This window comes from Micrococcus sp. HOU01 (assembly GCF_035609305.1).
Taxonomy (GTDB): Bacteria; Actinomycetota; Actinomycetes; order Actinomycetales; family Micrococcaceae; genus Micrococcus; species Micrococcus luteus.
Genome location: NZ_CP141211.1, coordinates 2440394 through 2496058, shown reverse-complemented (window position 1 = coordinate 2496058; position 55665 = coordinate 2440394). Strand labels below are relative to the sequence as shown.

The window sequence follows — 55665 nt, the reverse complement described above, 5'->3', positions numbered from 1 at the left end:
CCGGGCCAGGCGGGCGTCCGCGCGGTCGCGAGGACGGGCCCCCGGCACGTCCACGATCCGCCCCACGGTCGCTCCGGGGCGGGCCACGCCGTCGGGCGCGGGGACGTCACGGGCGAGCAGCAGCACGCGGTCGGCGAGCTGCAGGGCCTCCTCCACGTCATGGGTGATGAGCAGGACGGTGGTGCCGGTGGCGGCGTGCACGTCCAGCAGCAGGTCCTGCATCTTCAGGCGCGTCAGGGCGTCGAGCGCACCGAAGGGCTCGTCGAGCAGCAGCACGCCGGGGCGGCGCGCCAGGGCACGGGCGAGCGAGGCCCGCTGGGCCATGCCGCCGGAGACCTCCCGGGGGCGGTGCTCCGCGAAGGGCGCGAGGCCCACGAGCTCGAGCAGCTCCTGCACGCGGGCCCGGCCCGCGGCGCGGTCCAGCCCCCGGGGCAGGCCGAGTTCCACGTTGCGGCGCAGGGTGCGCCAGGGCAGCAGGCGCGGCTCCTGGAAGCCGACGGCGGTGCGCTCGTCGTAGGGGCGCACGGGCGAGCCGTCGATCAGCAGCTCTCCGTCGAAGTCCGGGTCCAGGCCGGCCACGGCGCGCAGCAGCGTGGACTTGCCGCAGCCGGAGGCGCCGATCACGGCGAGCACCTCGCCGGGCGCCACGGTCAGGTCCACGTCGCGCAGGACGACGCGTGGTCCGTCCGCGGTGGGGAACGTGCGCCCGACGCCGCGGAAGACGACGTCGAGGCTGTGGCGGTCCTCGACCCGGACCGGGGTGGAGGCGGTGGCACGGGAAGGCGCGTGCACGCTCATGGAGGGCTCCCATCGTCGCTTCGTCGTCGGTGTCGGCGCCGGACGGACACGGATGCCAGTAGACCACCGTGGGCCCGGTCGGCCGCGCGTTCGCCCGGCCGCCGGCGCCGGAGGGGTCACACGGGCGTCACACCGGGGGCGCCGTCGGTCCTGGCACGGCCGGCCGGGCCCAGCGCCGAGCCAGCGCCGGCCCCAGTGCCGAGCCAGACGTTTCGGTCGTCTCTGCAGGGTGGAAACAGCAGATTTCTCTGGCTCAGCGCTGGGGTGCCGCTGGGTCGCCGCTGAGTCGCCACCCACGGACATGTCCTCCCTCACGGTCAAGGCATGTCACGAACCGGGCGCCGGACGCGTGGCCGGGCCCGGCGGGGCCGTCATGAACCCCTGGGCCGGGCCGACTTCCACCGCCGGCCGCGTCGGCGTTGCATGGTGCGGAACCGTCGCCCGCCCGGCCGCGCCCCTGCGCCGGGCGGCCTTGGAAAGGAGATCCATGAGCACCGCCGAGAACGCCGAGGCCGGAGCACCCACCCGCCCGGACGAGAACCGCGAGATCCTCTTCAACGCATTCGACATGAACTGCGTCGCCCACCAGTCCCCGGGGCTCTGGCGTCACCCCGACGACCACGCCCGCGACTACAACACCCTGGGCTACTGGACGCACCTGGCGCAGACGCTGGAGAAGGGCCTGTTCGACGGCCTGTTCATCGCCGACGTCCTCGGCCCGTACTCCGTGTACGGCGGCACCTCCGAGGCCGCCATCAAGACCGGCGCGCAGACCCCCGTGAACGACCCGTTCCTGCTCGTCTCCGCGATGGCCGCGGTCACCGAGCACCTCGGCTTCGGCGTCACCGCCGGCACCGCCTATGAGCACCCCTACCCGTTCGCCCGCCGCCTCGCCACGCTCGACCACCTCACGGGCGGCCGCGTGGGCTGGAACGTGGTCACCGGCTACCTGCCCTCCGCCGCCCAGAACATGGGCCAGGACGACCAGATGGAGCACGACGAGCGCTACGAGCACGCCGACGAGTACCTCGACGTCGTCTACAAGCTCCTCGAGGGCTCGTGGGAGGACGACGCCGTCGTCTACGACAAGGAGTCCGGCGTGTTCGCGGACCCGGCCAAGGTCCACGACATCGCCCACCAGGGCCGGTACTTCACCGTGCCCGGCCACGCCGTCACCGAGCCGTCCGTGCAGCGCACCCCCGTGATCTACCAGGCCGGCGCCTCGACGCGCGGCCGCGCCTTCGCCGGCAAGCACGCCGAGGCCGTGTTCATCAACTCCCCCACGAAGGAGCTGGCGGCCGCCACCGTGAAGAAGATCCGCCAGGCCCTGGTGGACACCGGCCGTGACCCGTACGACGTGAAGATCTTCGCGATGCAGACGATCGTCACCGGGGCCACCGACGACGACGCGCGGGCCAAGTACGACGACCTGGCGCAGTACGTGGACCCGCTCGGCGGCCTCGTGCTCATGTCCGGCTGGATGGGCATCGACCTGTCCCAGTACGACCTGGACGAGCCGATCGGGGACGTGAAGTCGAACGCCATCCAGTCCACCGTGGAGACCTTCCAGAAGGCCTCCGGCACGGACGAGGAGTGGACCGTGCGCAAGCTCGCCGAGTGGGTGGGCATCGGCGGCTTCGGCCCCGTGATCGTGGGCGGCGGCGAGTCCGCGGCCCGCCAGCTCGTCGAGTGGGCCGATGAGACCGACGTGGACGGCTTCAACCTCGCCTACCACATCACCCCGGGCACCTTCGAGGACATCGTGGAGTTCGTGGTCCCGGAGCTGCAGAAGCTCGGCCGCTACAAGACCGCGTACACGGACGGCACGCTGCGCCACAAGCTCTTCGGGCGCGGCGACCACCTGCCGCAGAACCACCACGGCGCATCCTTCGCCCTGCGCCGCCGGTAGGGTGACGCCAGTGGCCGCGGCGCCCTGCCTCGGCCGGCAGCAGCCCCAGGAGGAGAACATGCAGCGCAGACGTGCCGTCCGCGCGGCCGGGCTCGGCGTCGTGGGCGCCCTGGCCCTGGCCGGGTGCGCATCCGAGCCGCAGTCGGCGGGGGAGGCCTGGCATCAGGCCCGCACCCAGTTGGACGAGGCCGAGACCGTCCGACTCGAGACCGCCTACACCACCGGCCGTCAGGGCCCGCAGTCGGTCCGCTGGGACATCGCCGGCCGGCTCGACGGCGGCGACGCCGAGTCGAAGGGCGTCATGCAGGTCGGCCGCGACTCGCACATCACCATGGAGTCCCGTCAGGTCGGCGAGGACGTCTTCGTGCGGGTCGACGTGGACGGGTCCGACGTCCCGGACGACGTCCAGATGATGTACTCCGACCCGCAGTGGCGCCGTGTCTCGGCCGGGGAGGGGCAGGAGCCGCCCCTGAAGTCCCTCCTCGACCAGGTGGGCTTCCCCGCGGCGGACGCCCTCGACGGCGCCGAGGTGCGCGCCGAGGAGGTCGACTGGGACGGCGGCACGGCCTACCGCTATGCCGTGCCCGAGGAGGTCGCCGACGCGGCGATGGCCGAGGGCGACGTCACCCGGGTGCACTCCTTCACGGTGGACGACGACGGCGAGCTGGTCGCGCTCACCGTCGACGACGGCCGGGCCGCCCAGCAGTACGCCCTGAGCGACTGGAACCAGATCGAGCCGGCCGAGGCGCCGGAGGAGGTGGCCGAGTGAGGCAGCGCCAGACCCAGACCCGCCGCACCCGCCGCGGCCTGTCCCTCGCCGCCGTCGGGGCGGCCGCCCTGCTGCTCACCGGCTGCGCCTCGGGCGACGACGCCCCCGGCGCCTGGGACCGCGCCCGCACCCAGCTCGAGGAGGCCGACTCCGTCCGCATGGTCACCGAGCTGCGGTCCGAGGCTCCGAGCAACGGCCGCGCGGTCCCGGACTCGGTGGACATCTCCGGTCCCGTGGACGGCTCGTCCATGCGGTACGTGTCCGTGTACAAGGACGACGGTCTGATCACCCGGGACGAGTCCCGGATCGTGGACGGCACCGCGTACTCCCGGTTCACGGTGGAGCGCGCCGGCGCGAGCGGCGAGGACCGCCCCGCCTATGTGGAGCGCTGGACCGCCACCCCGTACGAGAGCGATCCCCGCGCCACCGGCATGGGCGCGATGGTGAGCTCGCTGCTGGGCTCCCTGCCGGAGTCGGGCGGCCTGGACGACGTCGAGGCGGACGCGGACGGCATCCGCCGCAGCGGTCAGGACGCGATCCGCTACGTGCTGGACGAGCCCGTCTCGGGTCCGCAGGAGGGCGTGGAGCTGACCGCGTTCACGGTGTCCAAGGAGGACGGCCGCCTGCTCACCGTGGAGACCGAGTCCGCCGGCACGAAGGCCGTGGTGACCCTCTCCGAGATGGGCGAGGTGGATCCGGTGCAGGCCCCGCCGGCCGACGAGGTCCTGAAGCAGGACGGCTGACCCGGCCCACGACGACGGCGGCCCGCCTCCCCTCGGGGAGGCGGGCCGCCGTGTCTGCGCGGGTCAGCGCGTCTGCGGACCCTCGGCGCCCAGCGGGGTGGACGGGTCCGAGACGGTGTCCGGCTCGGCACCGTGGCTGGCCGCCGAGGTGACGTTGTCGTTGTTGGCCTCGGTCACGCGGTCGTCGCGGGCGTCGTTCTTCTTGTCGTTGCCCTGCATGGCATCCTCTACCTTCGTCGTGGCCTTCTGCACCGGATCGGAGTTCTTCACCTCAGTGAACTTCTGCTGGGCGGTCTCCTGGACCTGGCCGACCTTCTCCTGGGTCTTCGGGTCGTTCCAGAGCTTCTGGGCGTTCTGGGTCATCTTCTCGAGGTTCTTGCGGCCCTCGGCGGAACCGAGCAGGTAGCCGAGCGCGGCACCGAGGCCCAGGGTGATGAGGCGCATGAGTGGTCTCCTTCGTATGTCGGGACCGCGCCGACCCTCTTGGGTGGGCCGGGCGGCGCGCTGATGCGCTGTCCTGTGATCACTTTGGCCACCGCAGCCCGCGGCGTCAACGGCTGAGGCGCACCGCAGCGCCAGGCGGTCGGTGGCGCGCGTCCCCGCCGTCCCGCCTCACGACGACGGCCGCCCACCCCGGGAGGTGAGCGGCCGTCGTCGTGCCGGGGACCGTGGGGCCCCCACGGGGTCAGCCGAAGTGCTTCGGCAGGGTGGCCTCCCAGGCCTCGCGCAGCTCCGCGATCGGCAGGGTGAAGGCGTCCTGGACCTCGAGGGCCGCGGAGTCGGCGTCCACCACGCCGATGCGCACGGCCGCGTAGCCGCGGGCCGTGGTCATGTCCGTGAACCGGACCTCCTCGGTGCGGGGCACGGCCACGACGGCGCGCGCCTGCGACTCGGAGAACAGGGCGGTGAACAGGTCCACGCCGTCGCGGCGCAGGACCTCGTCCAGCACCACGCGGGCGCCCACGCCGAAGCGCAGCACCATCTCGGACAGGGTGGCCGCGAGGCCGCCGCCGGAGACGTCGTGGGCGGCGTCGATCATGCCGTCCCGGGACATGTTGACCAGCAGCTCGCCGAGCAGACGCTCCTTCTTCAGGTCCACCTTCGGCGGCAGGCCCCCGAGGTGGCCGCGCAGGCGCGCGAACTCGGAGCCGTCCAGCTCGTCCGCGGTCTCGCCCAGCAGGTAGATCGCCTGGCCGTCCGCGTCCGGGGCGAAGCCGGAGGGGGTGCGGCGCAGGACGTCGTCGAGCTGGCCGAGCACCGCCACCGTGGGGGTGGGATGGATCGGCGTGCTGCCCGTCTGGTTGTACAGGGACACGTTGCCGCCGGTCACCGGGATCCCCAGGGCCTGGCAGCCGTCTGCCAGACCGCGCACGGCCTCCGCGAACTGCCACATCACGTCCGGGTCCTCGGGGGAGCCGAAGTTCAGGCAGTCGGAGACGGCCAGAGGCACGGCCCCGGCGGTGGTGACGTTGCGGTACGCCTCGGCCAGGGAGGCCTGCGCGCCCGTGTACGGGTCCAGGTAGGTGAACCGGTCGTTGCAGTCCGTGGCCAGGACCACGCCCATGCCGGTCTCCTCGTCCACGCGCACCACACCCGCGTCGTCCGGGGCCGCCAGGGCGGTGTTGCCGCGGACGTAGCGGTCGTACTGGCGGGTGATCCACGAGGTGTCCGCCAGGTTCGGGGAGCTCATCAGCTCCACGACGGCGGCGCGCAGCTCCTCGCCCGTGGCCGGCAGGTCCTGGCCTGCCTCGGATGCGCGGAACGTGTCCGCCTGGAGATCGTCCTGCCAGGCCGGGCGCGCGTAGGGCCGCTCGTAGACCGGGCCGTCGTGGGCCACGGTGCGCGGGTCCACGTCGACGATGACCTCGCCGTCCCAGGTGATGACGAGACGGCCGTCGCCGGTGACCTCGCCCAGCCAGGAGTACTCGACGTCCCACGTGGCCATGACGGCCTCGAACGCGGCGACGTTCTCCGGCGTCACCACGGCCATCATGCGCTCCTGCGACTCGGACATGAGGATCTCGCCCGGGGTCAGCGTGGAGTCGCGCAGCAGCACGTCGGTCAACTCCACCCGCATGCCGCCCTCGCCGTTGGAGGCGAGCTCGGAGGTGGCGCAGGAGATGCCGGCGGCGCCGAGGTCCTGGATGCCCTCGACGAGGGAGTCGCGGAACAGCTCGAGGCAGCACTCGATGAGCACCTTCTCGGAGAAGGGGTCGCCGACCTGCACCGAGGGGCGCTTGGCGGGCTTGCCGTCGCCGTCGAAGGACTCGGACGCCAGCACGGAGGCGCCGCCGATGCCGTCACCGCCGGTGCGGGCACCGAACAGGACCACCTTGTTGCCCACGCCGGAGGCGTTGGCCAGGCGCAGGTCCTCGTGCTTGAGCACACCCACCGCGAGGGCGTTGACCAGCGGGTTGCCCTGGTAGATCGGGTCGAAGCGGGTCTCACCGCCGATGTTCGGCAGGCCCAGGGAGTTGCCGTACCCGCCGATGCCGGCCACCACACCGTGGAACACGCGGGCGGTGTCCGGGTGGTCGATCGCGCCGAAGCGCAGCGGGTCCATCACGGCCACCGGGCGGGCGCCCATGGAGATGATGTCGCGCACGATGCCGCCGATGCCCGTGGCCGCGCCCTGATAGGGCTCCACGTAGGAGGGCGAGTTGTGGGACTCGACCTTGAACGTCACGGCCCAGCCGTCACCGAGGTCGGTCACGCCGGCGTTCTCACCGATGCCCACCATCATGTGCTGCTTCATCTCATCGGTGAGCTTCTCGCCGAACTGGCGCAGGTGCACCTTCGAGGACTTGTACGAGCAGTGCTCGGACCACATGACCGAGTACATGGCCAGCTCAGCCGCGGTGGGGCGACGGCCGAGGATCTTCTTGATCTCGGCGTACTCGTTCTCCTTCAGGCCCAGCTCGGCCCAGGGCTGCTCGACGTCCGGCGTCGCCTGGGCGTCCGCGACCGTCTCGATGTTGAACTGCTGGCTCATGCATGGCCTCCACGGCTGGCGAGGGTGGTCAGGACGGAGGTGAAGAAGCCGAGGCCGTCCACGCCCGAGCGGGGGCCGGCGGCGGTGTCCGGGCCGAAGCCCGTCTCCACGGCGTGCTCCGGGTGCGGCATCAGGCCGACGACGTTGCCGGCCGGGTTCGCGATGCCCGCGATGTCCCGGCGCGAGCCGTTCGGGTTCCAGCCCTGATAGCGGAACACCACGCGGCCCTCGGCCTCGAGGGCGTCGAGGGTCGTCGCGTCCGCCACGTACTGGCCGTCCTGGTTCTTCAGGGGCACGGTGATGGTCTGGCCCTGCTCGAAGTCGCGGGTCCACACGGTGTCCGTGCTCTCCACGACCAGTTCCTGGTCGCGGCAGATGAAGTGCAGGTGGTCGTTCTTGACCATCGAGCCCGGCAGCAGGTGCGACTCGGTGAGGATCTGGAAGCCGTTGCAGATGCCGAGCACCGGCAGGCCGTCCGCGTCGCCCTCGGGGCCGCCGGCCGCCGTCGCCACCTCGTCCATCATGGGGGCGAAGCGCGCGATCGCGCCGGCGCGCAGGTAGTCGCCGTAGGAGAAGCCGCCCGGGATCACGACGGCGTCCACGCCGGCGAGCGTCCGCTGCGGGTCCGCGTCGGCGTGCCACAGGGAGACGGGCTCGGCGCCGGCGAGGCGGACGGCGCGCAGCGCGTCCACGTCGTCCAGGGTGCCGGGGAAGGTGATGACGCCGATGCGCGCGCCGCTGAGCGGCGTCGTCGGCGTCGAGTAGTCGCCGATGAGGGGGAGCTCGGTCATCGGGCGCCCTTGGCCTCGTCCAGGACGGCCACGTTCACGACGTCCTCGATGACGGGGTTGGACAGCATCTCCTCGGCGGCCGTGCGGGCCTGGGCGAGGATCTCGTCGGTGACCTCGCCCTCCACGGTGAGCTCGAAGCGCTTGCCCTGGCGGACCTGGCTGAACTCGGTGAAGCCGAGGCGGGGCAAGGCCCCGTTGATCGCCTTGCCCTGCGGATCGAGGATCTCGGGCTTGGGCATGACGTCGACGACGATGATGGGCATGAACACGCTCCTGGGTGCGGGACGATGCCGCGGAGCAGGACGGTGTAGATGCCGTCTCACGCCCGGCCCTGGGCGCTCCGCGTGCTTGCCCGCCCAGTCTACTCGGCCGCCCGGACGCGGGATCGTGGGTGTGATGGGGGCGGCACGCGGCAGCCGGCCCGGCGTAGCCTGGCGGCATGAGACCTCAGCAGACCCGTGTGTCCCCGCTCGGCCGATGTCGGCCGATCAGCCCGCTCGGCCCCGCGCTGCTCGCCGCGGCGGCCGGCGTCGTGCTGACGGGAGTGCGCCGCATCAAGGCCCGCTCCGCCCGGCGTCGCGCGACCGCACGCCCGCGCCGGTGACCCGTCCCGAGCCCTGCCCCTGCGGGTCCGGAGCCGGGCTCGCGGCGTGCTGCGGCCGTCTGCACGAACGTTTCGCCCGGGACGGCACTCTGACCGCGCCCACCGCCGAGGCGCTCATGCGCTCCCGGTACACGGCGTTCGCGCGGCTGGGCGAGGCTGGGACAGCAGAGGCCCGGGCGATGGCCGACTACCTCGCCGCGACCTGGGTCCCCGAGCACCGGCCCACCGTGGCCGAGCTGCTGCCGGGCGCGGGGGAGGAGGCGCCGCGGTTCACCCGCCTGGCGGTGCTGGACGTGCGGGACGGCGGGCCGTTCCAGGACGCCGGGACCGTGGAGTTCGTGGCCGTCGGCGCGGGGGCCGGGGGGCGGTTCCGGCTCCATGAGGTCAGCCGGTTCCGCCGTGAGGACGGGATCTGGCGCTACGTTAACGGCGACGTGCGCTGAGGCCGGGGCGGCGCGTCGGACGGCGGCCGGCGGTGACGCGTCAGAAGGCGGAGAAGATCCCGGCGCCCACGCTGAGGACCAGGCCCAGGATGGCGATCCACGCCACCAGGGTGACGATCGGGCGGGGGCGACGCGGGGCGTCGTCGTGCCAGTCCACGCCCTCCAGCTCCGGAGGGGTGCGCAGCTCTCGATCCATGGCCCCAGCCTCTCATGCCCCACGCCGCCCCGGGCTCAACGCGGGTTGACTTGTCACGGGTGCTGGGCGCCCGGACCCGCGACAACTCAACCCGCGTCGCCGTCCGGGGTGAACAGGTCCTCGATCCGCCGCCCGAACACGGCCGCGAGGCGGAAGGCGAGGGGGAGTGAGGGGTCATAGCGGCCCTTCTCGAGGGAGATGACGGTCTGCCGGGAGACGCCGAGCTCGTCGGCGAGCCGCTGCTGCGACCAGCCGAGGCGGGCACGCTCGTCGGGGATGGTGTTCTCCACGGCTCAGCCCCGGCGCTTCAGCAGGAGGTAGCGGACCGCGGCGGAGAGCGTCATGGCGAGGAGCAGCACGACTCCGGCAGTGCTCGCGTCGAGGTCCCACCCGGCGAGGCTCGCCACGGCGGTGCCCAGGCCGGCCAGGATCAGGAGGTCGTGGAACGCGCCGGACGTCGCCGTCGTGTACCAGCGACCCTCCACGGTCTCCTCGGTGTTCCGGACCGCGCCGCGGAGGGTGTCCCGGTCCACGAGGAGGGCCCAGGCGACGGCAATGGCCACGGGCAGGATGATCACCGCGAGCACGAGGCCGATCAGCGGGGCGCGGCGGGGATCGGCGTCGGGGGCCAAGGCGGCCAGGCCGTAGGCGATGATGCCGAGCAGCCCTGCCAGGAGGGTGCCGAGCAGCAGGGAGACGGCGATCAGTCGTCCCGTGCCGCCGCCGAGCCGAGCGGACCTGCCCCAGCGGGGGCGTGTGTCCCGGCGGGGGTCGGTGGTGGTGCGGGGCGTCTCGGCGGCGGAGGCATCGAGGTCGCGGGTGTGCGGGGAGGCCATGGCCTGCTCCTTCGTGCGGTGCCGGGTCCCGTGCCCGGCGATGTGAAGCAAGCTTGACAGTCAAGCACGCTGGACGTCAAGCACCCTTGACTTCCTCTTGGCCCCGGGTGGTGTCCGTGGACGTCTCCCGAGCGTGGGCCGGGGCCGGCGGCACGAGGGCCAGCCACAGCGGCTCGAGCTCGAAGCCGAGGGCCTCGTTCATCCGCAGCGCGGCCGTGTTGACCTGGGCGCCGCCTGTGCCCCAGACCCGTCCGCCCCGGGCATGGGTGGCCAGCACCGAGGCCGCCTTCACGGCCGTGCCCACGCCCCTGCCCTCATGCCCCTGGCGGACCGCCGTCCGGTCGACGTCCCACCGGGCCTCCCCTCGTCCGTCCCCCACGCGGTCCAGCAGGGTGAAGCCGATCAGCTCCGCATCCGCAAACGCTCCGACGGCGATCCCGTCCTCTCCGGCGATCCGCGCCTCGAGGTCTTCCGGCACGGGTGTGTGGAACGAGCCGTCGGTGCGCGGGAAGCGGGGGGCGGCCGCGGTGTCGAGAGCGCGCAGGGCGGGCGAGTCGGCAGCCTCCAGCACCCGCACCTGGACCCCCTGCGCTTCCACCGCGGCGACGAGGTCGCGGTAGGGGGCGAGGCCGGCGTCGTCGGCCAGGTGCAGCCGGGCGCCCCAGGACCGAGACCGCACCGTCCACCCGGCGTCCTGCAGGGCGGCGGCCTCCGCAGTGTCCTCGCGCAGCACACGGGCCTCGGCCCCAGGGATGGCGACCGGCGTCATCATCTGCACGGGGACGTGGTCCCAGGCCGCGGTGCCGGGGTGGACGTGCGGGAAGAGCTGGGAGGCCGGGTCGGTGGGGTCGCCGGGCTCGCGGCGCACCGCGAAGCCGGACTCGGCGAGAGCCTTCTCGTCCAGGGCGGCGAGGAACGCGTCCGGGCGGTCTGCGTACGCCACCGCGGCCACGGCCGCGGCCTGCCGGACGTCCTCGGAGGCGTGCAGGAAGCCGACCTCGGGGAACGCCGCCCCCCGCGTGGACGGCGCGTAGCGGCCCGTGCGGCGGGCCTCCGCCCAGTCCTCCGGCAGGGTGATGTGCAGGATCATGGCGCCAGGGTACCGGCCGCGGTTAGGTTGGGCGCATGGCCGCCGTCGGGACCCTCACCCAGCTCGTCATCCAGTGCGCGGACGCGCGGGCGCTCGCCGACTTCTGGCGGCGCATCCTGGACCTGCCCGACCCGACGGGCGACGACGGCTGGATCACGCTCGAATGGGCTCCGGTCGGGCGGCTGACCTTCCATGAGGTCCCGGGATACGAAGCGCCCCCGTGGCCGGGTGAACGCGGTGAGCAGCATGCTCACCTCGACCTGCTGGTGGCGGACCTCGAGGAGGCCACCGCCCGGGTCCTCGACGCCGGCGCGCGCCCGCTGACCGAGGTGCAGAACCCCGGCCCGAAGGGCTGGCGGGTGTTCGCCGATCCCCAGGGCCACCCGTTCTGTCTCGTCAGCGTGCCCGAGTGAGTGCACCCGCCCCGCCCCGTCCCGAGGAGTCCGTCATGTCACTGCGTCTCTCCCACACCACGTGGGACGCCCTGGACCCGTTCGCCGTCGCCGAGTTCTGGCGGGGGCTGCTCGGCTGGGACGTGGACGAGCCGGACTGCTACGCGCCCGGCTCGGACGAGTGCTCGATCGTCGGCCCCGAGGGTCAGGTGGTGCTGTTCTTCCGGGTGCCGGACGCCAAGTGCGTGAAGAACCGGGCCCACATGGACCTGCGGGCGCAGGCCCCGTCCACCCGGGACGCGGAAATCGAGCGGGCCCTCGCGCTGGGTGCCGTCGTCGTCGACGACCGTCGCGGCGATCTCGGCTGGGCCGTGCTCGCGGACCCCGAGGGCAACGAGTTCTGCATCCTCGACGGCTGACCCCGCCGGTCAGACCGCTGCGTCCAGCACCGCCAGCAACCGCGCCCGCAGCGCCTGGCCCCGTTCGGCGAACTCGCGCTGGCGCCGCGCGTACTCGGCACGCCCGGCCGGCTCCTCGATCCGCACGGCCGCGTAGCCGTCGCGCCCGTCGGAGAGGTCGTCCACCCCGGTCAGGTTGTACGGCGAGGCCTCCATGTCCAGCCTGCGGATGTCCCACGCGAGGTCGAAGCAGTCCGCGAGCAGGTCCGAGTCGACCACCGGCACCAGCTTGTACGCCCACTTGTACAGGTCCATCCCCGCGTGCAGGCAGCCGGGCTGCTCCATCTCCCGCATCCCGGCGCGCGTGGGCAGGACGCCGTCGTCGCCCTCGTTGCGGTCGCGGGCCTCGGGCGCGAAGAACCGGAACGCGTCGAAGTGCGTGCACCGGATCCGCGAGCCCTCCACCACCGCGTCCGTCCCCTCGGCCCCGAGCCGCAGCGGCAGCTGGGAGTGCCGCACCCCGTGCACGTCCGAGCGGTACGCCATCGCCCACTCGTGCAGCCCGAAGCAGCCCAGGCGCGGCGCCCGCTCCGCCGTGCGCGCGAGCAGTTCCCGCGTGAACGCCACCCCCGACGCGCGGTCGGCCAGCACCGCCGCCACGTCCACCAGCCAGCCGCCCACCGCGCGGCCGTCGACGACGGCGCCCGCCACCTCACCGGCCTCGACGCGCCGGTAGTGCTTCCACTCGCCCCGTGGGGTCGTGCCCAGCTCGGCCGCCTCGGCACGGGCCGCGGCGCCGTCGTCGTCCGCGAGGAGGACCCCCGGCCCGGGGTGCCAGCGCTGCAGCGCGGCGGGGGAGTGCGTGTAGTAGCCGAAGAGGAAGTCCTGCACCGGGTGCTTCTCGCCCCGCATCCGCAGGGCCACCAGCGGGTCCGTGCGCCGGGCGATGCGCTCGCGGTGCGCCCGCGCGTGGGCCCGCCACACGTCGGCGGGCAGGGCGACGACGGCGGTCGGCGGGGGCGCGGGGGCGGTGCGTGGCTCGGGCATGGCCCCACCATCCTCCCCCGTGGCGCCCCTCATGAGCGAGCGGGCCCACGTGATGCCGACGCGGGGAGCGCACTCCGGCGGCCCCAATTCGACGGTCCTGGACGTTGCCTGGCAAAGATCTGGTCAAACGCCCTACCGGACGGTAGATTGCACATATCTCGCTGTGGTGCCCATCACATGGGTGCCGATCTCCCCGTCCCCCGGCGCCATCCCCGCCGGTGTGCCACGGGCGAGAGCTGGGCGGACCTTGATGAGAAAGGCGGAGGCAATGCCTCAGAACCCCACCCCTGCCCGGCGCCGTCGGGCCCTGGCCGCGGCCGTCGCCGGCGCGAGCCTCGTGGCCGCTCCCGCGCTCGCGGTGTCGGCCACCGCCGTCGAACTGCCCGACGGCAGCACCGTCTCCAGCCCGCAGGGCGAGGTGCAGGTCCAGCAGCAGTTCGAGGACGGCCGCTACTTCGTGGTCCTGAAGGACCAGCCGTCGGTGACCGCCCCCGAGGCCGGCGCCGTTCCGGGCGCCGCCCCGAAGGCGAAGTTCGACCCCTCGCACCCGCGCGTGAAGAACTACGAGGCCAAGCTCCAGCGCCAGCAGGCGAAGGTCGCGAAGGCCCACGGCGCCAAGGCCGAGATCTCCTTCCAGCGCGCCGTGAACGCGTTCGTCGCCGAGCTGACGGCCGAGGAGGCCCAGGCGATCGCGAAGGACCCGGCCGTGCTCGGCGTCGCGCCGGACGAGCAGGTGGCCCCGGACTACAGCTCCACCGAGTTCCTCGGCCTGCCCGGCAAGAAGGGCACCTGGAAGTCCGTGTACGGCAAGGCCGAGAACGCGGGCAAGGGCGTGGTGGTCGGCGTCATCGACTCCGGCATCCACCCGGACAACCCGTTCATCGACGGCCAGCCCGTCCAGCCGCTCAAGGGCAAGGCCAAGGTCGGCGTGCCTTACCGCACCGCGGACGGCCAGATCGCCGTGCTCAAGGCGGACGGCACCACCGCCACGGCTGACTGCGAGACCGGCCCGGACTTCCCGGCGTCGTCGTGCGACTCCAAGCTGATCGGCGCCTACGCCTTCTCCGACGACTTCGAGCGCTTCGTCCCGGTGGACGAGCGGGCCCCGGAGGAGCGCATCTCCCCGCTGGGCGTGTTCTCCCACGGCACCCACGTGGCCACCACCATCCTCGGCAACACCGGGGTGGAGCAGACCATCGACGGCGACTCCTTCGGCGAGGGCGCGGGCGTGGCCCCGGCCGCCCACCTGATCTCCTACAAGATCTGCTGGGAGGACACCGACCCGGACACCGGCGGCTGCTACACCTCCGCCTCCGTGGCCGCCGTCGAGCAGGCCATCGAGAACAACGTGGACGTGCTGAACTACTCGATCTCCGGCTCCAACACCTCGATCGTGGACCCGGTGGCCATGGCCTTCAAGTCCGCCGCCGAGGCCGGCATTTTCGTGGCCGCCTCCGGCGGCAACTCCGGCCCCGGCCCGAACACCGTGAACCACGGCTCCCCGTGGCTGACCACCGTGGCCGCGGAGACGTTCTCCAACGAGCTCACCGCCACCGTGCAGTTCTCCGACGGCACGCAGCTCCGGGGCGCCTCCTCGGCCCGCACCGGCGTGGGCCCGGCCGAGGTCATCCACGCGTCCGAGGTCGCTGCCGGCGACGCCGAGGCCGCGCGTCTCTGCCTGCCCGGCGGGCTCACCGAGGAGGCCGCCGGCAAGATCGTGCTCTGCGAGCGCGGCGTGAACGCCCGCACCGAGAAGTCGCAGGTGGTGGAGGAGGCCGGCGGCGTCGGCATGATCCTCGTGAACACCCCGTCCGGCTCGCTCGACGCGGACATCCACGCGGTGCCGACCGTGCACATGAACGACAGCGGCGTGATCGAGAAGGTGAAGTCCTCCGACCTCACCGCCACGATCGTCCCGGGCGACACCACCGGCCTGCCGGAGGACCCGCTGCCCCAGATCGCCGGCTTCTCCTCCCGCGGCCCGGCCAACGCCGTGAACCAGGAGCTCCTGAAGCCCGACCTCGCCGCCCCCGGTGTGAACGTGATCGCCGGCGTCTCCCCGCTGGACCCCGACTACCACGGCAACACGTTCGGCCTGATGTCCGGCACGTCCATGGCCTCGCCGAACCTGGCCGGCATGGCCACGCTGCTGATCGGCAAGTACCCGGCCTGGTCCCCGATGGCCGTGAAGTCCGCCCTCATGACCACCGCCGGCGACGTGTACAACGCCGACGGCACCGTGAACACGGACAACTTCGCCACGGGCGCCGGCTTCGCCGATCCGGCCGCCGCCGCCCGTCCTGGCCTGGTCTACGACTCCGGCAAGGAGCAGTGGGACGCGCTGCTGCGCGGCGACATCGCCGGCCGTGACGTGAACGTCCCGTCCCTGGCGATCCCCGACGTCGTCGGCTCGGCCACCGTGACCCGCACCGTGACCGCCCTGGAGAACGGCCGCTGGCGGTTCTCCGCGAACGTGCCCGGCTTCGAGGTGACCGCCTCCCCGGCCGTGCTGGACCTGAAGGCTGGCCAGTCCGCCGACGTCGAGCTGACCGTCACCCGCACCGACGCCGCCGTGAACACCTGGACCCACGGCTCCATGTCCTGGACCACCGCCAAGGGCAAGGCCGTCCCGGAGGTGACCTCCCCAGTCACCGTGAAGGCGAAGTCCGCGACCGTCACCTCCGCCGTCGAGGGCTCCGGCGCCACCGGCTCCGCCGACGTGGAGATCACCCCCGGCGTGACCGGTGAGCTGACCCCGCAGGTCCTGGGCCTGGGCAAGGTGGACTCCACCGTGGCCGCCGCCACCGCGAGCAACTCGCTCGTGTCCAGCGCACTGGCCGTGTCCACCGTGACCGTGGAGGAGGGCACCAAGTCCCTGGTGGCCTCGATCAACGCGGGCGCCGCCGGCGCCGACTGGGACCTGTACGTGATCACCCCCGAGGGCAAACAGCTCTCCCGGGCGACCGCGGACGAGTCCGAGACGCTGACGATCGCCGACCCCGCCCCGGGCGCCTACACCGTGGTGGGCCACCTGTACGCGGCCAACGGCGGCAAGGACACCGGCACCCTCGAGACGCTGAAGCTGCGCGAGGACGCGGGCAACCTCACCGTCTCCCCGAACCCGGTCCCCGTGACCTCGGGCGAGGCCACCGAGGCGACCCTCTCCTGGTCCGGCCTGACCTCGGGCACCTGGAAGGGCCTCGTCACCTGGGACGCGGGCGTCACGACCGACGTGACCGTCCAGGTCCCGTGACCGCCCACCCCCTCCGTCCTCGCTGACGGAGCGGGAGGGACCCCCGCACGACGACGGCCCCGCACCTTCACGCTGAGGGTGCGGGGCCGGCGTCGTGGTGGGTGGGGGAGGGGCGGGTGCGGCGTCAGCGGCCGGTGCCGCCGTAGACCGTGGCCTCCTCCTCAGCGTCGAGGCCGAAGGCGGCGTGCACGGCGCGGACGGCGTCGTCGAGCTTGCTCTCGGCGGTGACCACGGAGATGCGGATCTCCGAAGTGGAGATGAGGTCCACGTTCACGCCGGCGTCGGCGAGTGCCTTGAAGAAGGTGGCGGAGACGCCCGGGTTGGAGCGCATGCCCGCGCCGATCAGCGAGAGCTTGCCGATCTCCGGGTCCGAGACGATGTCCTGGAAGCCGATCCGGTCCTGGGCGGCGCGCAGGGCGGCCATGGCGTCCTTGCCCTCCACGATCGGCAGGGTGAAGGAGATGTCCGTGCGGCCCGAGCCCTCGCGGGAGATGTTCTGCACGATCATGTCGATGTTCACGTTGGACACGGCGATCACGCGGAAGATCTCGGCGGCCTTGCCGGGCACGTCGGGGACGCCGACGATCGTGACCTTGCCCTCGGAGCGGTCGTGGGCGACGCCGGAGACGATGGGCTGTTCCATGGGAGCGCCTTCCTGAAGGGTGATGGTGTCGTTCGGGTCGGGCATGATCCAGGTGCCCTCGTGGTCGGAGAAGGAAGAGCGCACGTGCAGCGGCACGCCGAAGCGGCGCGCGTACTCCACGGAGCGCAGGTGCAGCACCTTGGATCCGGAGGCCGCCATCTCGAGGGTCTCCTCGGAGGAGAGCTCGGTGAGCTTGCGGGCGGTCGGCACGACGCGCGGGTCGGCCGAGTAGACGCCGTCCACGTCCGTGTAGATCTCGCACACGTCCGCGCCGAGCGCGGCGGCGAGGGCGACGGCGGTGGTGTCCGAGCCACCGCGGCCCATGGTGGTGATGTCCTTGGACTCGGGGCTCATGCCCTGGAACCCGGCCACGATGGCCACGCGGCCGGCGTCGAGGGCCTCCTGCACGCGGTGGGGGTTGACCTTGACGATCCGGGCCCGGCCGTACGAGGTGTCCGTCAGCATGCCGGCCTGGGAGCCGGTGTAGGAGCGGGCCTCGACGCCCTCGGCGTGGATCGCCATCGCCAGCAGGGACATGGAGATGCGCTCGCCGGCCGAGAGCAGGATGTCCATCTCGCGTGCCGGCGCGTCCTGCGTGAGTTCGGCGGCGAGGTCGAGCAGCTCGTCCGTGGTGTCGCCCATGGCCGAGACCACGACGCACACGCGGTTCCCGGCCCGTACCGTGTCCGCGATGCGGCGGGCCACACGCTGGATGCCGGCGGCGTCGGCCACGGAGGAGCCGCCGAACTTCTGGACGATGAGACTCATGGGTCGCTCCGGACAGGGTCGAGGGTCGGTTCGGGCCAAGTCTAGGGGCGCGCACCCGCGCGGGTCCGCCAGGTGAATCCCTGTTCCGGATGCTGGACCCGGCGCCTGCGGCAGGCCAGGACGACGGCGCCCGCGGCCCCGCCTGCGACCCCGGTCGGGCCGGAATCGGCGCCGGGATCATCCCCCGGGTGGATCCGCGTCCGTGCGCGGCGCGGCAAGGATGGGGCCATGACCGCTCCAGTGCCCCCGCCCGCCTCACCCGTCCTGGGGGTGGCCGCCCACGACGGGATCGTGGCCCACGGCCTCGCCCGCTCGTTCGGCGCCGTCCATGCGGTGCGGGATGTCTCCCTCACCGTGCCCGCCGGCTCCGTGACGGCCCTCGTCGGCCCGAACGGCTCGGGCAAGACCACGCTCCTGCTGATCCTGGCCACCCTGCTGCGCCCGGACGCCGGCGCCGTGTCCGTGGCCGGCGTGGACGCGGTGCGCGAGCCCGTCGAGGCCCGGCGGCGGCTCGGCTGGATGCCCGACACCCTGGGCGTGTGGGAGGAGCTGACCTGCCACGACATCCTCGCCAGCCTGGGACGGCTCTACGGCATGGGGAAGGCGGAGGCGTCGGCGCGCGCGGACGAGCAGCTCGAGTGGGTCGAGCTCACGGAGTTCGCCCACCGGCCCGCCCGCGTGCTCTCCCGCGGCCAGCAGCAGCGCCTGTCCCTGGCTCGGGCCACCGTGCACCGGCCCTCCGTCCTGCTCCTGGACGAACCCGCCAACGGCCTCGACCCGGCCGCCCGCATCCGGCTGCGGGACAACCTGCGCGCCATGGCGGCAGCCGGCACCGCCGTGCTCGTCTCCTCCCACGTGCTCGCCGAGCTCGAGGAGATGTCCGACCGCGCCGTGTTCCTCCGTGAGGGCGCCACGGTGGCCACCCAGGAGTTCCGCGCCACCGACAACCTCGCCCGCCCCTACCGGATCGCCGGACCCGACCCGACGGCACGGGACACCCTCGTCCGCGCCCTCGAGACCCGCGGCCTGACCGTCACCGCGGCCACCGGCGCCGGCGCCGGCCAGCGTCGGGACGGCGTCGTGGTGCAGCTGCGGGGCGAGGCCGCCGCGGCCGCGCTGCTCGCGGACCTCGTGCGCGAGGGTGTGCTCGTCAGCCACTTCGCCCCGGAGGGCTCCCGCCTCGAGAACGCCTACCTGGGCCTCCATCTGGAGAGCCCCCGCACCGAAGGAGACCGGCCGTGAGCACCGCCGTCGCGACCTCGATCCACGACCGCCGCCCGCCGCAGCCGCAGCCGGGGGGACGCCTCGGCGCGGCCCAGGCCGTGGCCACCGTGGTGGGGATGGAACTGCGTCAGCGGCTGCGCTCGCGCGGCTGGTACGTGCTGTTGGGCGTCTTCTTCGTGGTGGTGGGGGCGGTGACCCTCGGCGCCCTCGGGCTGCGCGGCCTGGGCGTGGCGGAGATGGAGGCGTCCGGCCTGGAGCCGGAGCTGGCGGAGCAGCAGATGCGCGCCCTGGGGCGGACGCTCTTCGACGGCGTCCTGCTCTTCGTCCTCACCCTCTCGCTGCTGGTCTCACCCGCCCTGGCGGCCAACGCGATCTCGGGCGACCGTGCCGGCGGCACTCTGGCCATCACCCAGGTCACCCTGCTGCGGACCGGGCACCTGATGGCGGGCAAGTGGCTGGCCGCGTGGATCGCCTCCGCCGCGTTCCTCGCGGCCGCGCTGCCGTGGCTCGCGGTCGCGGCCGTGGTGGGGCGCGTGTCCCCGTGGGCCGTGCTGGTGGGGCTCGTGATGATCCTCGTGGAGTTCGGCATGATCGCGGGGATCGGCGTGGCCGTCTCGGCGATCGCCGGGCGCACGCTGTTCGCCGTCGTGGTGACGTACCTGATCGTGGCGGCGCTGACGATCGGCACCCTGGTGGCCTTCGGGCTGTCCCTGCAGTTCCTGCAGACCGAGGTGCGGGCCAACGACGCCGAGTACGGCTCCATGACGGCGGAGCCGTTCACCGAGGCGGAGCTCGAGAAGATGACCCCGGAGGAGGCGGAGCAGGCCTGGGCCGAGTACGAGGCGGCGCACCCGGAGCTGGTCGACGGGATCGCCGACCGCTGCGTCGGCCCGGTGACCACCCGGACGATCCCCGACCCGCGGCGCAGCGGATGGCTGCTCGCCGCGAACCCCTACGCCGTCCTCGCGGACGCCTCCCCCTGGGAGGCAGGGCTCCTCGAGAACGGGACCCGGGTGGATCCCGGGCCGCTCAACATGCTGTCCGTGGGGCTGCGCTGGACCCAGCGAGACCCCGTCCGGGACGTCGAGTGCCTCGACGGCGAGCTGCGCGGTCTCGACCAGAGCGGCGTTCCGGACCGGCAGGGCACCTGGCCGGTGTGGCCGCTTGGTCTGGCGATGCAGGGTGTGCTGGTGGCCGGGCTGGTCTGGTGGGGCCACCGTCGCCTGGACACCCCGGCCGGGCGGCTGCCCGCGGGCACGCGCGTGGCCTGAGCCGGGCCGGCGTCGGGCGGGGCCTGCTCGACGCCGGCCGGTGTCAGCCGCTGATCAGGCGGCGTCCTTCGAAGGCACGGCCGAGGGTGACCTCGTCCGCGTACTCGAGGTCCCCGCCGACGGGCAGACCGGAGGCCAGGCGCGTGACGCGGATGCCCGTGGCGCCGAGGAGCCGGCCGAGGTAGGTGGCCGTGGCCTCGCCCTCGAGGTTGGGATCCGTGGCGAGGATGACCTCCTGCACGGCCTCGTCCTGCAGCCGGGTGAGCAGCTCGCGGACGTGCAGCTGCTCCGGGCCGATGCCGGCGATCGGATTGATGGCCCCGCCGAGCACGTGGTAGCGGCCCTGGAAGGCGCGGGTGCGCTCCATGGCCATGACGTCCTGCGACTCCTCGACCACGCAGATCTGGGAGCGGTCCCGGCGCTCATCCCGGCAGAGCGAGCACACCTCGTCCTCGGAGACGTTGAAGCAGACCGAGCACAGCCGCACCCTGTCCTTGACCGTGCGGATGGCGTCCGCGAGCCGCAGCATGTCCTCCCGGTCCGCCTCCAGCATGTGGAAGGCGATGCGCTGGGCGGACTTCGGCCCGATGCCCGGCAGGCGGCCGAGCTCGTCGATCAGGTCCTGCACCGCGCCCTGGTACATCCGTCTCCCTCGTCCGATAGTGCGTCTCGTGGTCCGTGCGCCCCGACGCGGCGCCGTGGTCCGGCGCCGCGTCCATCATGCCCGCGGCCCCGGACGGCGTACGGGCGCGTTCGCCTCAGGCGTCGTTGGGGCGTTCCTCGAGCAGACGGCCGCCGAGCACCCGTTCGACGACGGCCCGGCCCACGAGGCCCGAGTCCTCGAGCGGGACGTCGTCGTCGCTGACGACCTCGTCCTCCCACCCCACCCCGGACGTCGCCAGGGCGGCGGGGCCGGTGTCGGCGGGCCGGGTCAGGCCGCGGCCCTGGGCGGCCTCGCGGGCGGCGCGGATGGCCGCGGCCCGCGCGTCCAACGACGGCGGCGCCGAGGCTCCCCCGGCAGGCTCGACGTCGGCGGGGCGCGCCCCGAGCGAGGCCGCGCTCGGCCGGCCCCCGGCGGGGGAGCCCGGCGAGGCGTCCGGGGCGGGGCCACCGGGAGCGCCGGGGCCGCCGCCCGTCCCGCCGCCGCCGCTCGAGCCCGCGTTCACCGGAGGCTCGAGGGGCCCACCGGCCCGCAGCCGCTCCATGAGCCGCGGGTACATGCTCGCCGGATGGCCCGAACCCGGGAAGTCCGCCCCGCCCGGGCCGGCAGCCGCACGCGGCGTGGCGTCCGCGTCGTCGGCGGGCACGCCCGGATCGGGGGTCTCGTCGGCCGTGGGCGCGCCCGTGGGGCGCCGCTGCTCGTCCGAGGACGGGCCGGCGCCCGAGGCGGCCGGGTGGAGATCGCGTCGCTCCGTGGCCGCTGCGTCGTCATCCGGGGCGGGTGACGGCGTGGCAGGCCGGGCGGAGTCACCGTCCGCGGCCGCGCCCGCGCCGTCGTCGAAGCCGGCGGGACGGGTCGCGCCGAAGCGCTTCGCGAACTCGGCGCGCAGCTCCGCCTCCGGACGGGCGAACACGGGGATCGAGTGCTCCTCCTCGCGGACCAGCGGCCCCGGGTCGTAGGCCCGACGGACCTCCTCGGCGCTCGGCTCGCTCTCGCCGGGGGTCGGGGCGTCGGGCTGGACCGGGGAGTCCTGGCCGGCGTCCGGCGCGGCGCCGCCGGGGGCCGGTGCGGCCTGCGGCGGCGCGCCCCAGTCCTCGACCGACGGCACGGGGCCGTCCCAGCCGGCGGCGCCGACGGGCCGCTCCTCGGCGTCGCGGGCCGGCGGGGTCCAGCCCTCGGGGCCGTCCGAGTCGTCCTGCTCCGCGTCCGGGTCGAACGCGGGCAGCGAGTCCCACGGGTCCTCCTCGGGCGGGGGAGCGTCGTCCCAGGCGGGCGGCTCCTCATCCGGGCCGCCCCAGCCGTCCGCCGGCGGGGCGGGGGCGGGCGTCGTCGACGACGTCGGCGCCGGCCCCCAGGAGGTGGCGGGAGCCGCGGGCGTCCAGGCGGGGGACGGCTCCGGCGTCTGACGCTGCTGCGTGGCCCGGGGCGGAACGGCCGGCGGCGCCGGATCGTCCTCCGCGGTGGAGGGTGCGGCGGAGCGCGGCGGGGTGGGGCGGGAGGACTCCGGCTCGCGCGGGGCCTGCCCCGGTGCCGGAGCGGGCCGGTTCGGCTGCGCCGTCGGTCGGTCGGGCCGGCCCTGCTGCGGGGCCGGACGCTCAGGCCGGTCCGTCCGCGCCGGGCCGGCCGGGCGAGCGCTGGACTGTGCGCGGGCGTCCCCGGTCGGCGCGTCCCCACCGAGGATCAGGTCGAGCCGCGGGCGGATGCCGAGCACCTGGTGGACGGCCTCGCCGAGCACGCGGTCGCCGCCCCGGCCGAGCAGCGACTGGCGGGGCCCGTCCTGCTGGAAGCCGATCGTCAGCAACGAGCCGTCGTAGCCCGCGACGCTCGCGTTGTCCTTCACCAGCATCCACACCAGGCGTGAGGCGTCCTCGAGGGCCGTGAGGATGTCCGGCCAGGCCCGGCGGATCATCTCCACCTGGCTCGCCGCCGGGGCGGGCGTGGGGCCCGACGGCGCGGCCGTCTCCTCCGGCCCGTGGGCGGGGGCCGGCGCGGCACCGGTGCGCTCCTGGGCCTGGGACCGGCCCTCGGGCTCGGGCCGGCCCTCAGGCTCGGGGCGGCTCCCGGCCTCCGGGCGGCGCGTGTCCCCGGAACGGGCCCCGACCTCAGCCGGTTCGGGCCGCTTGGGCTGCGGCGCCTGCTGCGGACGCTCGGACCCCGTGGCCCCGGCGGCGGCGTCCCCCTCCGGCGCCTCTGCCGCGGACTGCGGGGCAGGCGGCGTCCAGCGCTCCGGCGGGGCGGTGGACGCGGTCGGCGCGGGCTCCTCCGGCCGCCGCATGGCGGCCCGGGCGAGCGCGGCACCGGTCAGAGTGCTGGAGCCCTCCGCGTTCTCGGCCGATCCGCCGCCGTCCGCGGCGGGCGTGCCGGACCGGGCCGGCGTCGTCGTGCCCTCGGAGGCGCCGTCCTCGATGGGCGCGGCGCCACCGAGCTCGAGGCGCCGTTCGAGGGCCTCGAGGCGGGCGGCCAGGCCGCGGTGCGTCTCGTCCGAGGCGGGCAGCAGCAGGCGCGCCATGAGCAGCTCGAGGTGCAGGCGGGGACTGGTGGCCCCCACCATGTCCGTCAGCGCGAGGTTGGTGATGTCCGCGAGGCGGGAGAGCTCCGCGCGGGAGAGCTGCGCGGCCTGCGCGGAGAGACGCCGCACCTGGTCCTCCGGCATGCCGTGCAGGATCGCCCCGGCCTCCTCCGGCAGGGCACGCGCGATCACGAGGTCGCGGAAGCGGTCCAGCAGGTCCTCGACGAAGCGGCGCGGGTCCTGGCCGGACTGCACCACGCGGTCCACCACGCGGAACACGGTGGGGGTGTCGTCCGCGGCGACGGCGTCGATCACGTCGTCCAGCAGGGCTTCCGGGGTGAAGCCGAGCAGGCTCACCGCGAGCTCGTAGGAGACCTGGCCCTCCTGGGCACCCGCGATCAGCTGGTCCAGCACGGAGAGCGTGTCACGCACCGAGCCCGTGCCGGCGCGCACCACGAGCGGCAGCACGCCCTTCTCCACGGACACGCCCTCCTCCGCGCACAGCTGCTCGAGGTAGGCGATGAGCGGCTCCGGCGGCACGAGCCGGAACGGGTAGTGATGGGTGCGGGAGCGGATGGTCCCGATGACCTTCTCCGGCTCCGTGGTGGCGAAGATGAACTTCAGGTGCTCCGGCGGCTCCTCCACGATCTTGAGCAGCGCGTTGAAGCCCGCCGCGGTGACCATGTGCGCCTCGTCGATGATGAGGATCTTGTAGCGGTCCCGGACCGGGGCGAACGTGGCCCGCTCGCGCAGGCCGCGGGCGTCCTCCACACCGCCGTGCGAGGCCGCGTCGATCTCCAGCACGTCCAGCGAGCCCGGCCCGCCGGTGGCCAGGTCCCGGCACGAGTCGCACTCGCCGCACGGCGTGGGCGTGGGGCCCTGGGCGCAGTTCAGGCAGCGCGCGAGGATGCGGGCGGACGTGGTCTTGCCGCAGCCGCGCGGGCCGGAGAAGAGGTAGGCGTGGTTCACGCGGTCCTTCGCCAGTGCGGTGCGCAGCGGCACCGTGACATGGTCCTGCCCGATCACGTCCTCGAAACGGTCCGGGCGGTAGCGGCGGTACAGGGCGGTGCTCACCCTCGAAAGCCTATCCGGCGGGCGGACGGGCTAAGGAAGCCGGGGAATGCGCCCACCCGCCGGCCCGTTCCCTGGCCCATGACCACCACGCACATGCACACCGACGCCGAGGACACGATCCACCCCACGCAGCCGGCCCCGGACGCGGGACCGCTGAGTCAGGCCGAGATCGACCGCCTCTTCGCGGACCGCCACACGACGCAGCTCTTCTCGGACGAGCCCGTCGACCTCGCGCTGATCGAGCGGGCCTACGCGGACCTCCGCTGGGCGCCGACCGCCATGAACAACCAGCCGCTGCGGCTCGACGTCGTGGACAGCCCCGAGGCCCGTGCCCGCCTGACTCCGCTCATGATCGAGTTCAACCGGGAGAAGACGGAGCGCGCCCCGCTCACGCTGATCGCCTCCTACAACCTCGACTGGCACCGCCACATGGGCCACCTCGCCCCGTTCCGGGAGGGCTTCGAGGAGGACGCCGAGGGCAAGCCGGGCATGCGCGAGGGGATGGGCCGCACGAACGCGCTCATCCAGGTGGGCTACCTGCTCGTGGCCCTGCGCGCCCACGGGCTCGAGGTCGGCCCCATGGCCGGGTTCGACGCCGCCGCCGTGGACGCCGAGTTCCATGCGGACCGTGCCTGGAAGTCCCTCCTGGTGATCAACGTGGGCCACGCCGCCGCAGACGACGAGAAGGCGCAGCAGCCCCGCCAGGGCCGCCTCGACTTCGACCAGGCCGCCCAGGTCCTCTGACCGGGGCCGGGCCTGCGGCGGACCAGGGCGCCGGCCCGTTCAGAGCCCGGTGAACACCCACGGATCACGCGGCAGGGCGGCCGGGTCGAACGCGGGCACGGCGGCCGCCAGCGGTCCCGCGGGCAGGCCGAGGGACTCCAGCAGCCGGTCCCGCACCCGCTCGGGGGTCCACGCCGGGTCCTGCGCGGAGAGGTCCTCGAGGGTCACGGCGCCGTCCCGCTTGGCCAGCCGCCGCCCCTCCGTGTTCAGCACGAGCGGCACGTGCAGGTACTCCACCGCGGGCGTCGGCTCCCCGCGCGCGGCGCACAGCGCCTCGGCCAGCCAGCGCTGGCGCGGGGCCGAGTCGAGCAGGTCGTCGCCGCGGACCACCTGGTCCACGTCCTGCGCCAGGTCGTCCACGACGACGGCCAGGTTGTACGCGTACGCCCCGTCGTTCCGGCGCAGCACCAGGTCGTCGACCAGGCCCGTGACCTCGCCGTGCAGCACGTCCACGGCGGTCGCGCGCGGGATCTCGCCCGCCGGCAGGCCCGCGACCTTCGCCACGTCGATCCGCAGGGCGGCGGGGCGCACCCGCCGTCGCTCGGCCCGCTCGGCCTCGGTCAGGCCGCGGCAGGTGCCCGGATAGAAGCCGGGCGGACGCAGCGGCACGGCGCCGCCGGAGGCGGGGGCGCCGTCGTCGGGTCGCGGGTGCGGGGCCGACGTCGCCTCGGCGATGTCCTTGCGCGAGCAGAAGCACTCGTAGACCGCGTCCGCGCCGTGCGCGGCTCGCAGGGCGGCCACGGCGGCGTCGTACAGGGCGGTGCGTTCGGACTGGCGCACCGGCTCGGCGTCCCAATCCAGCCCGACGGCGGCCAGGTCCGCCCGCTGGTCGGCCTCGGCCCCGGAGCGCACGCGGTCCAGGTCCTCGACCCGCAGCAGGAAGGCACGGTCCGTGGCGCGCGCCGCGAGCCACGCGACGAGCGCGGTGCGCAGGTTGCCCAGGTGCAGGCTTCCCGTGGGGGAGGGGGCGTAGCGTCCGGCGGGCATGGGATCTCCTGGGGGAAAGTGAAGACCCCTCACGCACCTGCCAGAGCCCACCTACCCTTGCTACCTTCCGGTCCTGGGGGAGTTCAGCGAGATGACACCACGTGAGGGGCCGCCGACAACTCTACCAGGGTGGCGGCGGGCGGAGCGATTCGGGGCACGGCGAGCCCCGGGCCGGGCCCGCGCCTCCCGCGGGGGATTGGCGCGGCCCAGGACGATCTGGTTATGATGGAGATTGCCCTCGCGCGGTCCGCCGCAGGAGGGCGCACCAAGGAGGATTCGCCTAGCGGCCTATGGCGCACGCCTGGAACGCGTGTTGGGTTAACAGCCCTCGGGGGTTCAAATCCCCCATCCTCCGCGGGCAAGCCCCGGGACCCCAGTGGTTCCGGGGCTTTTCGCATGTCCGGGGCCGCTGTCGTCGCGGGCCGCGCGCCCGGATTCCCGATCCGCCACGCTGGATGCGAGACGCGGGTCACATTTGCGCGTATCCTTCTCCCCAGTTGTCCGGGACCGCCGGCGGCCGCCGCTCGGAGCTCGCACCGCACCGGCCATCCCCACCCCGATCTGGAGACCCCATGTCCTTCGCAGATCTCATCACCGCCGTGAACGACGTCATCTGGTCCCCGGCCCTGATCTGGCTCTGCCTGATCGTCGGCCTCTACTTCACCATCCGGACCATGTTCCTGCAGTTCGTGAACATCCCGGACATGGTGAAGCAGCTCCGCGAGGGCCAGGACTCCGCGGACGGCACCTCGTCCCTCCAGTCCCTCATGATGTCGCTCGCCGGCCGCGTCGGCATGGGCAACATCGGCGGCGTCGCCACAGCCATCGCGTTCGGCGGCCCCGGTGCCGTGTTCTGGATGTGGGTCATGGCCCTGCTCGGCGCCGCCACGTCCTTCATCGAGTCCACGCTCGGCCAGATCTACAAGGAGCGCGACCCGGACACCGGCGAGTACCGCGGCGGCCCGGCGTACTACTTCGAGAAGGCCTACAAGCACACGGCCGCCGCCCCCGCGTTCAAGGTGTACGCCATCCTGTTCGCCGTCGTCACCGTCTTCGCCACCAGCTACTTCCTGCCGGGCGTGCAGGCCAACGGCGTGGCCGCGGCCGTGGGCGAGGCGTGGGCCGTGCCCGCCTGGGTCGTGGCCCTGGCCATGGTCATCCTGCTGGCCTTCATCGTCCTGGGCGGCGTGAAGCGCATCGCGACGTTCGCCGTCTACGTGGTGCCCGTGATGGCCGTGCTGTACATCATCCTCGCGCTGATCGTGCTGTTCCTGAACTTCGACCAGATCCCCGAGGTCTTCGGCTCCATCTTCGCCAGCGCGTTCGGCGTGCACGCCGTGTTCGGCGCGATCCTCGGCCTCGCCATCCAGTGGGGCGTGAAGCGCGGCGTCTACTCCAACGAGGCCGGCCAGGGCACGGGCCCGCACGCCGCCGCGGCCGCCGAGGTCTCGCACCCGGCAAAGCAGGGCTTCGTGCAGGCGTTCGCCGTGTACATCGACACGCTCTTCGTCTGCTCGGCCACCGCGTTCATCATCATCTCCACGGGCGCCTACCGGGTGTACTCGGACGGGTCCGGCTCCGGCCTGCTGTTCGAGGGCATCGTCTCGCCGACGGCCTCCGAGGGCCCGGCCTTCGTCCAGACCGGCTTCGACGCCATGTTCTCCGGCTTCGGCCCCACGTTCGTGGCCGTGGCGCTGGCGTTCTTCGCCTTCACCACGATCGTGGCGTACTACTACATGGCCGAGGTCAACATCGTGTTCCTCACGCGCAACCTGCGCAACGGCATGGTCCGCCGCGTCGCGCTGCGCTTCCTGCAGGCCCTGATCCTCGTGTCGGTGGCCTACGGCGCCGTCGCCACCACGGGTGCGGCCTGGGGCCTCGGCGACATCGGCGTGGGCTCCATGGCCTGGCTGAACATCCTCGGCATCCTGGTGCTGCAGGGCCCGGCCCTCAAGGCCCTCAAGGACTACCGCGCACAGAAGCGCCAGGGTCTCGACCCGCAGTTCGACCCGCGCCCGCTCGGCATCCGCAACGCGGACTTCTGGGAGCACCGCGCCGACGGCCTGATCACCCAGGGCGTCGCCGGCACGGCCGAGCACCCGATCGTCGCCGAGGGCGGCGCCCACCGCGCCTGACCTACCGGCGGGGCTGGGCTCTCCCCGCCCCACCACGACGACGGCCCGGACGCCGCCAGCGTCCGGGGCGTCGTCGTGCGCGGCAGGTCAGAAGAGCTGGCGCAGGTTCGCCTTGGCGAGGTCGAGCAGCTTGGTGCCCTTGCCGTCGAGGACGGTGCGCATGGCGTAGAGCGCGAACCCCTTGGCCTGCTCGAACTCGATGCTCGGCGGGATCGTCAGCTCCTGACGCTCGGTCTTGACCACCAGCAGCGCCGGCCCGTCGTGGGCGAGGAACTCGCGCATCACCGCGGGCAGGTCCGTCGTGTGGTCCGCGCGGAAGCCCTTGATGCCGACCGCCTCCGCGATCGCCGCGAAGTCCGGGTTCTCCAGGCCCGTCCCATAGGGGACGAACCCGGCGGCCATCATCTCGAGCTCCACGAAGTTCAGCGAGTCGTTGTCGAACACGAGCGTCTTCACGGGCAGGCCGTTCTGCACGAACGACAGCAGCTCGCCGAGCATCATGGCCAGCCCGCCGTCGCCGGCCATCGCCACCACCTGGCGGGTGGGGTCGACCGCCTGGGCGCCGACCGCCTGGGTGACCGCGTTGGCCATGGAGCCGTGGGACAGGGAGCCGATGATCCGGCGGCGCCCGTTCATCGTCAGGTACCGGGAGGCCCAGATCACGGGGGAGCCGACGTCGGGCAGGAACACCACGTCGTCGTCGGCCAGCTCGTCGAGGAGGCGGGCCACGTACTGCGGGTGCACGCGTCCGCGTCCCGGGGAGGCCAGCTGATCGAGGTCCTTGCGGGTCTTGGCGTAGTGCTTGAGCGCCTTGTCCAGGAACGCCGACGACGAGTTCCCGCGCAGCAGCGGCAGCAGAGCCTGGGCCGTCTCCTTCACACCGCCCACGAGCGGCACGTCCACGGCCACCCGTCGGCCGATCTGCTCGCCGCGCACGTCCACCTGGATGACCGTGGCGTCCTCGGGGTAGAACTGCCGGTACGGCAGGGAGGAGCCGAGGATCAGCAGCGTCTCGGCCTCCTTGAGCGCGTGGTAGCCGGAGGCGAAGCCGAGCAGGCCGGTCAAGCCGACGTCATACGGGTTGTCGTACTCGATCCGGTCCTTGCCGCGCAGAGCGTGGACGATCGGGGCCTGCAGGCGCTCCGCCAGGGCCACGACCTCGTCGTGGGCGCCGGCCGCACCTGCGCCGGCCAGGATGGTGATCCGCTTGGACGAGTCCAGGGCCTCGGCGGCCTCGCGCAGCACGGAGTCCGCCGGGATGACGCGGGACGGCGTGTGACGGATCACCTCGGGCTTCGCGGAGAGCTCGGTGAGGGCCACGTCGCCCGGGATCACGAGCACGGCCACGCCCCGCTGCTCGACGGCGGCCCGCATCGCGGTGCGCAGCATGCGGGGCATCTGGTCCGCCGAGGAGACGTGCTCCACGTAGACGGAGCACTCGCGGAACAGGTCCTGCGGGTGGGTCTCCTGGAAGTAGCCCGAGCCGATCTCCTCCGACGGGATGTGCGCGGCGATCGCGAGCACCGGGGTGCGGGAGCGCTGGGCGTCGAACAGGCCGTTGATCAGGTGGAGGTTGCCCGGACCGCACGAGCCCACGCAGACCGCGAGCTCGTCCGTGAGCTGGGACTCGGCGGAGGCGGCGAAGGCCGCGGTCTCCTCGTGCCGGGTGTGCACCCACTGGATGCCGCCGTGGGAGCGCAGGGCCTCGGTCAGCCCGTTGAGGGAGTCCCCGGGCACGCCGTACATGCGGCGCACGCCCGAGGCGTGGAGGGTCTCGACGATGTTCTGGGCGACGGTGGCCACGGTGGAACCTCTCTCTGGTCGGGAGGCGCCCGGGCCGGTTCGGCAGGGGCGCGGCATTCCCTTCCACGCTAGGGGTCGAGGTCCAGGCCCGGGGAGGGTCGGCCGTCCGCAGAGGGGGCGTCCGGCCTGGTCAGCGCAGCAGGTCGCGCTCCACCCAGCGCAGCAGGGACTCGCCCGCCCGCTCGTGGACGTCGTCGGCGTCGCCGATGCCGCGTTCGGCGAGGATCGCCGCCGTCACCACGCCGTAGGGCTTCTCGGGGACGCCGTCGGCGGGCCGCACGTCCATGTGCTCCACGGCGAGTCCGCGCTCGTGCAGCCGGTCGGCCATGGCGTAGTCGCTGCGCGAGTCGCCCGCGGTGAGCCAGCGTTCGGGCACCGGGGTGCCCGCCTCCGCCAGCAGGTCGAAGCAGCGCTCGACGCCCAGGTCCTTGCCGGAGGAGCGGTGCTCGACGTCCACCGAGATCACCGAGGGGGCCACGCGCACCTCCTCGGCGAGTCCGCGCTCGGCGAGCAGATCCTCGACGCCCGCGGCGACGTCGTCGCGCACCCGCTCGTACTCCGTCTGGTCGGCGCCGACCGTCTTCTCGAGGGAGACCATGGCCAGCTTGGTGCGGTCGGTGAACTGCAGGTCCCCGGCGCGCTCATCGTTCAGGGCCCAGATCGCGTCACGGGTGTCCGCGTCGATGGCCATGTCCGGGTCGGTGCGGAGCCAGTCCGGGGCGGTGCCGTCCACGGTGACGTCGGGCAAGTCCCCGGAGGGCACGGCGGAGAACGGGAACCACACGGCGCCCTTCTCGCAGACCGCGTGGAAGGGAGCGTCGTCCGGGAGGCCCGTGTCCCGCAGCGGGGCGATCACGTTGTGCAGGAGGAAGTCCGTGGAGCGGCCCGTGTTGAAGCCGACCGGCACCCCGCGCCGCGCGAGGCGGACGAGCACGTCGATGATCCCCTCCGGCACGGTCCGGGTCTCGGTGGAGGCCACGGGGCCGTCCACGTCCAGCAGGAGTCCGATCGGGGAGGGAGTGCGCATGCCCCCACCCTAGGCCGTGGTGGCCCGTGCCCGCGATGGGCCCGGCGGCTACGCTGACCCTGAGACCCGCCCCGCCCGGGGCGCACCCCCGACGATCACCCCACGGGAGCACCCATGAGCACCGCCACCGACCTCGGCCCGTCCCGCAGCCCCTTCGGCCCCGACGCCGCGGCGCGCGTCCCCAGCTCGGGGACGGGGCTGTCCTCGACGGGCGGCCGGGTGGCCATGCTCGTGGTCGTGATCCTCGCGGTCGTGGCCGCGTTCCTGGGCTCCGGCGTCGTCGGCGGCCTGACCCCCGTGGCCGAGGCCGCGGGCGGCTGGCTCGGCCCGGACGCCACCTGGGTGTCCCCGGCGACCCCCGCGTTCGGCATCTGGTCCGTGATCTACGCGGGCCTGCTGGCGTACGCCGTGTGGCAGTTCCTCCCCTCGGCCCAGTCTGCCCGTCACGACCGCCTGCGACCGTGGATCCTGATCTCGGTGCTGCTCAATGCCGCGTGGATCTGGACGGTGCAGGCCGGGCTGCTGGGGCTGAGCGTCGTGGTGATCGCGCTGCTGCTGGCGTGCCTGGCGTGGATCCTGGTGCTCCTCGAATCCGTCCGCGCGCACAGCTGGGGCGAGCGGATCCTCCTGGACGGGGTGCAGGGCCTGCATCTGGGCTGGGTCTCGATCGCCGCCGTGGCGAACCTGGCCGCGTGGCTGGCCTCGACCGGCGTCGTCGGCGATCCGGGGCAGTCGTCCCTCTGGGCGAAGGTGATGCTCGTGGTGGCCGTGCTGATCGGTGCGTTCACGGCCGTGTACAACGGCGGCCGCCCGGCTCCGGCGTTCGCGCTCGCGTGGGGTCTGGTGTGGATCGGCGTCGGCCGCGCGGACGGCACGGGGCTGCTCTCGGGCAGCCTCGCCCTCCTGGCGTGGGGCGGCGCGGCGATCGTCCTGCTGTGCTGGCTGGCCGCGCTGCTGCTCTCCCGCCGGTCCGCGACGGGCGAGGCCCGCGACCTCGTCCTCGACGCACTCGACGGCGGCGGCGACCCCATCGACGGCCGTCGCTGACCCCCGTCGTCATTGACGGAACGGGGACCGATGCTGTCGTGACGTGCGGCAACACCTGTGCCTCCCACATGCGATGATGTGGTGATCCGAAGGCCCCGCCTCACGGCGGGGCCTTCGTCATGTCCCCGTCCCTTCCCCTCCAGGATCCTCGTGCCCCTTGCCCGTCTGCGCGCGGCGCTCCCCGCGGCCGCACTGTCCCTGCTCCTGCTCACCGGCTGCACCGCCACCGACGACGGCGTCATCCCGGAGAGCACCGAGGGAGACGTGGTCACGGTCGAGTCGATCTCGGACGGCGACACGCTCCGCGTGACACTCGGCGAGGTGTCCACGCGGGTGCGCCTGCTCAACATCGACACCCCCGAGACCCGCCACCCCTCGAAGCCGGTCGAGTGCATGGGCCCGGAGGCGACGGCGGCGCTGAAGTCGATGATCAGCCCCGGCGACACGGTGGTGCTGCGGTACGACCGCCGGCTCTACGACCGCTATGACCGCCTCCTCGCCGGCGTGTACGCAGACGGCGTCCTGGTCAACGCCGAGATGGCCCGCCTGGGCTACGGCGAGCCGGCGGTCTTCGACGGCAACGACCGTTTCCTGCCCGAGGTCGAGGCGGCGTGGGAGGAGGCCCGGGCGAACGGCGTCGGCAGGTTCTCCGGGGAGTGCGGCACCGCGGCCCCGACCCCCGCCCCGGAAGCGGCCCCGGCCCCCGCCCCGGAGGCGGCCCCGGCCCCCGCGGCCGGCGACGCGGGGCCGGTGAGCGGAGCCGACTCCGAGTGCCCGGACTCCCACCCGGTCAAGGCGAACGACAACTCGGGCATCTACCACATGCCCGGTCAGCAGCACTACGGCAGGACCAACGCGCGCCACTGCTACGCCTCCGCCTCCGCGGCCCAGGCGGACGGCTACCGCGCGGCCCGGCGCTGAGGGCCCCGCGCACGACGACGGCCGCCCACCTCGCCAGGTGAGCGGCCGTCGTCGTCCGTGCCGAACGTGCGCCCGGCGCCGCGCCGGGTGCGGTCAGCGGCCCTCGTGGACGGCCCGCAGCTCGTAGCCCTTCTGCTCGAGCTCCTCCTGCTTCTCGGCCTTCTTGACGAGGGCGCCGGCGTCCTTCGGGGGCAGCTTCACGGCCTCCTCGGCGGGCATGCCGGCGGTCAGCTGCTTGGCGCGCTCCACCTCGGTGTCCAGCTCGAGGCCCAGCAGGAGCACGATGTTGAAGATCCACAGCGCGAAGAGCAGGGCCATCACGCCGCCGATCGCGCCGTAGGCCGAGTAGCCGGCCAGCGTCGTGAAGTAGAAGTACAGGCCCACGGAGGCCAGCACCATGCCCACGAGGGCGAAGATGTTGCCGGGGCCGAACATGTGGAAGCTGGGCTTCTTCACGTTCGGGGTCATGTAGTACAGGGTGGCGATCAGCACGAGCACCAGGAGGATCACCACCGGCCACTTCACCCACGCCCAGATCGGCAGGAACGTGTCCGAGAGGAAGTTCACCACGGAGGTGAGGCCGAGCGGCCCGGCGATGGGGGCGAGCAGGCCGTCGACGAGGGCGCGGTTGAGCGCCAGGGAGATCAGCACCAGGACGATGCCGATGAGCATGACGACGGTGGTCAGGAGGTTCGTCAGGGTCAGCTTCACGAAGCCGCGGCCCTCGGCGTAGTTGTACACCTGGTTCGACGCGCGGTTGAACGCCTTCACGTACGCCGAGGCGGACCACACCGCGGTCAGGATGCCGACCACCAGGGCGATGAGGCCGCCCGTGGACTGCTGCATCAGGTTGTCCACCACGCTCTGCACCACCGACTGGTAGTCGGACGGGACCATGGTGGTCAGCTGGGTGACCAGGTCGTCGACCGCCGAGCGGTTCGAGGCCAGCACGAGCGTGAGGATGGAGAACACGGCCAGCAGGGCCGGTGCCAGCGAGAGCACCATGAAGTACGTGAGCTTCGCGGCGAGGTCCGTGCCGCCGTCGTTCAGGAACTCCTTGAACGCCCGGGTCGCCGCGTACTTCCAGCCGGCGCCGTCCAGCTTGACGCCCTTCAGGCGCTCGGTGCGCTCCTCCGGATCGATCTTCGCGGCCTCCAGGGTCGCGTCCACAGGATGAATGGCCACGTCGGTCCTCTCACGCTCGGGGCAGGGTGTGGATCGGGAGTCACGGTAGCGGACGGGTGCCCCATCCGTCCCGACCGGAGCGGCGCTGGGCCGCGGACCCGGGCGATCAGCACTCGATGACATTCACGGCCAGGCCGCCGCGCGAGGTCTCCTTGTACTTGGACTTCATGTCCGCGCCGGTGTCGCGCATGGTCGTGATGGCCTGGTCCAGGGTCACCCGGTGCGAGCCGTCCCCGAGCAGCGCCAGCCGGGCCGCATTGATGGCCTTCACGGACGCGATCGCGTTGCGCTCGATGCACGGCACCTGGACGAGGCCGCCCACGGGGTCGCACGTCAGCCCGAGATTGTGCTCGATCCCGATCTCGGCTGCGTTCTCCACCTGGTCCACGGTGCCGCCGAGCACGGCGCACAGCGCGCCCGCCGCCATGGAGCAGGCCGAGCCGACCTCGCCCTGGCAGCCGACCTCGGCGCCGGAGATGGAGGCGTTGCGCTTGTACAGGATGCCGATCGCCGCCGCGGTGAGCAGGAACTCGACCACCTTGTCGTCGCGCTCCTGCTGCGTGGCGTGCTCGGGAAGCACGAAGCGCATGTAGTAGAGCATGACGGCCGGGATGATGCCCGCGGCGCCGTTCGTGGGCGCGGTGACGATGCGCCCGCCCGAGGCGTTCTCCTCGTTCACCGCGAGCGCGAAGAGGTTGACCCACTCCATGGCCCACATGGGGTCGGTGCGGTTGGTGGTCTGCAGCAGGTGCTCCCGCAGCGCGGGGGCCCGACGGCGGACCTGCAGTCCGCCGGGCAGGATCGGCTCGGTGCGGGTCACGCCGTTGTGGACGCATTCCTCCATGACGGCCCAGATGGCCAGCAGCTGGGTGCGCAGCTCGTCGAGGTCGTGCCGGGTGGCCTCGTTGGCGAGCATGAGCTCCGCGATGCTCAGGCCCGCCTCGTGGCAGCGGGCGGCGAGCTCGGCGCCCGTGGAGAAGGGGTACGGTTCGCCGGTGTCGCCGTCGTCGGTGCGGTTGACGTCCTTGGTGGCGTCCAGCTCGGCCTCGAGCTCGTCCGAGGTGACCACGAAGCCGCCGCCCACCGAGTAGTAGTCGCGGGTGTGGAGCTGTTCGCCGGCATCGTCGTAGGCGGTCAGGCGCATGCCGTTCGGATGCCCGGGCAGGGACTCGCGCATGTGCAGCGTCAGGTCGCCCTGCCGGTCGAAGACGATCTCGTGGCGCCCGTCCAGGGGCAGCCGACCGCCCGTGACGATCTCCTCCACGAGCCCGGTGCAGGCGTCCGGGTCGATGGTCTCAGGGTCCTGGCCGGCCAGGCCGAGCAGCACCGCGGTGTCCGAGCCGTGGCCCACGCCGGTGGCCGCCAGCGAGCCGAACAGCTCGGCGTGCACGCGGGCGGTGCGCTCGAGGACGCCGTGCTGGCCCATGCTGTCCGTGAAGCGGCGGGCAGCGCGCATGGGCCCCACGGTGTGGGACGAGGACGGGCCGATGCCGATCGAGAACAGGTCGAGGACGCTGAGCGCCATGCAGTGCTCCTAGGGTGCGAGCGGGACGCGCGGTGGCCGGGGGTGGGGGCCGGACGCGCGGAGCCGGGAGATCCAGTGCAGACCAGACTAGGGGCACGGGGCCCTGCAGGCCATGGGGTCGCGACTCGCGGTCCGCGCTGCTCTCCGGCCCGTCACCCACCGCACGGCCCGGAGCCGGGAGCGCTCAGAGGATGTTGTCCTTGGACTCCTCCACCTGCGCGGCCGCGCGGAACGCCGTCAGGTCACGCAGATACTCGTCCGCGTGGGGGAACACGGGCCCCTGCCCGGCCACGAGCATGACCCCCTCGAGGGGCTCGAACCGGGAGCGGCCCGCGTGGATGTCCTCGCCGGCGTCGACCAGGGTGCGCAGCTGCCACCATGTGGGGGCCATCAGGTTGACCTCGCCGGCCCGGAAGCGGCGCAGCAGCTCGGCGGGGGACGCCCAGCCGTGGCTGGCCGCCTCGGAGGACATCCGCTCGGGGGACTGGCCCTGCGGCAGGTGGACGGCGAAGAAGAACGTGTCGTAGCGGCGCGGGCCCCCGTGCGGGGTGATCCACCGGGACCACGGCACGAGCGCGCCGGCGTCGGGGCGCAGCCCCTCGCGGTCGAGCAGCTCCCCGAAGTCCACCTCGTGGCGCTCGACGGCGTCGCGCAGCTCGTCGGGGAACGCGGCCACCCGGGCCGGGTCCACGGGGGTGCCGGTGACGGCGTCCCGGGCCAGGAGCACTCCGGTCTCCTCGAACGTCTCGCGGACGGCGGCGGCCAGCACGCGGCCGGCGCCCTCGGCGGGGTCGAGCTCCGCGAGGGTGCCGTGGGCGTCCACGGGCTCGTGCGGCAGCCCCAGGCGCCGGCCCCAGTCGGCCAGATCCGTGCCCTCCCACAGCCGGTCCGGCAGGTTGTCCGCGGGGTCCACGCGGCCGCCGGGGAAGGCCGTGGCGTGGGCGCTGAAGGCCATGGTCCCGGCGCGGCGGACGGTGAACACCGAGGTCTCGCCGCCGGCCCCGGGCCGGACCAGCACGAGGGAGGAGGCGGGCACCGCCGGGACCCGGGGCCGGTCCTCTGCGGGCGGGGCGGCGGGGCTCACGGTGCCTCCTCGGTTCGGGCGATCATGGTCCGGACGCGCGGGCCGACGACGGCGGCCCCGGCCGCTCCCGCGCGGGGGTCATGCGGCCCGGATGTGCGCGGACCCGTAGTCTGTAGCGTAAGTCACCGTGCTCGGGGCGGAGGCCCCGGGGCGAGACCGCGACCCAAGGAGGAGAGGCCGTGAAGATCCTGGTGCTGGCCAAGCAGGTGCCGGACACGTGGCAGGAACGTGAGCTGAGCCTGGAGACCGGCTGGGTGGTGCGCGACGGCGCGGCCGAGCCCGTGCCGGACGAGATCAGCGAGCGCGTCATGGAGGTCGCCCTGGGCTGGCGGGACGCCGGCGCGGACGTCGAGATCGTGGCCCTGACGGTGGGCCCCGAGGACTCCTCCAAGACCCTGCGCAAGATGCTGGCCATGGGCGCGGACTCCGCCGTGCAGATCACCGACGACGCGCTCGTCGGCTCGGACGCCGTGGAGACGGCCCGCGTGATCGCCGCGGCCGTCGAGAAGGAGGGCGCCGACCTCGTGCTCGCCGGCACGCTGTCCACGGACGGCGGCACCGGCGTGGTGCCGGCCATGGTCGCCGAGCTCCTGGACCGGCCCTACCTGCCGCACGCCGAGGCCCCCGAGCTGACCGACGGCGAGCTGACCGGCACCGTGGCGACCTCGGACGCGGACGTGCGCGCCGCCGTCGCCCTGCCCGCCGTGGCGAGCCTGACGGAGAAGACCCCCGAGCCGCGGTTCCCGAACTTCAAGAACATCATGGCGGCCAAGAAGAAGCCGCTCACCGTCCTGTCCCTGGCCGACCTCGGCATCGCCGCGGGTCCGGCCGAGGCCGCCTACCGCTCCGTGATGGTCTCGGCGGACACGCGTCCCGAGCGTGCCGCGGGCGAGAAGATCACCGACGACGGCACCGCCGCCGAGCGGCTGGTGGAGTTCCTCGCGGGCCGGGGGCTCGTGTGAGCGCGAACGTGGAGGAGACCGAGATGACGACGCAGACCGACGCCGCGAACAGCGGTCAGACCGTGCTGGTGCACGCCGAGATCGGTGCAGACGGCGCGCTCCGCCCGGTCGTGGCCGAGCTGCTCGGCGCCGCCGCCACCGTGGGCGTGCCCGAGGCCGTCCTCGTGACCGGCGCGGAGGGCAGGGACGCCGCCGTCGCCCGTCTGGGGGAGTACGGCGCCACGCGCGTCCACGTCCTCGTGGCCGACGACGCCGCCACCACCCTCGGCGACGCCGCCGTGCAGGCCCTCGCCGCCGCGACCGCCCGCACCGCGCCCGTGGCCGTGCTGCTCTCCGGCAGCCCCGAGTCCCGCGCGGTGGCCGGCCGCCTGTCCGTCCGCGCCCGCGGCCCCGTGTGCGCGGATGCCGTGGGGCTGCGCTGGGCCGACGACGAGGTCATCGCCCGCCACTCCGTGTTCGGCGGCGACTACCTCAGCGAGTCCACCGGCGAGGGCGGCCCCCGGATCATCACCGTGCGCCCCGGCGCCGTCGCGGACCGAGCCCCGGCCGTCGAGGCGCCCGAGGTCGTGGAGCTGGCCGCCGCCGAGCTCGGCCCGGTGACCGCCGGCGCCCGGGTGCTCGAGGTGAACGCCCGCACGCAGAACTCCGCCCGTCCGCCCCTGCGCGGCGCGAAAACCGTCGTCGCCGGCGGACGCGGCGTGGGCTCCGAGGAGGGCTTCGCGATCGTCGAGCAGCTCGCCGACGAGCTCGGCGCCGCCGTGGGCGCCTCGCGCGCCGCCGTCGACTCCGGCTACACCGCGGCCGAGCGCCAGGTGGGCCAGACCGGCGTGATCGTGTCCCCGAACCTGTACATCGCCCTGGGCATCTCCGGCGCCATCCAGCACCTGGCCGGCATGAAGACCGCCAAGACCATCGTGGCGATCGACAAGAACGAGGACGCCGAGATCTTCGAGCACGCCGACTTCGGCGTGGTCGGGGACATCTTCCAGGTGGTCCCACAGGTCATCGAGCAGCTGCGCACCCGCCGCGGCTGAACCGGTGCGGGCGCGGTCCGCTGCGGACCGCGCCCCTCGGACGAGGAGAAGCATGCCCAAGCAGCGAATGGCCGGTTACGTCCCCCTGAAGGGCGCCCCGGCCGAGACCGAGCCCGCCCCCGCCCCGGGGCAGGACACCACGACGGCGGCCCTGGCCCCGGTGGTCGCGCCCGCCGTGCCGGTGGCGCCGTCCGCGCCGGCGTCGGGCCTCACGCCCCTGTCCGCGCGACGCCGCATGGCCGGGTACGTCCCGTTCGCCCGCGAGGCCGAGTGGCTCGGCGGTGCCCCCGCCCCGGCCGCGGGCTCGACCCCGGCCGCCGCTCCGCCGCCGCCCGCCGCCCCCGAGCCCATCGCCGCCTCCGCGTCCCCGACGCGGGCCCCCGCACCCGCGGAGACCGAGCCCGTCGTGCCGGACGTGGCGGCCGCCGTCGCCGCCGCCGCGACCGGTGCGCCCGCCGCGTCCGGGGCGGGCGCGCCCGTGGAGTCCGACCTCGTGCCGCTCGCGGAGCGGCGACGCATGGCCGGGTACGTGCCGTTCGCCCGGGAGGGGGAGTGGTTCACCGAGCTGGCTGCCGTGGGCGCCCCCACCGCGCCGGAGACGGTGGCGCAGGAGGTTGTCGCACCGGAGCAGGCCACCGCCGAGCCCGCCGCCGCGGCGCCGGCCCGGCCGGTCGTCGCCGAGCCGGCCGATGTCGAGCCGGCCGATGCGGAACCGGCCGTCGCCGCCCCCGTGGCCGCGGAGCCGGCCCCCACCGCGCCGGACACCCGTTCGGCCCCGCCTGCCTCCGCCGCGCAGCCGCCCCGGGCCGCCCCCGGGGCCGCCCCCGGTACGCCCGCGCGGACCGCGGAGACGGACGCCGCCGAGGCCACCGCCCCGTCCCGTCTGCGCAAGGCGCTGCCGGCGCTGGCCGGCGTCGTGGTGCTGGCGCTGCTCGCTGTGCTGGCCGCACGCTGGCTGCGGAGCCTGGACCCGGTGGCGGACTTCATCGCGACCTACGACGGGCACCCGGTCCTGCCCCAGGGCACCCCCGAGGGGATGCCCTGGTGGATGGGCTGGCAGCACTTCCTCAACATGTTCCTGATGGTGCTGATCATCCGGACGGGCCTGCAGATCCGCCACGAGACACGGCCTCCGGCCAACTTCACGCCGACGAAGGACGGCCTGTTCTCCGCGCGGGGCAACACCCCGAAGAAGTTCTCGCTCACCATCTGGATGCACCAGGCCCTCGACGCGCTGTGGTTGCTCAACGGCGCGATCTTCGTGGTGCTGCTGATCGTCACCGGCCACTGGGCGCGGATCGTGCCCACGGACCCGCACGTGTTCCAGCACGCCCTGTCCGCCGGCATCCAGTACCTGTCCCTGGACTGGCCCACCGAGAACGGCTGGGTGCACTACAACGCGCTGCAGATGCTCTCCTACGCGCTGGTGGTGTTCGTGGCCGCCCCGCTCGCCGCCCTCACGGGCTGGCGCATGTCCTCGTGGTTCCCCACGGAGGCCAAGGGACTGAACAAGGCGTTCCCCATGGAGGTGGCCCGCAAGGTGCACTTCCCGGTGATGGTCTTCTTCGTGGCGTTCATCGTGGTGCACGTGTTCCTCGTGGCCTTCACGGGCCTGCTGACGAACCTGAACCACATGTACACCTCGCGCGGCGGCGCCACCGACGCGTGGGGCCTCGTGGTGTTCCTCGTGAGCGTGGCGGTCACCGCCGCCGCGTGGTTCTTCCTGAAGCCCGCCTTCACGGCCCCCGTGGCCTCCCGGTTCGGCACCGTGGGCCGCTGAGCCGGCCCCACGACGGCGACGCCTCCTCCTCCCGGGACTTTCGAACGTGATGTCGGGGGAATGAGCGCTTTCGAACGTGGGATAGGGCCTCTCTCACGTTCGAAAGCGCTCGGGCGCCCGGGCGGGCGGGGCGTCAGCTCCGGGCAGCGCGGAAGGTGACCTGCACCTGGACCATCGGCTTGTCGGCCACGGGGACGCCGTCGGCGCCGACCGGCACGAGGTCCACGTCCACGAGGCGCAGGGACCGGCCGGCGTGCCGCACCCGCGTGAGGGCGACCATCTCGCCGTGGCCCGGGCGCACGAACACCACGCGCACGGCCTGGACGTCGTAGCGCTCGCGGTCCGGCATGGCCGCCTGCGCGGCGGTGACCGCCCGCAGCGTCATGGCCCCGCCGTGGACGGCGCCCGACGGGTTGGCCAGCTCCGGCTTCGGGGCGAAGCAGGCGCCGGCGGTCGTCGCGGCGGCGACGGCGGGGCGCACGTCCGGATCGGCCGTCGGCAACAACTCGGGGCGGGCGGCCAGCAGCCCCGGCATGGGCACGCGGGTCTCGGCCCCGCGGGGCAGCCGTCCGGCCCAGACGAACTCGGCCATCCGCTCCGGCGCTCCGGCCGGCACCGACTGGAACCAGCCGGTCGCCTCGACCACGCGACGCCCGTCCGCGTCCTCGAGCCACGCGCGGGCCACGCCGCCGCCCGCATCCCAGGCCAGCGGGCGGGTCCAGCACTCCAGCAGCGGGCCGTCCTCGTCCCCGGCCGTGACGGCCGCCGCGTCGAAGGCGGGCAGCGGGCCGAGCACGTTGACCTGCAGCTCGGTGGTGACCACGGCCTCGATGTCCCGGGCCGCGTGGTGCACGGCCACCGCCGTGGCGTTGTCCATGATCACGGTGGCCGCCGCGCCGGTGGGCCGACCGTCCAGGTCGAGGCACCACGGGCCGACCTCGAACGCGGCCGGGTTGAGGGCGCCGTCCCGCTCGGTCATCAGCGCGTGGCGGCGGATGCCGAACAGCTGTTCCGTGCGGCCGGAGGGGTGGGAGCGGGGGCCGGTGGGCGAGTCCGCGGTGGGGCTGGTGGTGGTCTGCACGGGGAGCACGCTAGGGCGTGTCTGAGAATAGATGCACGAGTCAGCTGAGACCCTGGGGACATGTCCCGCTTCCAGATGCTCTCCGATGCCCAATGGGAGTTGATCGCCCCGATGCTCCCGACCCGGACCGGCCGTGCCGGCAGGCCGTTCGCCGACGCCCGCACGATGGTGGAGGCGATCATCTACCGATATCGGTGCGGGATTGCATGGAGGGATCTGCCCGAGGTCTACGGGCCTTGGCAGACCGTGTGGACCTGGCACCGGCGCTTAGCTGAAGAGGGCACCTGGGATGCGGTGCTGGCGAGGCTGACCGCCGCCGCTGACGCCGAAGGCCTGATCGATTGGTCGGTCTCGGTGGACTCCACGATCGCCCGTGCGCATCAGCACGCGACGAACATCACCCGCCTCACAGGGGGATGGGTCGAACTACAGGAATCTGCATGAGGAGCCGGCCGATCACGGCATCGGGCGCTCCCGGGGAGGGCTGAGCACGAAGATCCATCAGCTCGTCGATGGGACCGGGCTGCCGCTGGTCAGCCTGATCACCCCCGGCCAGGCAGGGGACTCCCCGATGCTCCTTCCTCTTCTGGAGCAGCTGCGCGTGACCCGGCCAGTAGGGCGGCCCCGGACCCGCCCCGAGGCCGTGCTGGGCGATAAGGCGTACTCCTCCCGGGCGATCCGCACCCACCTGCGTGCCCGCCGGATCAAAGCCGTGATCCCCGAGCCGGCGGATCAGCAGGGCCACCGCAGGCGCCGCGGCTCGGCCGGTGGCCGTCCCGTGGGCCTGGACTCGCAGGCTTACAAGGGCCGGAACGTGATCGAGCGCCAGTACGCGCACCTGAAGCAGTGGCGGGGCCTGGCGACCCGGTATGACAAGTACGCGATCGTCTACCGGGCCGCCGTGGTGTTGAATGCTGTGCTCGCGTGGTCCAAACGATTGTCAGACATGCCCTAGCCCACGGCCCGGTGGCGACACGGCAAATCATTGGATGTCCTATTATCATGGTGACGACAGTCACACCCTGTCGCCGCCCGCGGTGTCACCCCCGCACCACCCCGTCGTGGACCGCCCGCGCGGCCGGCCCGAGCCCCAGGAGGACGAACCCATGTTCCCCATCACCGACGACCAGAAGGCCCTGGTCGACGCCGTCCGCGACTTGGCCGAGCAGCGCGTCGCCCCGCACGCCCTCGACTGGGACGCCGAGTAGCATTTCCCGGTGGACGTCCTCGCCGAGGCCGGCGAGCTCGGCCTGGGCGGCATCTACGTGGGGGAGGAGCACGGCGGCACCGGCCTGGCGCGCACGGACGCGATCCTGATCTTCGAGGAGCTCGCCAAGGCGGACCCGGCCTTCGCCGCCTACATCTCCATCCACAACATGGTCGCCTGGATGATCGACTCCTTCGGCAGCGACGAGCAGCGCGCCCGCTGGATCCCCGACCTCGTGGGCATGGAGCACCTGGCCAGCTACTGCCTCACCGAACCCGGCGCCGGCTCGGACGCGGCCGCGCTGAAGACCCGCGCCGTCCGCGACGGCGACCACTACGTCCTCAACGGCGTCAAGCAGTTCATCTCCGGCGCCGGCTCCTCCGGCTACTACGTGGTCATGTGCCGCACCGCGGACACGGGCGCCCGGGGGATCTCCGCCGTCGTGGTCCACAAGGACACCCCCGGCCTGTCCTTCGGCCCCAGCGAGAAGAAGATGGGCTGGCACACCCAGCCCACGCGCCAGGTGATCTTCGAGGACGTCCGCGTGCCCGTGGCCGACCGCCTCGGCGAGGAGGGCGACGGCTTCCGCATCGCCATGAAGGGCCTCAACGGCGGCCGCCTGAACATCGGCGCCTGCTCGATCGGCGGCGGCCTGGCCGCCCTGGACAAGGCCACCCGCTACCTCAAGGAGCGCAGCGCGTTCGGCGAGCCGCTCACCACCAAGCAGGCCCTCGTCTTCGAGCTCGCGGACATGTCCGTGAAGCTGGAGACCGCCCACACGATGCTCATGCGCGCCGCGGACGCCCTGGACCGCAACGACCCGGACACCGTGCGCCTGTGCGCCATGGCCAAGCTCGTGGCCACCGAGTCCGGCTACGAGGCCGCCGACACCGCCCTGCAGCTGCACGGCGGCTACGGCTACCTGCACGAATACGGCGTGGAGAAGCTCGTCCGGGACCTGCGCGTGCACCGGATCCTCGAGGGCTCCAACGAGATCATGCGCATGATCGTGGGCCGCGGCCTGATCGGCTGACGTCGGGGGCCCCACCCGGTCGCCCCACCCAGCACGGCGCCCCGCGGTCCCCACACGTGACCACGGGGCGCGGTCCGTCGGGGCGGGCTCAGCCGAGCTGCAGCGGGTCCACCCCGGACACGGGCTCGAAGTGCCCGGCCACGTCCTCGGTCGAGACGTCCTCGAGCCGGGCCGGGCTCCACGTCGGATCCTTGTCCTTGTCCACGAGCAGCGCGCGGATGCCCTCGGCCATGTCCGGCTCGCGCATCAGGTGGGTGGCGATCGTGAACTCCTGGCGCAGTGCGTCGGCCACGGTCAGGTCCGCTCCGCGCGCGGCCAGCCGGCGCTGGGCCTCGTGGGCCACGGCGACGGCGGTCGGGGACTTGGTGCGGATGGCCTCGGCGGCCTGCCCCGCGGCCTCGGCGTGCTCCCCGCCCGCGGCGGCGCGCTCGTCCAGGGCGGCGAGGACCTCGGCGGCCGTCTCCCGGTCGTAGACGTCCTCGATCCACTCCCGGCCGGCCACCAGCGCGGAGGCGGGCTGTGCGTCCTCGGCCACCGCGAACCGGGCCAGCACCTCGTCGGCGGCGGCGAAGGCGGCCTCGTCGCGCGCGCCCGCGTCCGCGGCCGGGCCGAGGGCGCCGAACGCCGCGGCGAGGGCCTGCTCGAGCTCGTCCAGCCGGGCGGACTCCACGAAGACGTCCGCCAGGCCCAGGGCCACCGCGTCGGACCCGGAGGCGTGCGCCGAGGTCGCGGCCAGGTGCCGGCCCGCCTGGAAGGGTGCGCGGGCGAGGTGGAAGGAGCCGCCGACGTCGGGGGTGAACCCGATCGCCGTCTCGGGCATGCCGGCGCGCGTCCGCTCGGTGGCCACACGGTGCGAGCCGTGCGCGGACACGCCCATGCCGCCGCCCAGGACGACGCCGTCCATGAAGGCCACGTACGGCTTGGGGTAGGCGGCGATGCGCTCGTTCATCGCGTACTCGTCGCGGAAGAACTCCTCGGCCTCCGCGAACCGCCCCGCCAGGAGGGAGGCGCGCAGGGAGACGACGTCGCCGCCGGCGCACAGTCCCTTCTCCCCGGCGCCGCGGATCAGCACGCCGCGCACGGCGGGGTCCGCGGCCCAGTCGGTCAGGGCCGCGTCGATCGCCCGGACCATGTCCTGCGTCAGCGCGTTCAGGGCGCGCGGACGGTTCAGCGTGATGCGGCCGAGGCCGTCGCGGACCTCGAGGAGCACCTCGTCCGCCGCGCCGTCCTGCCCGGCCGCGGGGGCCGTCGTCGCCGTGGTCTGCGCGTCGCTCATCGGTGCTGCCACCCCGCCTCGCGCTTCGCCGCGAACGCGTCCATGCCCTCCTTCTGGTCCGCCGTGGCGAACGCGGCGTGGAACACGCGGCGCTCGAAGGCGATGCCCTGGGCGAGCGTGGTCTCGAACGCGGCGTTGACGGCCTCCTTGGCCATCCAGGAGGCCGGCTTGGACTTGGACGCGATGGTCGCGGCCACCTCCAGCGCCTCCTCGAGGGCCTTCTCGTCGGCCACCACGCGGGAGACGAGTCCGATGCGCTCGGCCTCCTCCGCCCCGATCATGCGGCCGGTGAGGATCATGTCCATGGCCTTCGCCTTGCCCACGGCGCGGGTCAGGCGCTGGGAGCCGCCCATGCCGGGGATGACGCCGAGGTTGATCTCGGGCTGGCCGAACTTCGCGCCCTCGCCGGCCACGAGCACATCGGCCATCATGGCCAGCTCGCAGCCGCCCCCGAGGGCGTAGCCGGTCACGCACGCCACGATGGGGGTGCGGGCACGGGTGAGCCCGTCCCAGCCGGCGAACCAGTCGGCCGCGTACATCTCGGAGAACTCCTTGGTGGCCATCTCCTTGATGTCCGCACCGGCGGCGAACGCCTTGGGGGAGCCGGAGAGCAGGATCGCCCCGATCTCCGGGTCGGTGTCCAGCTCCTGTACCGCCGCGACGACGGCGCGCATCGTCGCCTCGTTCAGCGCGTTCAGGGCCTTTGGCCGGTTCAGGCGGATGTGGCCGACCCGGCCCTGCCGCTCCACGATGATCGGCGACTCGGCGCCGTCCGGGGTGGTCTGCTCGCTCATGCCTCGCTCCTGTCCGTGTGGGATGCTCGGATGTCCTCGATGATGCCGGAAAAGTCGCGGGCGGCGCCTTCTCCGGCGGCGTACTCGGCGTACTTGGCCTGCGCGAGGCGGCCCAGGTCGGCCGCCACGTCCTGCTCGTCCAGGGCCGCGAGCGCGAGCCCGAGGTCCTTGGCCATCAGGGCGCCGGCGAAGCCGGGCTGGAAGTCCCGGTTCGCGGGGGAGCCGGGGACGGGGCCGGGCACCGGGCAGTTGGTGGTCAGGGACCAGCACTGCCCGGAGGCCTTGCTCATCACGTCGTACAGGGCCTGGTGCTGCAGGCCCAGGCGCTCGCCCAGGACGAAGGCCTCGGCGACGGCGATCTGCGTGACCCCCAGCACCATGTTGTTGCAGATCTTCGCGGCCTGGCCCAGGCCGGCGGCCCCGCAGTGCACGATTCGCGCGCCCATGACCTCGAGCAGCGGCAGCACCTCGGCGTACACCTCGTCCGAGGCGCCCACCATGAAGGCGAGGGTGCCGGCCTCGGCGCCCACCTGGCCGCCCGAGACCGGCGCGTCGGCCGCCCGCATGCCCGCCGCCTCCGCCGCCGCGGCCGCCTCGCGGGCCTCGGCGACGTCGATGGTCGAGCAGTCCAGGAACACGGTGCCGGGCCGGGCGGCGGCGAGCAGGCCGCCGTCGCCGTCCTCACCCCGGTAGACGTCCAGCACCAGGCGTCCGTGGGGGAGCATGGTCAGCACGACGTCGGCCTCCGCGGCCGCCGCGGCCGTGTCCGTGACGGTCTCGACGCCGGCCGCACGGGCCTTCTCGAGGGCCTCGGGGACGAGGTCGAAGCCGAGCACGCGGTGGCCCGCGGCGGCGAGGTTGGCGGCCATGGGGCCGCCCATGTGGCCGAGGCCGAGGAACAGAACGGTGGTCATGGGGTCCTCCTGGTCGGGACGGGCTGCGGGGCGGTCAGGAGCCGGCCGGCATCACGAAGCTGGCGCCCTCGCGCACGCCGGAGGGCCAGCGTGTGGTGACGGTCTTCGTCTTGGTGTAGAACTTCAGCCCGTCCGTGCCGTGCTGGTTCAGGTCGCCGAAGCCGGAGGCCTTCCAGCCGCCGAAGGTGTAGTAGGCGATCGGCACGGGGATCGGCACGTTCACGCCGACCATGCCGGTGTCCACGCGGGTGGAGAAGTCGCGGGCGGCGTCGCCGTCGCGGGTGAAGATGGCCACGCCGTTGCCGAACTCGTGCTCGTTCACGAGCGTGAGCGCCTCCTCGTAGTCCTTCGCGCGGACCACGGAGAGCACCGGGCCGAAGATCTCCTCGCGGTAGATGCTCATCTCCGGGGTGACGCGGTCGAACAGGGTGGCGCCCACGTAGAAGCCGTCCTCGTGGCCCTCGACGACGACGCCCCGGCCGTCCTCGACCAGGTCGGCGCCCGCCTCGACGCCGGCCGCGATGTAGCCCTCGATGCGCTCCTTCGCGTCCTTCGAGACGACGGGGCCGAAGTCCGAGGACGCCTCGAGCGACGGGCCGACCCTGAGGTCCTTGATGCGCTCGCGGAGCAGCGCGATCAGGCGGTCGGCGGTCTCCTCGCCGACCGGGACGGCCACGGAGATCGCCATGCAGCGCTCGCCGGCGGAGCCGAAGGCGGCGCCGACCAGGGCGTCGGCGGTCATCTCGAGGTCCGCGTCCGGCATGACCACGGCGTGGTTCTTGGCCCCGCCGAAGCACTGCGCGCGCTTGCCCATGCGGCCGGCGTGGGCGTAGATGGACTGCGCGATCGGGGTGGAGCCGACGAAGCCGACGGCCTTGACGCGCGGGTCCTCGATGAGCGCGTCCACGGCGGCCTTGTCGCCGTGCACCACGTTGAGGGCGCCGGCGGGCATGCCGGCCTCGAGGGCCATCTCGGCCAGGCGCACCGGGACGGAGGGGTCGCGCTCGGAGGGCTTGAGGACGAAGGCGTTGCCCGCCGCCAGGGCGATGCCGGCCTTCCACAGCGGGATCATCGCCGGGAAGTTGAAGGGCGTGATGCCCACGGCCACGCCGAGCGGCTGGCGGATGGAGTGCACGTCGATGCCGGTGCCCGCGTCGGCGGTGAACTCACCCTTGAGCAGGTGCGGGGCGCCCGCGGCGAACTCCACGACCTCGATGCCGCGCTGGATGTCGCCCTGGGCGTCCGGGACGGTCTTGCCGTGCTCCTGGGCGAGCACGGTGGCCAGCTCGTCCATGTTCTCGTTGATCAGGTCGACCCAGCGCAGCAGGATGCGGCCGCGGCGCTGCGGGTTCAGCCTCGACCACGCGGCGAAGCCCTCCTCGGCGGAGGCCAGGGCGGCGTCGATCTCCTCGGCGGAGGCCAGCGGCACGCGCCCCGCCACGCCGCCCGTGGCCGGGTGGTAGACGTCGCCGTGCCGGCCGGAGGCGCCCTCGCGCCGCTCGCCGTGCACGAAGTGGGGGATCACGGGGGCGGTCTCGGTGGGCGCGGTCTTCTCGGACATGGGGGCTCCTCGCGGGTCCAGGCGGCAGGCGGACGCCGGGCGGCGCCGCCCACGGCGGGCGTGACGGGCCCGGCCGTGCGTGTGATCTGGGTTACTCTTCCGCTAATCTAGGATGAGAACGTAGGACATGCAACTATCGAACTCGGGGGGTATCCCGAGGAGGAAGGGAGGGTCCGCCCATGGACCTGTCGAACCAGAGCGCGATCGTCACCGGCGGGGCCTCGGGCCTCGGCCATGCCACCGCCCGCCGCCTGGCGGACGCGGGCGCCGCCGTCGTGGTGGTGGACCTGCCGGACCGCGAGGGCGAGACCGTCCGCGCGGACGCTGTGGCCGCCCTCGGTCCCCGTGCGCGCTTCGTGACGGGCGACGTCACCGCCGAGGGCACCGCCCGGGAGGCTGTGGCCGCCGCGCTGGAGGCCGGGCCGCTGCGGGTGCTGGTCAACTGCGCCGGCGTGGCGACGCCGGGCAAGCTCGTGGGTCGCGACGGGCCGCTGTCCGCCGAGGTGCTGAGCCGGGTCCTGGCGATCAACACGGTCGGCACCGTGGCGATGATGGCCCAGGCCGCCGCCGCGATGAAGACGCAGGAGCCGCTCGGCGAGGACCGCGGCGTCATCGTCAACACCGCGTCCGTGGCGGCCTACGACGGGCAGATCGGCCAGATCGCGTACTCCGCCTCCAAGGGCGCCGTGGTCGCGCTGACCCTGCCCGCGGCCCGCGAGCTCGCCTCCTCGCAGATCCGCGTGGTCACGATCGCCCCCGGTCTGATGGAGACGCCCATGATGGCCGGCCTGCCCGAGGCCGCCCGCGAGGCGCTGTCCACCAAGACCCCGCATCCGGCCCGCCTCGGCCGGCCCGAGGACTACGCGCTGCTCGTCGAGCAGATCGTGTCCAACCCGTTCCTCAACGGCGAGGTCATCCGGCTCGACGGCGCCGTGCGCCTCGAGCCCCGCTGAGTCGGGCGGCCGGGGAGCGCGTCAGGAGGAGGTGTGCTCCGCCGTCGCGGGCGTGCCGGCGTCGAGGCCGTCGACCTGGAAGTCGCCGGCCTCGGCGCGGAACCGGCCGAGGACGTCGATGAGGGTGTCCACGTCCGCCGGATCGAAGCCGGAACGGCCGAAGACCTCGGCGTTGAGCGTCTCCGTGGCGGCGACGGCGACGCGCCGGCCCTCGTCCGTGAGGGCGAGCACGAGCGCGCGGCGGTCCGACTCGTGGGGTGTGCGCTCCACCAGCCCGGCGGCCTCGAGCCGGTCCACCGCATTGGTCACCGAGGTGGGGTGGACCTGCAGGAGCGCGGACGCCTTGGACATCCGCATCCGCTTCTCGCGCGAGAAGTTCAGCAGCGCCAGGAGCTCGTACCGCGCGAAGGTGAGCCCGTAGGGCTTGAGCGCGGCCTGCGTCCGACCCAGCAGGATCTGCTGGGCTCGCATGATCGAGGTGATGGCGGCCATCGGGCGGGCGACGTCACCCCATCCGTGACGCTCCCAGTTCCGGGCGGCCTCCCGGATGGGGTCCTGGGCGAGGGGTGGCTTCTTCATGGCGCTCCAGACTAGCGGCGCACCGGGGGTCCCCCGCCACCGCCGGACACGGACGGGGCGGTGGCGGGGAACGGCCGGTCAGCGCTGCAGGTCCAGGTCCTCCTCCCGGAACTCGGTGCCGTAGCCGTCCGGGGCGGCGCCCGTCTGGGCGCGCTCGACCTCGGCCTTGCGCAGCTCCACGCGGCGGATCTTGCCCGAGATGGTCTTCGGCAGCTCGAGGAACTCGATGCGGCGGATGCGCTTGTACGGGGGCAGCTGGGTGAGCGTGAACTGCAGGATCGCCCGGGCGGTCTCCGCGGTGGGCTCATGGCCCGGGGCGAGGGTGACGAAGGCCTTCGGCACGGCCAGTCGCAGCTCGTCCGGGGTGGGGACGATCGCGCCCTCCATCACGGCCGGGTGCTTGACCAGCACCGACTCCAGCTCGAACGGGGACACCTTGTAGTCCGAGGACTTGAAGACGTCGTCCGCGCGGCCCACATAGGTCAGCACGCCGTTCTCGTCGCGGCGGGCGATGTCACCGGTGTGGAACACGCCGTCGCGGAACACCTCGTCCGTCTTCTCCTGGTTGCCGTAGTAGGACTTCAGCAGGCCCACCGGACGCGGGTCCAGGCGCAGGCAGATCTCGCCCTCCTCGGCCTCCTGGCCCGTGAGCGGGTCGAGCAGGGTGACGTCCATGCCGGGCAGCGGGCGGCCCATGGAGCCGATGACGACCTTCTGGCCCGGGGTGTTGGCGATCTGCAGGGTGGTCTCGGTCATCCCGAAGCCGTCGCGGATCGTGGTGCCCCACGCCTTGTGCACCTGGTCGATCACCTCGGCGTTGAGCGGCTCGCCCGCGGAGATGGTCTTGGTCGGCGGGGTCGTCAGCTGCGCCAGGTCCGCCTTGATGAGCATGCGCCACACGGTGGGCGGGGCGCAGAAGCTCGTGACGCCGTAGCGCTCCATGTTGGCCATCAGGGCCGCGGGGTCGAACTTGCGGGCGTTGTGCACGAAGATCGTGGCCTCCGCGATCCACGGGGCGAAGAAGTTGGACCACGCGTGCTTGGCCCAGCCCGGGGAGGCCACGTTGAGGTGCACGTCGCCCGGCTCCAGACCGATCCAGTAGAGCGTCGTGAGGTGGCCGACCGGGTACGAGGTGTGGGTGTGCTCCACGAGCTTCGGCTTCGAGGTGGTGCCCGAGGTGAAGTAGAAGAGCAGCGTCTCGTCGGCGGGGGTCGGCTCGGCCGGGGTCAGCTCGGTGGCGGCGTCGTCGGCGTCGTCGTAGGAGAGCACGGTGTGGCCGGCGACCTCGGGGGCGCGGCGCGCCGGGCCCTCCGCGAAGACGCCCGGCACGTGCACCAGGTGCAGGTCCTCGCCGACGCCGGCGAACTTGGCCAGGTCCTCGGCGCCGGCCACGGCCCACGCGGCGCCGGCGCGCGTCACGCGGTCCTCGAGGTCCCCGGAGGTCATCTGCGTGGTGGTGGGCACCATGACCACCCGCAGCTTGATGCAGGCGAGCATGAACTCCCACAGCTCCACCTGGTTGTTCAGCATCAGGATGAGGCGGTCGCCGCGGCGCAGGCCCTGCGCGGAGAGCCAGTTCGCCACCCGGCTGGAGGCCGCGGAGAGCTCGGCGAAGGTGCGCTCGGTGCTGCGCCCGTCGTCCTCGGCGATGATCAGCGCCGGCACGTCCGCGCGGGCCGGGTCCTGGGCCAGGCGGTCGAACCAGTCGAAGCCGAAGTTGAAGTGCTCGAAGCGGGGCCACTCGAACTCGGCGCGGGCGCGCTCATAGTCGGTCTGGCACTCGACCAGCAGGTCGCGGGCCGCGCGGAACACCTCCGTCGGTGACGGGGCGGCGACGGCGGTGGGGTCCTGGACGGTCATGGGTCCCTCCTCGGGATGGCTGCTGAACGGATCCTTGGCCGGGGGTCTGTGATCTGGAACACTACTGGCAGACCTGGATAGTTGGAAGTCCTACAGTCGGATTCGCGGCGAAACCGCCCGCCGTCGTCGGACCGCCCCGAAGGAGAGCCATGACCGCCATCGCCGACCGCCCCGTCCCCGCCTCCGGCGCGCCCGCCGTCACCCCCGGCCTGCCCCACGTGGACCTGCTGCGCCTGCGGGACCGCCTCGAGCCGGCCGAGCGTGCCCGGCTCGACGCGATCGAGGACCACCTGCAGACCCGCGTGCGGCCGCACCTGACCCGGTACTGGGACGCCGAGGAGTTCGCGTTCGACCTGCTGCCGGGTCTCGCTGAGCTGGGCCTGGGGCGCCTCGTCCTGGATGGCTCCTCCTCGCTGTTCCAGCAGCTCGTGCACGCGGAGATCGCCCGTGTGGACCTGTCCCTGTCCGCCCTCGTGGGCATCCACAACGAGCTCAACCTCGGCATGATCGCCGGCCTGGGCTCGGAGCGGCAGAAGACCACGTGGCAGGGGCGCCTCGAATCCTTCGATGCCCTGGGCGCGTTCTGCCTCACCGAGCCGGACCACGGCTCGGACATCGCCGGAGGCCTCGCCACCACCGCCACCCGCGACGGCGACGAGTGGGTCATCCGCGGCGCCAAGCGCTGGATCGGGGCCGGCACGATCGCCGACGTCGCGCTCGTCTGGGCGCGCGACACCGCCGACGGCGAGATCAAGGGCTTCGTGGTGCCCACCGACACCCCCGGCTACGAGGCCACCAAGATCAGCGGGAAGATGGGCCTGCGGATCATGCAGAACGCGGACATCACCCTGGACGTGCGCCTGCCCACGGACGCGATCCTGCCCGGCGCCACCACCTTCGCCGCCACCCGCGCCCTGCTGCGCGACTCGCGCATGTGGGTCGGCTGGCAGGGCGTCGGCGCGCAGATGGGCGTGCTGGACGTGCTGCGCTCCTACGCGCTGCGGCGGGAGCAGTTCGGCCGCCCGCTGGCCGCGTTCCAGCTGATCCAGGCCCAGATCGCCGAGGTCGCCGGCAACCTGGCCGCCTCCGCCGGGATGATGCTCCAGGTGGACGCCCTGCGGCAGGAGGGGCGGATGGAGATGATGCACGCGGCGATGGCCAAGGCCACCTCGACCCGGCTGGCCCGGTCCTCGGCGGCGCTCGCCCGCGACGCCCTCGGCGGCAACGGCCTGCTCACGGAGCACGAGATCGCCAAGATCATGGGGGACGTGGAGGCCATCTACTCCTACGAGGGCTCCTACGGCATGAACACCCTGATCGTGGGGCGGGCCCTCACCGGCGTCTCGGCCTTCGTGTGAGCCCCACGTCCCGCAGGTCCTGGATCAGCGGGCGGTGGGCGATGAGCAGCAGCACGCCGGCCACCGGGATGACCACCTCGAAGCCCAGCCAGAGGTAGCCGGCCGCGCCCGCCACCCCGCCCAGGAAGAACAGGGCCACGAGCAGCGCCAGCAGTCCCACGCGCCGCGGTTCCCCGACGACGGGGGCCGCGGCCCCGGGCGCGTTGCGGTACAGGATCTTGCCGAGCTCGACGCCGATGTCCGTGACCATGCCCGTCACGTGCGTGGTGCGGATCGGCCACGCCCCGATGCGGGTGATCAGCGCGTTCTGCAGGCCCATGGTGAAGCACAGCACGGCCACCACGACGAGCGGCCGGTGCGCATCGCGGACGTGCTCGGCGAGCAGGCCGAACACCAGCATGCCGACGCCCTCGAGCAGGAGGATGTTGGCGTACCGCGACCGGAGGCCGTTGACCCGGCCCCAGTTGAACACCAGCGCGCAGACGACCGCGCCCAGGATGAACATGGCCAGCGCGAGCAGGCCCGTGCCGACCAGACCCGGGGCGTGGAGGACCGCCGCGTCCGCCATGGACGCCACGATCCCCGTCATGTGGGACGTGTACGTGGCCACGGCGACGAAGCCCACGGAGTTGAGGATCCCCGCGATCGCGGTCAGCACCAGCGCCAGGTGGGTGTTGCGGCGCACGGTGCGCTCGGGGGCGCACAGGTTGAGCACCCCGCCACCCTACGACCGGACGCCGCCGTCGGCGCCGACGCGGGAGGCGCCGTCGTCGACGCCTCCCTCACCGTGCCCGGGCTCAGTAGCTGGAGTAGCCGTCCTCCGACAGGGTGTGCTTCTCGTCGCCGGTGATGGCGGGGTTGAACACCGAGATCAGGTGCATGTCCTCGGTGCCGCCGCGCAGGTCGTGCGGCTCGTGGTCCGGCAGGACGTAGATGACACCCGGCGTGATCTCGTGGACGGTGCCGTCCGGCTCCACCACGGAGCCGTTGCCCGCGATGCAGTAACAGGCCTCCTGGTGGTTGCGGTACTGGAGCTTCGAGGACGATCCGGCGCGCACGATCGTGTGGGCGACGGCGAAGCCCATCTCGTCCTTCGCGGTGATGAGGCGTTCGGAGGTGCCTCCGCCCCACTCGACCTTCTCGACGTCGTTTCGGCTGCGGGTGTACATGCGTGGATCGCTCCCTCGGTCGGCTCCGGGGCGGAGGAACACGTCCGCCCGTCCTCGCCACGGTAGGCCCGGGCGCGTGGGGCGGCTCAACCCCTCCCGGACGCCCGTTTCGTCAACGAAAGCGCTCCGACGCGCCGCCGTTTCGTCAACGAAAGTGGGAGTGGGGGTCAGGCGAGCAGGGTCGCGCCGAGCCCGCCCACCGCCACGGCGACGGCGGTGCTCGCCGTGCCCAGCACGAGCGGCCGCGGCCCGACGGCGGCGATCGAGCGCAGGTGCACGCCGAGACCGAGGGCCGCCATCGCGGTGGCCAGCAGCAGCTGCTGCACCAGCGCGGCCGCGTCGAGCACACCCGCCGGCAGCCAGCCGGTCGCGCGCACCAGCACGGCCAGCAGGAACCCCACCACGAACCACGGCACCAGCGGCCGCCCGCCGGCGGCGGGGGCGCCGTCGTCGAGCGTGGCCGGCTCGAGTGCGTCCCGGCGCCGCTGCCACCACGCGAGCCCCATCATCACGGGCCCGAGCATGACCACGCGGGCGAGCTTGACCGTCACCGCCACGGACAGCGCCGTCCCGCCCACCAGGCCGCCGGCCGCCACCACCTGCGCCACCTCGTGCGTGGCCGCGCCGATCCACAGCCCGGCCGCCTGCTCCTCGAGGCCCAGGGCGCCGGTGAGCAGGGGCATCACCGGGATCATCAGCGTCCCATAGAGCACCACCAGGCCGATCGCGGTCGCGACCATCTCGCGCCGCGCCCGCACCACCGAGTCCGCCGCCGCGACGGCGGCCGCCCCGCAGATCGAGGAGCCCGAGGCCACCAGCGCGGTCAGGTCCCAGGGCAGCCGCAGGGCGCGCCCGAGGACGAGGGTCGCCGCGAACGTCACGCCGACGACGCCCACCACCAGCGCGATCACGCCCGGCCCGAGGGCCAGCACGTCCGAGAGCAGCAGCTGCAGGCCGAGCAGCACGATGCCCGCGCGCAGCACCGGCTTGGCCGCGAACGCGACGCCGGGCGCGAGCCGCTCCGGCACCGGGGCGAGGTTGCGCCAGGCCAGGCCCGCCAGGATGGCGAGCAGCAGCGGGCTGAGCGCGGGCGCCCAGGGGCGCACCGCCGTCGCTGTGCCGACGGCCGCGAGGCCGAGCCCGAGGCACGCCGCCAGGCCCGGTGCACGGGAGGAGAGGGCAGAGGTCGGGGTCAC

The 55665-nt window shown here is 73.4% G+C and carries 49 protein-coding genes, 1 tRNA gene, 1 other RNA gene and 1 pseudogene (1 of these 52 running past the window's edge); 22 read left to right on the top strand and 30 right to left on the bottom strand.

From position 1 onward, the window contains the following. A protein-coding gene (locus tag SOY78_RS11455) for an ABC transporter ATP-binding protein (RefSeq protein ID WP_251650119.1) crosses the window boundary here: on the bottom strand, positions 1-798 show its 5' portion. 51 nt of this gene lie to the left of the window's left edge; 798 of the gene's 849 nt are visible here — the first part of the coding sequence; its start codon is at positions 796-798; its stop codon lies beyond the left edge, outside the window. A gap of 487 nt (positions 799-1285) precedes the next feature. Here SOY78_RS11455 and SOY78_RS11450 point away from each other — a divergent pair, with 487 nt between their 5' ends. The 3 genes from SOY78_RS11450 to SOY78_RS11440 are packed head-to-tail and all read left to right on the top strand — an operon-like array spanning position 1286 to position 4219. Further along, positions 1286-2707, top strand: a complete 1422-nt coding sequence (locus SOY78_RS11450) for an LLM class flavin-dependent oxidoreductase (protein WP_324701606.1) — start codon at positions 1286-1288, stop codon at positions 2705-2707. Positions 2708-2765: 58 nt separating this feature from the next. After that, entirely contained in the window at positions 2766-3476 is a 711-nt protein-coding gene (locus tag SOY78_RS11445) for a Tat (twin-arginine translocation) pathway signal sequence (RefSeq protein WP_324701605.1), read from the top strand. Then, positions 3473-4219, top strand: coding sequence for a hypothetical protein (locus SOY78_RS11440; RefSeq protein ID WP_200969801.1), 747 nt, complete (start codon positions 3473-3475; stop codon positions 4217-4219). Before SOY78_RS11445 ends, SOY78_RS11440 begins: the two co-directional genes overlap by 4 nt. 63 nt (positions 4220-4282) lie before the next feature. On the opposite strand, the gene SOY78_RS11435 is transcribed toward SOY78_RS11440, so the two are convergent. The 4 genes from SOY78_RS11435 to purS all read right to left on the bottom strand — a co-directional run bounded on the left by SOY78_RS11435 (position 4283) and on the right by purS (position 8265). Further along, positions 4283-4663 carry a YtxH domain-containing protein gene (locus tag SOY78_RS11435; RefSeq protein ID WP_324701604.1) on the bottom strand — a complete coding sequence of 127 codons (381 nt, stop codon included), beginning with the start codon at positions 4661-4663 and terminating at the stop codon, positions 4283-4285. A 241-nt stretch (positions 4664-4904) separates the two neighbouring features. Further along, positions 4905-7211 carry a phosphoribosylformylglycinamidine synthase subunit PurL gene (gene purL, locus SOY78_RS11430; RefSeq protein WP_324701603.1) on the bottom strand — a complete coding sequence of 769 codons (2307 nt, stop codon included), beginning with the start codon at positions 7209-7211 and terminating at the stop codon, positions 4905-4907. Then, positions 7208-8002, bottom strand: coding sequence for a phosphoribosylformylglycinamidine synthase subunit PurQ (purQ, locus tag SOY78_RS11425; protein ID WP_324701602.1), 795 nt, complete (start codon positions 8000-8002; stop codon positions 7208-7210). Before purQ ends, purL begins: the two co-directional genes overlap by 4 nt. Further along, positions 7999-8265 (bottom strand): phosphoribosylformylglycinamidine synthase subunit PurS, encoded by a 267-nt coding sequence (gene purS, locus SOY78_RS11420; RefSeq protein ID WP_251650114.1) that lies wholly within the window; start codon positions 8263-8265, stop codon positions 7999-8001. Before purS ends, purQ begins: the two co-directional genes overlap by 4 nt. A 176-nt stretch (positions 8266-8441) precedes the next feature. Between purS and SOY78_RS11415 the strand changes: the two genes are divergently transcribed. Beyond that, on the top strand, positions 8442-8606 hold the full coding sequence (locus SOY78_RS11415; protein ID WP_324701601.1) for a hypothetical protein: 165 nt from the start codon (positions 8442-8444) through the stop codon (positions 8604-8606). After that, a complete protein-coding gene (locus SOY78_RS11410; protein ID WP_200969806.1) occupies positions 8603-9049 on the top strand; it encodes a YchJ family protein in 447 nt (148 codons plus the stop codon). The genes SOY78_RS11415 and SOY78_RS11410 overlap by 4 nt, the downstream gene beginning before the upstream one ends. 40 nt (positions 9050-9089) lie before the next feature. Here the strand turns inward: SOY78_RS11410 and SOY78_RS11405 are convergent, their stop codons facing one another. The 4 genes from SOY78_RS11405 to SOY78_RS11390 all read right to left on the bottom strand — a co-directional run bounded on the left by SOY78_RS11405 (position 9090) and on the right by SOY78_RS11390 (position 11171). After that, entirely contained in the window at positions 9090-9245 is a 156-nt protein-coding gene (locus SOY78_RS11405; RefSeq protein ID WP_010079551.1) for a hypothetical protein, read from the bottom strand. An 86-nt stretch (positions 9246-9331) separates the two neighbouring features. Beyond that, positions 9332-9535 carry a helix-turn-helix transcriptional regulator gene (locus SOY78_RS11400; RefSeq protein WP_324701600.1) on the bottom strand — a complete coding sequence of 68 codons (204 nt, stop codon included), beginning with the start codon at positions 9533-9535 and terminating at the stop codon, positions 9332-9334. A gap of 3 nt (positions 9536-9538) precedes the next feature. Further along, on the bottom strand, positions 9539-10081 hold the full coding sequence (locus SOY78_RS11395) for a hypothetical protein (protein WP_324701599.1): 543 nt from the start codon (positions 10079-10081) through the stop codon (positions 9539-9541). A gap of 76 nt (positions 10082-10157) precedes the next feature. After that, positions 10158-11171 carry a GNAT family N-acetyltransferase gene (locus SOY78_RS11390; protein ID WP_324701598.1) on the bottom strand — a complete coding sequence of 338 codons (1014 nt, stop codon included), beginning with the start codon at positions 11169-11171 and terminating at the stop codon, positions 10158-10160. Between the two features lie 35 nt (positions 11172-11206). On the opposite strand from SOY78_RS11390, the gene SOY78_RS11385 reads away from it, so the two are divergent. Both SOY78_RS11385 and SOY78_RS11380 read left to right on the top strand, forming a co-directional pair. Continuing rightward, positions 11207-11584: a VOC family protein gene (locus tag SOY78_RS11385; protein ID WP_087114446.1), complete on the top strand. Its 378-nt coding sequence runs from the start codon at positions 11207-11209 to the stop codon at positions 11582-11584. A gap of 35 nt (positions 11585-11619) precedes the next feature. After that, entirely contained in the window at positions 11620-11982 is a 363-nt protein-coding gene (locus SOY78_RS11380; RefSeq protein ID WP_324701597.1) for a VOC family protein, read from the top strand. A gap of 9 nt (positions 11983-11991) precedes the next feature. Here the strand turns inward: SOY78_RS11380 and SOY78_RS11375 are convergent, their stop codons facing one another. Next, the gene (locus tag SOY78_RS11375; RefSeq protein WP_324701596.1) at positions 11992-13008 is read right to left on the bottom strand and encodes a 3-methyladenine DNA glycosylase; all 1017 of its coding nucleotides are present in this window, start codon (positions 13006-13008) and stop codon (positions 11992-11994) included. A gap of 268 nt (positions 13009-13276) precedes the next feature. On the opposite strand from SOY78_RS11375, the gene SOY78_RS11370 reads away from it, so the two are divergent. Next, positions 13277-16261, top strand: a complete 2985-nt coding sequence (locus SOY78_RS11370) for a S8 family serine peptidase (protein WP_324701595.1) — start codon at positions 13277-13279, stop codon at positions 16259-16261. 124 nt (positions 16262-16385) lie between these two features. Here SOY78_RS11370 and SOY78_RS11365 read toward each other — a convergent pair whose 3' ends face one another. Further along, positions 16386-17672, bottom strand: a complete 1287-nt coding sequence (locus SOY78_RS11365) for an aspartate kinase (RefSeq protein WP_078025400.1) — start codon at positions 17670-17672, stop codon at positions 16386-16388. 228 nt (positions 17673-17900) lie between these two features. On the opposite strand from SOY78_RS11365, the gene SOY78_RS11360 reads away from it, so the two are divergent. Both SOY78_RS11360 and SOY78_RS11355 read left to right on the top strand, forming a co-directional pair. Beyond that, the gene (locus SOY78_RS11360) at positions 17901-18914 is read left to right on the top strand and encodes an ABC transporter ATP-binding protein (protein WP_324701594.1); all 1014 of its coding nucleotides are present in this window, start codon (positions 17901-17903) and stop codon (positions 18912-18914) included. Then, positions 18911-20167, top strand: a complete 1257-nt coding sequence (locus SOY78_RS11355) for an ABC transporter permease (RefSeq protein ID WP_324701593.1) — start codon at positions 18911-18913, stop codon at positions 20165-20167. Before SOY78_RS11360 ends, SOY78_RS11355 begins: the two co-directional genes overlap by 4 nt. Before the next feature lie 43 nt (positions 20168-20210). Here SOY78_RS11355 and recR read toward each other — a convergent pair whose 3' ends face one another. Further along, positions 20211-20810 (bottom strand): recombination mediator RecR, encoded by a 600-nt coding sequence (gene recR / locus SOY78_RS11350; protein WP_002856659.1) that lies wholly within the window; start codon positions 20808-20810, stop codon positions 20211-20213. A 115-nt stretch (positions 20811-20925) separates the two neighbouring features. Next, positions 20926-24411 (bottom strand): DNA polymerase III subunit gamma and tau, encoded by a 3486-nt coding sequence (locus tag SOY78_RS11345; protein ID WP_324701592.1) that lies wholly within the window; start codon positions 24409-24411, stop codon positions 20926-20928. Between the two features lie 78 nt (positions 24412-24489). Here SOY78_RS11345 and SOY78_RS11340 point away from each other — a divergent pair, with 78 nt between their 5' ends. Further along, positions 24490-25155, top strand: coding sequence for a malonic semialdehyde reductase (locus tag SOY78_RS11340; protein ID WP_324701591.1), 666 nt, complete (start codon positions 24490-24492; stop codon positions 25153-25155). 39 nt (positions 25156-25194) lie between these two features. Here SOY78_RS11340 and gluQRS read toward each other — a convergent pair whose 3' ends face one another. Continuing rightward, positions 25195-26181: a tRNA glutamyl-Q(34) synthetase GluQRS gene (gluQRS, locus tag SOY78_RS11335; RefSeq protein WP_141844107.1), complete on the bottom strand. Its 987-nt coding sequence runs from the start codon at positions 26179-26181 to the stop codon at positions 25195-25197. Between the two features lie 17 nt (positions 26182-26198). Continuing rightward, an RNA gene (gene ffs / locus SOY78_RS11330) (signal recognition particle sRNA small type) lies at positions 26199-26295 on the bottom strand. Positions 26296-26450: 155 nt separating this feature from the next. Here ffs and SOY78_RS11325 point away from each other — a divergent pair. Together SOY78_RS11325 and SOY78_RS11320 are read left to right on the top strand one after the other, a co-directional pair. Continuing rightward, positions 26451-26536: transfer RNA gene (locus tag SOY78_RS11325), tRNA-Ser, on the top strand. Between the two features lie 217 nt (positions 26537-26753). Further along, positions 26754-28316, top strand: coding sequence for an alanine/glycine:cation symporter family protein (locus SOY78_RS11320; RefSeq protein ID WP_060973436.1), 1563 nt, complete (start codon positions 26754-26756; stop codon positions 28314-28316). An 87-nt stretch (positions 28317-28403) separates the two neighbouring features. On the opposite strand, the gene poxB is transcribed toward SOY78_RS11320, so the two are convergent. Together poxB and SOY78_RS11310 are read right to left on the bottom strand one after the other, a co-directional pair. Further along, entirely contained in the window at positions 28404-30119 is a 1716-nt protein-coding gene (poxB, locus tag SOY78_RS11315; protein ID WP_141844105.1) for a ubiquinone-dependent pyruvate dehydrogenase, read from the bottom strand. Positions 30120-30249: 130 nt separating this feature from the next. Next, the gene (locus SOY78_RS11310) at positions 30250-31146 is read right to left on the bottom strand and encodes a haloacid dehalogenase (RefSeq protein ID WP_324701590.1); all 897 of its coding nucleotides are present in this window, start codon (positions 31144-31146) and stop codon (positions 30250-30252) included. A gap of 114 nt (positions 31147-31260) precedes the next feature. Between SOY78_RS11310 and SOY78_RS11305 the strand changes: the two genes are divergently transcribed. Beyond that, positions 31261-32193, top strand: coding sequence for a tryptophan-rich sensory protein (locus SOY78_RS11305; protein WP_206397881.1), 933 nt, complete (start codon positions 31261-31263; stop codon positions 32191-32193). A 150-nt stretch (positions 32194-32343) separates the two neighbouring features. After that, positions 32344-33114, top strand: coding sequence for a thermonuclease family protein (locus tag SOY78_RS11300; RefSeq protein WP_317676620.1), 771 nt, complete (start codon positions 32344-32346; stop codon positions 33112-33114). A 93-nt stretch (positions 33115-33207) separates the two neighbouring features. Here SOY78_RS11300 and SOY78_RS11295 read toward each other — a convergent pair whose 3' ends face one another. The 3 genes from SOY78_RS11295 to SOY78_RS11285 all read right to left on the bottom strand — a co-directional run bounded on the left by SOY78_RS11295 (position 33208) and on the right by SOY78_RS11285 (position 36908). Continuing rightward, entirely contained in the window at positions 33208-34299 is a 1092-nt protein-coding gene (locus SOY78_RS11295) for a YihY/virulence factor BrkB family protein (RefSeq protein WP_255502767.1), read from the bottom strand. Positions 34300-34405: 106 nt separating this feature from the next. Continuing rightward, the gene (locus SOY78_RS11290; RefSeq protein ID WP_317676621.1) at positions 34406-35824 is read right to left on the bottom strand and encodes an L-serine ammonia-lyase; all 1419 of its coding nucleotides are present in this window, start codon (positions 35822-35824) and stop codon (positions 34406-34408) included. A 184-nt stretch (positions 35825-36008) separates the two neighbouring features. Beyond that, on the bottom strand, positions 36009-36908 hold the full coding sequence (locus SOY78_RS11285) for an NUDIX hydrolase (RefSeq protein ID WP_324701589.1): 900 nt from the start codon (positions 36906-36908) through the stop codon (positions 36009-36011). 179 nt (positions 36909-37087) lie between these two features. On the opposite strand from SOY78_RS11285, the gene SOY78_RS11280 reads away from it, so the two are divergent. Genes SOY78_RS11280 through SOY78_RS11270 form a run of 3 tightly spaced genes read left to right on the top strand, consistent with a single transcriptional unit; the run spans position 37088 to position 40684 of the window. After that, complete coding sequence (locus SOY78_RS11280) at positions 37088-37870, top strand: electron transfer flavoprotein subunit beta/FixA family protein (protein ID WP_141843801.1); 783 nt, start codon at positions 37088-37090, stop codon at positions 37868-37870. Then, complete coding sequence (locus SOY78_RS11275; protein ID WP_141843799.1) at positions 37867-38904, top strand: electron transfer flavoprotein subunit alpha/FixB family protein; 1038 nt, start codon at positions 37867-37869, stop codon at positions 38902-38904. Before SOY78_RS11280 ends, SOY78_RS11275 begins: the two co-directional genes overlap by 4 nt. A gap of 52 nt (positions 38905-38956) precedes the next feature. Then, positions 38957-40684, top strand: a complete 1728-nt coding sequence (locus SOY78_RS11270) for a cytochrome b/b6 domain-containing protein (RefSeq protein WP_324701588.1) — start codon at positions 38957-38959, stop codon at positions 40682-40684. A 133-nt stretch (positions 40685-40817) separates the two neighbouring features. Here SOY78_RS11270 and SOY78_RS11265 read toward each other — a convergent pair whose 3' ends face one another. Next, positions 40818-41765, bottom strand: coding sequence for a PaaI family thioesterase (locus tag SOY78_RS11265; RefSeq protein WP_324701587.1), 948 nt, complete (start codon positions 41763-41765; stop codon positions 40818-40820). Positions 41766-41825: 60 nt separating this feature from the next. Here SOY78_RS11265 and SOY78_RS11260 point away from each other — a divergent pair. Next, positions 41826-42720 (top strand): IS5 family transposase gene (locus SOY78_RS11260; RefSeq protein ID WP_324701586.1). Its coding sequence is split into 2 segments (ribosomal slippage): positions 41826-42182 and positions 42184-42720, totalling 894 coding nucleotides; the frame shifts between segments, so codons are not numbered across the junction. Between the two features lie 151 nt (positions 42721-42871). Then, positions 42872-44005: pseudogene (locus SOY78_RS11255) on the top strand (acyl-CoA dehydrogenase family protein). Between the two features lie 88 nt (positions 44006-44093). Here SOY78_RS11255 and SOY78_RS11250 read toward each other — a convergent pair. Genes SOY78_RS11250 through SOY78_RS11235 form a run of 4 tightly spaced genes read right to left on the bottom strand, consistent with a single transcriptional unit; the run spans position 44094 to position 48550 of the window. Beyond that, positions 44094-45281, bottom strand: coding sequence for an enoyl-CoA hydratase/isomerase family protein (locus SOY78_RS11250; RefSeq protein WP_135019532.1), 1188 nt, complete (start codon positions 45279-45281; stop codon positions 44094-44096). Beyond that, on the bottom strand, positions 45278-46075 hold the full coding sequence (locus SOY78_RS11245; RefSeq protein ID WP_100059002.1) for an enoyl-CoA hydratase: 798 nt from the start codon (positions 46073-46075) through the stop codon (positions 45278-45280). The genes SOY78_RS11250 and SOY78_RS11245 overlap by 4 nt, the downstream gene beginning before the upstream one ends. Next, entirely contained in the window at positions 46072-46989 is a 918-nt protein-coding gene (gene mmsB / locus SOY78_RS11240; protein ID WP_135019531.1) for a 3-hydroxyisobutyrate dehydrogenase, read from the bottom strand. The genes SOY78_RS11245 and mmsB overlap by 4 nt, the downstream gene beginning before the upstream one ends. Positions 46990-47023: 34 nt before the next feature. Beyond that, the gene (locus SOY78_RS11235) at positions 47024-48550 is read right to left on the bottom strand and encodes a CoA-acylating methylmalonate-semialdehyde dehydrogenase (protein ID WP_324701585.1); all 1527 of its coding nucleotides are present in this window, start codon (positions 48548-48550) and stop codon (positions 47024-47026) included. 179 nt (positions 48551-48729) lie between these two features. Here SOY78_RS11235 and SOY78_RS11230 point away from each other — a divergent pair, with 179 nt between their 5' ends. Beyond that, positions 48730-49503: an SDR family NAD(P)-dependent oxidoreductase gene (locus SOY78_RS11230; protein WP_141843793.1), complete on the top strand. Its 774-nt coding sequence runs from the start codon at positions 48730-48732 to the stop codon at positions 49501-49503. Between the two features lie 21 nt (positions 49504-49524). Here the strand turns inward: SOY78_RS11230 and SOY78_RS11225 are convergent, their stop codons facing one another. Then, positions 49525-50082, bottom strand: coding sequence for a MarR family winged helix-turn-helix transcriptional regulator (locus SOY78_RS11225; protein WP_141843791.1), 558 nt, complete (start codon positions 50080-50082; stop codon positions 49525-49527). A 78-nt stretch (positions 50083-50160) separates the two neighbouring features. Continuing rightward, the gene (locus SOY78_RS11220) at positions 50161-51942 is read right to left on the bottom strand and encodes an AMP-binding protein (protein ID WP_119217562.1); all 1782 of its coding nucleotides are present in this window, start codon (positions 51940-51942) and stop codon (positions 50161-50163) included. Between the two features lie 149 nt (positions 51943-52091). On the opposite strand from SOY78_RS11220, the gene SOY78_RS11215 reads away from it, so the two are divergent. Beyond that, positions 52092-53300, top strand: a complete 1209-nt coding sequence (locus tag SOY78_RS11215) for an acyl-CoA dehydrogenase family protein (protein ID WP_270618138.1) — start codon at positions 52092-52094, stop codon at positions 53298-53300. Here SOY78_RS11215 and SOY78_RS11210 read toward each other — a convergent pair. The 3 genes from SOY78_RS11210 to SOY78_RS11200 all read right to left on the bottom strand — a co-directional run bounded on the left by SOY78_RS11210 (position 53275) and on the right by SOY78_RS11200 (position 55665). Beyond that, positions 53275-54015 (bottom strand): YoaK family protein, encoded by a 741-nt coding sequence (locus SOY78_RS11210; protein WP_141843787.1) that lies wholly within the window; start codon positions 54013-54015, stop codon positions 53275-53277. The genes SOY78_RS11215 and SOY78_RS11210 overlap by 26 nt on opposite strands. 82 nt (positions 54016-54097) lie before the next feature. Continuing rightward, entirely contained in the window at positions 54098-54469 is a 372-nt protein-coding gene (locus SOY78_RS11205) for an ectoine synthase (protein WP_020624813.1), read from the bottom strand. A 167-nt stretch (positions 54470-54636) separates the two neighbouring features. Then, a complete protein-coding gene (locus SOY78_RS11200) occupies positions 54637-55665 on the bottom strand; it encodes a YeiH family protein (RefSeq protein ID WP_324701584.1) in 1029 nt (342 codons plus the stop codon).

Excerpts from the sequence above, each read along its gene's own strand:
- SOY78_RS11450 (WP_324701606.1), top strand. The coding sequence starts at position 1,286 with ATGAGCACCGCCGAGAACGCCGAGGCCGGAGCACCCACCCGCCCGGAC.
- SOY78_RS11445 (WP_324701605.1), top strand. The coding sequence starts at position 2,766 with ATGCAGCGCAGACGTGCCGTCCGCGCGGCCGGGCTCGGCGTCGTGGGC.
- SOY78_RS11435 (WP_324701604.1), bottom strand. The coding sequence starts at position 4,663 with ATGCGCCTCATCACCCTGGGCCTCGGTGCCGCGCTCGGCTACCTGCTC.
- purL (WP_324701603.1), bottom strand. The coding sequence starts at position 7,211 with ATGAGCCAGCAGTTCAACATCGAGACGGTCGCGGACGCCCAGGCGACG.
- purQ (WP_324701602.1), bottom strand. The coding sequence starts at position 8,002 with ATGACCGAGCTCCCCCTCATCGGCGACTACTCGACGCCGACGACGCCG.
- purS (WP_251650114.1), bottom strand. The coding sequence starts at position 8,265 with ATGCCCATCATCGTCGTCGACGTCATGCCCAAGCCCGAGATCCTCGAT.
- SOY78_RS11415 (WP_324701601.1), top strand. The coding sequence starts at position 8,442 with ATGAGACCTCAGCAGACCCGTGTGTCCCCGCTCGGCCGATGTCGGCCG.
- SOY78_RS11405 (WP_010079551.1), bottom strand. The coding sequence starts at position 9,245 with ATGGATCGAGAGCTGCGCACCCCTCCGGAGCTGGAGGGCGTGGACTGG.
- SOY78_RS11395 (WP_324701599.1), bottom strand. The coding sequence starts at position 10,081 with ATGGCCTCCCCGCACACCCGCGACCTCGATGCCTCCGCCGCCGAGACG.
- SOY78_RS11390 (WP_324701598.1), bottom strand. The coding sequence starts at position 11,171 with ATGATCCTGCACATCACCCTGCCGGAGGACTGGGCGGAGGCCCGCCGC.
- SOY78_RS11385 (WP_087114446.1), top strand. The coding sequence starts at position 11,207 with ATGGCCGCCGTCGGGACCCTCACCCAGCTCGTCATCCAGTGCGCGGAC.
- SOY78_RS11380 (WP_324701597.1), top strand. The coding sequence starts at position 11,620 with ATGTCACTGCGTCTCTCCCACACCACGTGGGACGCCCTGGACCCGTTC.
- SOY78_RS11375 (WP_324701596.1), bottom strand. The coding sequence starts at position 13,008 with ATGCCCGAGCCACGCACCGCCCCCGCGCCCCCGCCGACCGCCGTCGTC.
- SOY78_RS11370 (WP_324701595.1), top strand. The coding sequence starts at position 13,277 with ATGCCTCAGAACCCCACCCCTGCCCGGCGCCGTCGGGCCCTGGCCGCG.
- SOY78_RS11365 (WP_078025400.1), bottom strand. The coding sequence starts at position 17,672 with ATGAGTCTCATCGTCCAGAAGTTCGGCGGCTCCTCCGTGGCCGACGCC.
- SOY78_RS11360 (WP_324701594.1), top strand. The coding sequence starts at position 17,901 with ATGACCGCTCCAGTGCCCCCGCCCGCCTCACCCGTCCTGGGGGTGGCC.
- recR (WP_002856659.1), bottom strand. The coding sequence starts at position 20,810 with ATGTACCAGGGCGCGGTGCAGGACCTGATCGACGAGCTCGGCCGCCTG.
- SOY78_RS11340 (WP_324701591.1), top strand. The coding sequence starts at position 24,490 with ATGACCACCACGCACATGCACACCGACGCCGAGGACACGATCCACCCC.
- gluQRS (WP_141844107.1), bottom strand. The coding sequence starts at position 26,181 with ATGCCCGCCGGACGCTACGCCCCCTCCCCCACGGGAAGCCTGCACCTG.
- SOY78_RS11320 (WP_060973436.1), top strand. The coding sequence starts at position 26,754 with ATGTCCTTCGCAGATCTCATCACCGCCGTGAACGACGTCATCTGGTCC.
- SOY78_RS11310 (WP_324701590.1), bottom strand. The coding sequence starts at position 31,146 with ATGCGCACTCCCTCCCCGATCGGACTCCTGCTGGACGTGGACGGCCCC.
- SOY78_RS11305 (WP_206397881.1), top strand. The coding sequence starts at position 31,261 with ATGAGCACCGCCACCGACCTCGGCCCGTCCCGCAGCCCCTTCGGCCCC.
- SOY78_RS11290 (WP_317676621.1), bottom strand. The coding sequence starts at position 35,824 with ATGGCGCTCAGCGTCCTCGACCTGTTCTCGATCGGCATCGGCCCGTCC.
- SOY78_RS11270 (WP_324701588.1), top strand. The coding sequence starts at position 38,957 with ATGCCCAAGCAGCGAATGGCCGGTTACGTCCCCCTGAAGGGCGCCCCG.
- SOY78_RS11250 (WP_135019532.1), bottom strand. The coding sequence starts at position 45,281 with ATGAGCGACGCGCAGACCACGGCGACGACGGCCCCCGCGGCCGGGCAG.
- SOY78_RS11245 (WP_100059002.1), bottom strand. The coding sequence starts at position 46,075 with ATGAGCGAGCAGACCACCCCGGACGGCGCCGAGTCGCCGATCATCGTG.
- mmsB (WP_135019531.1), bottom strand. The coding sequence starts at position 46,989 with ATGACCACCGTTCTGTTCCTCGGCCTCGGCCACATGGGCGGCCCCATG.
- SOY78_RS11235 (WP_324701585.1), bottom strand. The coding sequence starts at position 48,550 with ATGTCCGAGAAGACCGCGCCCACCGAGACCGCCCCCGTGATCCCCCAC.
- SOY78_RS11230 (WP_141843793.1), top strand. The coding sequence starts at position 48,730 with ATGGACCTGTCGAACCAGAGCGCGATCGTCACCGGCGGGGCCTCGGGC.
- SOY78_RS11225 (WP_141843791.1), bottom strand. The coding sequence starts at position 50,082 with ATGAAGAAGCCACCCCTCGCCCAGGACCCCATCCGGGAGGCCGCCCGG.
- SOY78_RS11220 (WP_119217562.1), bottom strand. The coding sequence starts at position 51,942 with ATGACCGTCCAGGACCCCACCGCCGTCGCCGCCCCGTCACCGACGGAG.
- SOY78_RS11215 (WP_270618138.1), top strand. The coding sequence starts at position 52,092 with ATGACCGCCATCGCCGACCGCCCCGTCCCCGCCTCCGGCGCGCCCGCC.
- SOY78_RS11205 (WP_020624813.1), bottom strand. The coding sequence starts at position 54,469 with ATGTACACCCGCAGCCGAAACGACGTCGAGAAGGTCGAGTGGGGCGGA.